Source organism: Vibrio sp. 10N.286.48.B8, assembly GCF_003050085.1.
GTDB lineage: Bacteria > Pseudomonadota > Gammaproteobacteria > Enterobacterales > Vibrionaceae > Vibrio > Vibrio crassostreae.
Genome location: NZ_PIGD01000021.1, coordinates 1 through 56,361, shown reverse-complemented (window position 1 = coordinate 56,361; position 56,361 = coordinate 1). Strand labels below are relative to the sequence as shown.

General features: G+C 44.5%; 58 protein-coding genes, 11 tRNA genes, 2 rRNA genes and 1 other RNA gene (1 of these 72 only partly in view). 39 read left to right on the top strand and 33 right to left on the bottom strand.

Annotated features, from left to right (window positions below):
- The 11 genes from acpS to rpoE form a co-directional block, all read right to left on the bottom strand.
- On the bottom strand, positions 1–7 hold the beginning of the coding sequence (gene acpS, locus CWO08_RS19860) for a holo-ACP synthase (RefSeq protein WP_017059039.1). 374 nt of this gene lie to the left of the window's left edge; 7 of the gene's 381 nt are visible here — the first part of the coding sequence; its start codon is at positions 5–7; the stop codon falls past the left edge of the window.
- Between the two features lie 78 nt (positions 8–85).
- Positions 86–823, bottom strand: a complete 738-nt coding sequence (gene pdxJ, locus CWO08_RS19855) for a pyridoxine 5'-phosphate synthase (RefSeq protein WP_048659397.1) — start codon at positions 821–823, stop codon at positions 86–88.
- Entirely contained in the window at positions 820–1,548 is a 729-nt protein-coding gene (gene recO, locus CWO08_RS19850; protein ID WP_048659398.1) for a DNA repair protein RecO, read from the bottom strand. Before recO ends, pdxJ begins: the two co-directional genes overlap by 4 nt.
- A 102-nt stretch (positions 1,549–1,650) precedes the next feature.
- The gene (gene era / locus CWO08_RS19845; protein ID WP_017059042.1) at positions 1,651–2,622 is read right to left on the bottom strand and encodes a GTPase Era; all 972 of its coding nucleotides are present in this window, start codon (positions 2,620–2,622) and stop codon (positions 1,651–1,653) included.
- Positions 2,615–3,292 (bottom strand): ribonuclease III, encoded by a 678-nt coding sequence (gene rnc / locus CWO08_RS19840; protein ID WP_102478258.1) that lies wholly within the window; start codon positions 3,290–3,292, stop codon positions 2,615–2,617. The genes era and rnc overlap by 8 nt, the downstream gene beginning before the upstream one ends.
- 26 nt (positions 3,293–3,318) lie before the next feature.
- Complete coding sequence (gene lepB, locus CWO08_RS19835) at positions 3,319–4,215, bottom strand: signal peptidase I (RefSeq protein WP_048659399.1); 897 nt, start codon at positions 4,213–4,215, stop codon at positions 3,319–3,321.
- Positions 4,216–4,460: 245 nt separating this feature from the next.
- On the bottom strand, positions 4,461–6,254 hold the full coding sequence (gene lepA / locus CWO08_RS19830; RefSeq protein ID WP_048615653.1) for a translation elongation factor 4: 1,794 nt from the start codon (positions 6,252–6,254) through the stop codon (positions 4,461–4,463).
- A gap of 137 nt (positions 6,255–6,391) precedes the next feature.
- On the bottom strand, positions 6,392–6,862 hold the full coding sequence (locus CWO08_RS19825) for a SoxR reducing system RseC family protein (protein ID WP_048605807.1): 471 nt from the start codon (positions 6,860–6,862) through the stop codon (positions 6,392–6,394).
- Positions 6,859–7,821 carry a sigma-E factor regulatory protein RseB gene (gene rseB, locus CWO08_RS19820; RefSeq protein ID WP_048605809.1) on the bottom strand — a complete coding sequence of 321 codons (963 nt, stop codon included), beginning with the start codon at positions 7,819–7,821 and terminating at the stop codon, positions 6,859–6,861. The genes CWO08_RS19825 and rseB overlap by 4 nt, the downstream gene beginning before the upstream one ends.
- On the bottom strand, positions 7,818–8,441 hold the full coding sequence (locus CWO08_RS19815) for an RseA family anti-sigma factor (protein ID WP_108020964.1): 624 nt from the start codon (positions 8,439–8,441) through the stop codon (positions 7,818–7,820). The genes rseB and CWO08_RS19815 overlap by 4 nt, the downstream gene beginning before the upstream one ends.
- 26 nt (positions 8,442–8,467) lie before the next feature.
- Positions 8,468–9,046: an RNA polymerase sigma factor RpoE gene (gene rpoE / locus CWO08_RS19810; protein ID WP_008223963.1), complete on the bottom strand. Its 579-nt coding sequence runs from the start codon at positions 9,044–9,046 to the stop codon at positions 8,468–8,470.
- A gap of 389 nt (positions 9,047–9,435) precedes the next feature.
- Between rpoE and nadB the strand changes: the two genes are divergently transcribed.
- Positions 9,436–11,052 (top strand): L-aspartate oxidase, encoded by a 1,617-nt coding sequence (gene nadB, locus CWO08_RS19805; protein WP_009847657.1) that lies wholly within the window; start codon positions 9,436–9,438, stop codon positions 11,050–11,052.
- A 65-nt stretch (positions 11,053–11,117) separates the two neighbouring features.
- Here the strand turns inward: nadB and CWO08_RS19800 are convergent, their stop codons facing one another.
- Together CWO08_RS19800 and CWO08_RS19795 are read right to left on the bottom strand one after the other, a co-directional pair.
- Positions 11,118–11,558: a protein YgfX gene (locus tag CWO08_RS19800; protein ID WP_012604792.1), complete on the bottom strand. Its 441-nt coding sequence runs from the start codon at positions 11,556–11,558 to the stop codon at positions 11,118–11,120.
- Positions 11,506–11,766, bottom strand: coding sequence for a succinate dehydrogenase assembly factor 2 (locus CWO08_RS19795; RefSeq protein WP_004735374.1), 261 nt, complete (start codon positions 11,764–11,766; stop codon positions 11,506–11,508). The genes CWO08_RS19800 and CWO08_RS19795 overlap by 53 nt, the downstream gene beginning before the upstream one ends.
- Positions 11,767–11,933: 167 nt before the next feature.
- On the opposite strand from CWO08_RS19795, the gene ygfZ reads away from it, so the two are divergent.
- The 3 genes from ygfZ to CWO08_RS19780 all read left to right on the top strand — a co-directional run bounded on the left by ygfZ (position 11,934) and on the right by CWO08_RS19780 (position 14,140).
- Entirely contained in the window at positions 11,934–12,905 is a 972-nt protein-coding gene (gene ygfZ / locus CWO08_RS19790; protein WP_108020963.1) for a tRNA-modifying protein YgfZ, read from the top strand.
- Between the two features lie 4 nt (positions 12,906–12,909).
- Positions 12,910–13,371, top strand: a complete 462-nt coding sequence (locus CWO08_RS19785) for an aminoacyl-tRNA deacylase (protein ID WP_108020962.1) — start codon at positions 12,910–12,912, stop codon at positions 13,369–13,371.
- Positions 13,372–13,933: 562 nt separating this feature from the next.
- Positions 13,934–14,140, top strand: coding sequence for a DUF1107 domain-containing protein (locus tag CWO08_RS19780; protein ID WP_009847660.1), 207 nt, complete (start codon positions 13,934–13,936; stop codon positions 14,138–14,140).
- Positions 14,141–14,267: 127 nt separating this feature from the next.
- Here CWO08_RS19780 and CWO08_RS19775 read toward each other — a convergent pair whose 3' ends face one another.
- The 3 genes from CWO08_RS19775 to CWO08_RS19765 are packed head-to-tail and all read right to left on the bottom strand — an operon-like array spanning position 14,268 to position 17,281.
- Positions 14,268–15,491 (bottom strand): FAD-dependent 2-octaprenylphenol hydroxylase, encoded by a 1,224-nt coding sequence (locus CWO08_RS19775; RefSeq protein ID WP_108020961.1) that lies wholly within the window; start codon positions 15,489–15,491, stop codon positions 14,268–14,270.
- Positions 15,492–15,502: 11 nt separating this feature from the next.
- A complete protein-coding gene (gene ubiH / locus CWO08_RS19770; protein WP_108020960.1) occupies positions 15,503–16,681 on the bottom strand; it encodes a 2-octaprenyl-6-methoxyphenyl hydroxylase in 1,179 nt (392 codons plus the stop codon).
- Positions 16,682–16,705: 24 nt separating this feature from the next.
- Positions 16,706–17,281, bottom strand: coding sequence for a YecA family protein (locus tag CWO08_RS19765; protein WP_004735367.1), 576 nt, complete (start codon positions 17,279–17,281; stop codon positions 16,706–16,708).
- Between the two features lie 307 nt (positions 17,282–17,588).
- Between CWO08_RS19765 and zapA the strand changes: the two genes are divergently transcribed.
- The 5 genes from zapA to serA all read left to right on the top strand — a co-directional run bounded on the left by zapA (position 17,589) and on the right by serA (position 20,968).
- On the top strand, positions 17,589–17,897 hold the full coding sequence (gene zapA, locus CWO08_RS19760) for a cell division protein ZapA (protein ID WP_004735366.1): 309 nt from the start codon (positions 17,589–17,591) through the stop codon (positions 17,895–17,897).
- An 11-nt stretch (positions 17,898–17,908) separates the two neighbouring features.
- Positions 17,909–18,091: non-coding RNA, 6S RNA (gene ssrS, locus CWO08_RS19755), on the top strand.
- 6 nt (positions 18,092–18,097) lie between these two features.
- Positions 18,098–18,697, top strand: coding sequence for a 5-formyltetrahydrofolate cyclo-ligase (locus CWO08_RS19750; protein ID WP_108020959.1), 600 nt, complete (start codon positions 18,098–18,100; stop codon positions 18,695–18,697).
- A 124-nt stretch (positions 18,698–18,821) separates the two neighbouring features.
- Positions 18,822–19,478 carry a ribose-5-phosphate isomerase RpiA gene (gene rpiA / locus CWO08_RS19745; protein ID WP_009847664.1) on the top strand — a complete coding sequence of 219 codons (657 nt, stop codon included), beginning with the start codon at positions 18,822–18,824 and terminating at the stop codon, positions 19,476–19,478.
- 260 nt (positions 19,479–19,738) lie between these two features.
- Positions 19,739–20,968 (top strand): phosphoglycerate dehydrogenase, encoded by a 1,230-nt coding sequence (gene serA / locus CWO08_RS19740; protein ID WP_017097288.1) that lies wholly within the window; start codon positions 19,739–19,741, stop codon positions 20,966–20,968.
- 118 nt (positions 20,969–21,086) lie between these two features.
- Here serA and CWO08_RS19735 read toward each other — a convergent pair whose 3' ends face one another.
- Both CWO08_RS19735 and CWO08_RS19730 read right to left on the bottom strand, forming a co-directional pair.
- The gene (locus tag CWO08_RS19735) at positions 21,087–21,800 is read right to left on the bottom strand and encodes an oxidative stress defense protein (RefSeq protein WP_009847667.1); all 714 of its coding nucleotides are present in this window, start codon (positions 21,798–21,800) and stop codon (positions 21,087–21,089) included.
- A gap of 110 nt (positions 21,801–21,910) precedes the next feature.
- Complete coding sequence (locus CWO08_RS19730) at positions 21,911–22,807, bottom strand: LysR family transcriptional regulator ArgP (protein WP_009847668.1); 897 nt, start codon at positions 22,805–22,807, stop codon at positions 21,911–21,913.
- Between the two features lie 142 nt (positions 22,808–22,949).
- On the opposite strand from CWO08_RS19730, the gene CWO08_RS19725 reads away from it, so the two are divergent.
- Positions 22,950–23,579, top strand: coding sequence for a LysE/ArgO family amino acid transporter (locus tag CWO08_RS19725; RefSeq protein ID WP_108020958.1), 630 nt, complete (start codon positions 22,950–22,952; stop codon positions 23,577–23,579).
- 66 nt (positions 23,580–23,645) lie between these two features.
- Here the strand turns inward: CWO08_RS19725 and CWO08_RS19720 are convergent, their stop codons facing one another.
- The 6 genes from CWO08_RS19720 to tkt form a co-directional block, all read right to left on the bottom strand.
- Complete coding sequence (locus tag CWO08_RS19720; protein ID WP_108020957.1) at positions 23,646–24,167, bottom strand: TetR/AcrR family transcriptional regulator; 522 nt, start codon at positions 24,165–24,167, stop codon at positions 23,646–23,648.
- Between the two features lie 453 nt (positions 24,168–24,620).
- Complete coding sequence (gene mscS, locus CWO08_RS19710) at positions 24,621–25,487, bottom strand: small-conductance mechanosensitive channel MscS (RefSeq protein ID WP_102431282.1); 867 nt, start codon at positions 25,485–25,487, stop codon at positions 24,621–24,623.
- Positions 25,488–25,863: 376 nt separating this feature from the next.
- Positions 25,864–26,940 carry a class II fructose-bisphosphate aldolase gene (fbaA, locus tag CWO08_RS19705; protein WP_060982706.1) on the bottom strand — a complete coding sequence of 359 codons (1,077 nt, stop codon included), beginning with the start codon at positions 26,938–26,940 and terminating at the stop codon, positions 25,864–25,866.
- A 155-nt stretch (positions 26,941–27,095) separates the two neighbouring features.
- The gene (locus tag CWO08_RS19700) at positions 27,096–28,259 is read right to left on the bottom strand and encodes a phosphoglycerate kinase (RefSeq protein ID WP_017059064.1); all 1,164 of its coding nucleotides are present in this window, start codon (positions 28,257–28,259) and stop codon (positions 27,096–27,098) included.
- 166 nt (positions 28,260–28,425) lie between these two features.
- The gene (epd, locus tag CWO08_RS19695; protein ID WP_065675480.1) at positions 28,426–29,475 is read right to left on the bottom strand and encodes an erythrose-4-phosphate dehydrogenase; all 1,050 of its coding nucleotides are present in this window, start codon (positions 29,473–29,475) and stop codon (positions 28,426–28,428) included.
- A gap of 213 nt (positions 29,476–29,688) precedes the next feature.
- Positions 29,689–31,683, bottom strand: coding sequence for a transketolase (gene tkt, locus CWO08_RS19690; RefSeq protein ID WP_048605833.1), 1,995 nt, complete (start codon positions 31,681–31,683; stop codon positions 29,689–29,691).
- 358 nt (positions 31,684–32,041) lie between these two features.
- Between tkt and metK the strand changes: the two genes are divergently transcribed.
- The 9 genes from metK to CWO08_RS24050 all read left to right on the top strand — a co-directional run bounded on the left by metK (position 32,042) and on the right by CWO08_RS24050 (position 39,074).
- A complete protein-coding gene (gene metK, locus CWO08_RS19685) occupies positions 32,042–33,196 on the top strand; it encodes a methionine adenosyltransferase (protein WP_017062234.1) in 1,155 nt (384 codons plus the stop codon).
- A 369-nt stretch (positions 33,197–33,565) separates the two neighbouring features.
- Positions 33,566–34,363: a DUF2189 domain-containing protein gene (locus CWO08_RS19680; RefSeq protein ID WP_017067802.1), complete on the top strand. Its 798-nt coding sequence runs from the start codon at positions 33,566–33,568 to the stop codon at positions 34,361–34,363.
- An 80-nt stretch (positions 34,364–34,443) separates the two neighbouring features.
- A complete protein-coding gene (locus CWO08_RS19675) occupies positions 34,444–34,944 on the top strand; it encodes a SprT family zinc-dependent metalloprotease (RefSeq protein ID WP_102321473.1) in 501 nt (166 codons plus the stop codon).
- Between the two features lie 151 nt (positions 34,945–35,095).
- The gene (locus CWO08_RS19670; protein WP_102321472.1) at positions 35,096–35,827 is read left to right on the top strand and encodes an endonuclease; all 732 of its coding nucleotides are present in this window, start codon (positions 35,096–35,098) and stop codon (positions 35,825–35,827) included.
- 152 nt (positions 35,828–35,979) lie between these two features.
- Entirely contained in the window at positions 35,980–36,711 is a 732-nt protein-coding gene (gene rsmE / locus CWO08_RS19665) for a 16S rRNA (uracil(1498)-N(3))-methyltransferase (RefSeq protein ID WP_055319636.1), read from the top strand.
- A 9-nt stretch (positions 36,712–36,720) separates the two neighbouring features.
- Positions 36,721–37,671, top strand: coding sequence for a glutathione synthase (gene gshB, locus CWO08_RS19660; RefSeq protein WP_108020956.1), 951 nt, complete (start codon positions 36,721–36,723; stop codon positions 37,669–37,671).
- A gap of 104 nt (positions 37,672–37,775) precedes the next feature.
- The gene (locus CWO08_RS19655; protein ID WP_048611435.1) at positions 37,776–38,339 is read left to right on the top strand and encodes a YqgE/AlgH family protein; all 564 of its coding nucleotides are present in this window, start codon (positions 37,776–37,778) and stop codon (positions 38,337–38,339) included.
- Between the two features lie 55 nt (positions 38,340–38,394).
- Complete coding sequence (gene ruvX / locus CWO08_RS19650) at positions 38,395–38,817, top strand: Holliday junction resolvase RuvX (protein ID WP_048659417.1); 423 nt, start codon at positions 38,395–38,397, stop codon at positions 38,815–38,817.
- A gap of 98 nt (positions 38,818–38,915) precedes the next feature.
- Positions 38,916–39,074 (top strand): hypothetical protein, encoded by a 159-nt coding sequence (locus CWO08_RS24050; RefSeq protein WP_165886710.1) that lies wholly within the window; start codon positions 38,916–38,918, stop codon positions 39,072–39,074.
- A 69-nt stretch (positions 39,075–39,143) separates the two neighbouring features.
- On the opposite strand, the gene CWO08_RS19645 is transcribed toward CWO08_RS24050, so the two are convergent.
- Together CWO08_RS19645 and CWO08_RS19640 are read right to left on the bottom strand one after the other, a co-directional pair.
- Entirely contained in the window at positions 39,144–40,253 is a 1,110-nt protein-coding gene (locus CWO08_RS19645) for a PilT/PilU family type 4a pilus ATPase (RefSeq protein WP_108020955.1), read from the bottom strand.
- A gap of 14 nt (positions 40,254–40,267) precedes the next feature.
- Positions 40,268–41,305, bottom strand: a complete 1,038-nt coding sequence (locus CWO08_RS19640) for a type IV pilus twitching motility protein PilT (RefSeq protein WP_048659419.1) — start codon at positions 41,303–41,305, stop codon at positions 40,268–40,270.
- Between the two features lie 26 nt (positions 41,306–41,331).
- Between CWO08_RS19640 and CWO08_RS19635 the strand changes: the two genes are divergently transcribed.
- The 7 genes from CWO08_RS19635 (at position 41,332) to hemW (ending at position 46,178) form a co-directional block, all read left to right on the top strand.
- Entirely contained in the window at positions 41,332–42,036 is a 705-nt protein-coding gene (locus tag CWO08_RS19635; RefSeq protein ID WP_108020954.1) for a YggS family pyridoxal phosphate-dependent enzyme, read from the top strand.
- Positions 42,037–42,112: 76 nt separating this feature from the next.
- Positions 42,113–42,931 (top strand): pyrroline-5-carboxylate reductase, encoded by an 819-nt coding sequence (gene proC / locus CWO08_RS19630; protein WP_108020953.1) that lies wholly within the window; start codon positions 42,113–42,115, stop codon positions 42,929–42,931.
- A gap of 76 nt (positions 42,932–43,007) precedes the next feature.
- On the top strand, positions 43,008–43,565 hold the full coding sequence (locus tag CWO08_RS19625) for a YggT family protein (RefSeq protein ID WP_017067798.1): 558 nt from the start codon (positions 43,008–43,010) through the stop codon (positions 43,563–43,565).
- Positions 43,566–43,594: 29 nt separating this feature from the next.
- Positions 43,595–43,885, top strand: coding sequence for a DUF167 family protein YggU (gene yggU / locus CWO08_RS19620; protein ID WP_009847703.1), 291 nt, complete (start codon positions 43,595–43,597; stop codon positions 43,883–43,885).
- Between the two features lie 28 nt (positions 43,886–43,913).
- Positions 43,914–44,345 carry a DUF4426 domain-containing protein gene (locus CWO08_RS19615; RefSeq protein ID WP_108020952.1) on the top strand — a complete coding sequence of 144 codons (432 nt, stop codon included), beginning with the start codon at positions 43,914–43,916 and terminating at the stop codon, positions 44,343–44,345.
- Positions 44,346–44,391: 46 nt separating this feature from the next.
- Positions 44,392–44,991, top strand: coding sequence for an XTP/dITP diphosphatase (locus tag CWO08_RS19610; RefSeq protein ID WP_048668738.1), 600 nt, complete (start codon positions 44,392–44,394; stop codon positions 44,989–44,991).
- Positions 44,991–46,178 carry a radical SAM family heme chaperone HemW gene (gene hemW, locus CWO08_RS19605; RefSeq protein ID WP_108020951.1) on the top strand — a complete coding sequence of 396 codons (1,188 nt, stop codon included), beginning with the start codon at positions 44,991–44,993 and terminating at the stop codon, positions 46,176–46,178. The genes CWO08_RS19610 and hemW overlap by 1 nt, the downstream gene beginning before the upstream one ends.
- 111 nt (positions 46,179–46,289) lie before the next feature.
- Here the strand turns inward: hemW and glsB are convergent, their stop codons facing one another.
- Positions 46,290–47,210, bottom strand: a complete 921-nt coding sequence (gene glsB / locus CWO08_RS19600) for a glutaminase B (RefSeq protein WP_048668736.1) — start codon at positions 47,208–47,210, stop codon at positions 46,290–46,292.
- A gap of 185 nt (positions 47,211–47,395) precedes the next feature.
- A complete protein-coding gene (gene trmB, locus CWO08_RS19595; protein ID WP_010435641.1) occupies positions 47,396–48,115 on the bottom strand; it encodes a tRNA (guanosine(46)-N7)-methyltransferase TrmB in 720 nt (239 codons plus the stop codon).
- A gap of 165 nt (positions 48,116–48,280) precedes the next feature.
- Here trmB and mutY point away from each other — a divergent pair, with 165 nt between their 5' ends.
- From mutY to CWO08_RS19530, 13 genes are all read left to right on the top strand, one after another.
- Entirely contained in the window at positions 48,281–49,342 is a 1,062-nt protein-coding gene (gene mutY / locus CWO08_RS19590) for an A/G-specific adenine glycosylase (RefSeq protein ID WP_048659427.1), read from the top strand.
- Positions 49,343–49,370: 28 nt separating this feature from the next.
- On the top strand, positions 49,371–49,643 hold the full coding sequence (locus tag CWO08_RS19585; RefSeq protein WP_010435637.1) for an oxidative damage protection protein: 273 nt from the start codon (positions 49,371–49,373) through the stop codon (positions 49,641–49,643).
- A gap of 69 nt (positions 49,644–49,712) precedes the next feature.
- Positions 49,713–50,846 carry a membrane-bound lytic murein transglycosylase MltC gene (gene mltC, locus CWO08_RS19580; RefSeq protein WP_048659428.1) on the top strand — a complete coding sequence of 378 codons (1,134 nt, stop codon included), beginning with the start codon at positions 49,713–49,715 and terminating at the stop codon, positions 50,844–50,846.
- A 103-nt stretch (positions 50,847–50,949) separates the two neighbouring features.
- A tRNA-Phe gene (locus CWO08_RS19575) sits at positions 50,950–51,025 on the top strand.
- Between the two features lie 74 nt (positions 51,026–51,099).
- A tRNA-Thr gene (locus tag CWO08_RS19570) sits at positions 51,100–51,175 on the top strand.
- Positions 51,176–51,182: 7 nt separating this feature from the next.
- Positions 51,183–51,258: transfer RNA gene (locus tag CWO08_RS19565), tRNA-Phe, on the top strand.
- A gap of 56 nt (positions 51,259–51,314) precedes the next feature.
- Positions 51,315–51,390, top strand: a tRNA-Asn gene (locus CWO08_RS19560).
- Between the two features lie 394 nt (positions 51,391–51,784).
- The gene (locus tag CWO08_RS19555; protein WP_102530121.1) at positions 51,785–53,410 is read left to right on the top strand and encodes a methyl-accepting chemotaxis protein; all 1,626 of its coding nucleotides are present in this window, start codon (positions 51,785–51,787) and stop codon (positions 53,408–53,410) included.
- A gap of 235 nt (positions 53,411–53,645) precedes the next feature.
- A tRNA-Phe gene (locus CWO08_RS19550) sits at positions 53,646–53,721 on the top strand.
- A gap of 56 nt (positions 53,722–53,777) precedes the next feature.
- Positions 53,778–53,853 (top strand) — tRNA-Thr (locus tag CWO08_RS19545).
- A gap of 24 nt (positions 53,854–53,877) precedes the next feature.
- Positions 53,878–53,953 (top strand) — tRNA-Asn (locus tag CWO08_RS19540).
- A 36-nt stretch (positions 53,954–53,989) separates the two neighbouring features.
- Positions 53,990–54,065, top strand: a tRNA-Thr gene (locus CWO08_RS19535).
- 29 nt (positions 54,066–54,094) lie between these two features.
- Positions 54,095–54,170: transfer RNA gene (locus CWO08_RS19530), tRNA-Asn, on the top strand.
- A 345-nt stretch (positions 54,171–54,515) separates the two neighbouring features.
- Here the strand turns inward: CWO08_RS19530 and CWO08_RS19525 are convergent.
- The 5 genes from CWO08_RS19525 to rrf (CWO08_RS19505) form a co-directional block, all read right to left on the bottom strand.
- Positions 54,516–54,911, bottom strand: coding sequence for a DUF2391 family protein (locus tag CWO08_RS19525; protein WP_017060180.1), 396 nt, complete (start codon positions 54,909–54,911; stop codon positions 54,516–54,518).
- Between the two features lie 938 nt (positions 54,912–55,849).
- Positions 55,850–55,926 (bottom strand) — tRNA-Asp (locus CWO08_RS19520).
- Between the two features lie 30 nt (positions 55,927–55,956).
- A 5S ribosomal RNA gene (gene rrf, locus CWO08_RS19515) occupies positions 55,957–56,072 on the bottom strand.
- A 42-nt stretch (positions 56,073–56,114) separates the two neighbouring features.
- Positions 56,115–56,191 (bottom strand) — tRNA-Thr (locus tag CWO08_RS19510).
- Between the two features lie 75 nt (positions 56,192–56,266).
- Positions 56,267–56,361: ribosomal RNA gene (gene rrf, locus CWO08_RS19505) — 5S ribosomal RNA — on the bottom strand; the annotation flags it as partial.

Genomic DNA, 56,361 nt, shown 5'->3' with positions numbered 1-56,361 from the left:
CAGCCATGTTTACCCTATTACCAAACTTCTATCTATTAATTCTACTAATTAGTCGCTTAAGACTTAACGCTTACTGTTTAGAAAACTAAGCGTTGTTGCGCGCTGTTTCCATCACGGCTTTCATGTCTGAAACGGCTTTGTTCAAACCATCAAACACTGCACGTCCCATGATTGAGTGGCCGATGTTCAGCTCGTAGATCTCTGGAAGAGCCGCAATCGGTGCGACGTTGTGGTAAGTCAGACCATGACCCGCATTGACTGTGATACCAAGATCGTCCGCGTAGCTTGCGCCTGCAGCAATCTTTTTCAGCTCGTCTTGTTGGTCTTCTTCTGTTTTAGCATCGGCATAATGGCCAGTGTGCAGTTCAATGAACGGTGCGCCACACGCTTTTGCTGCGTCGATTTGCTCACGGTCAGCATCGATAAACAGAGATACTTTAATGCCAGCAGCAGACAGTTTTTCCGTCGCCGCTTTGATCTTTTCAAGTTGACCAACCACGTCCAAGCCACCTTCAGTGGTCAGCTCTTCACGCTTCTCTGGAACCAGACAAACAAACTCAGGATTAGTATCGAGGGCAATTTGAACCATCTCGTCCGTTACTGCCATCTCCAAATTCATACGAGTTTGAAGTGTTTCAGCTAGAATACGCACATCGCGGTCAACGATATGACGACGGTCTTCACGCAGGTGAATAGTAATACCGTCAGCACCCGCACGTTCAGCAATTTCAGCTGCGTGTACTGGATCTGGGTATTTAGTACCACGTGCATTACGTAGTGTTGCAATATGGTCGATATTAACGCCTAAAAGGATTGAGCTCATTTTCCAATACTCCGTGCTCTAGAGAGGGCTATTGTTGGCATAAATAGCTCTCTACTTTTTAATGGTTTGCCGCCAAGATACGGCTTTAAGGCTATGCGTGTAAAGCGTTTTGCCGCTTTTAACTGCTCTTTAGTGATAAACCTACGTTCACTGATTGCGATTAGTTCATCGCCCATAAAAGTAAGGTTGTCTCGACGCACCGAAGCGATGAAACCTTTCTGCTCTCGATAGCGATAAGTCATGCTCGGATCAATCGCTTCGCCAGTACCCGCGCAGTGTAAAAAGTCGACGCCGTAACCCATAGCGGATAATAGAGCCAACTCAAAGCGACGCAGTGCTGGCTCAGGGTTTTCATTATGCGCCAGCTCTGTTAAAGCATGAAGATAGTCGTGAAAAAGTGCTGGCATCGGCACTTCAGCCATCAATACGCGACCAATTAACTCGTTCACATACATGGCTGAATACAGATTGATACCGGCGAGAGGAAGCCCCAAGCTAATAGGTTCAGCTTGGCGTAAGGTTTTCATCGAACCATTACCAGACCACTTAAGCAGTAGTGGCGTAAATGGTTGTAGTGCACCTTTCAAATTGGAACGCTTGCTGCGAGCACCTTTAGACATCAACGTCACCCGACCGAACTCTTCACTGAAGACGTCCAAGATCAGGCTCGACTCACTATATGGTCGACGGTGCAACACAAAGCATCGCTGTAACCCTTCGCTCAATCACTTACCCTTATTACAGATACAAAAAGAGAGAGTTCGCACTCTCTCTTGGATTTATCTTCAGTTCAACTTTCTTAATCTCAGAAAGTGACGTTCAATATATTATAGATCGTCGATGTAGCCTAACGAGCGAAGTGCACGCTCATCATCAGCCCAGCCAGATTTAACCTTAACCCAAGTCTCTAGGTAAACCTTACGGCCGAACAGTTCTTCCATATCGATACGCGCTTCACGACCAATCGTTTTGATTTTCTCGCCCGCTTTACCAATCACCATTTTCTTCTGACCTGTACGCTCAACAAGAATCAGTGCATTGATATGGAAGCCATCATTATCTGGGTTGTAATCGAAACGTTCAATTTCAACCGTTACCGAGTACGGTAGCTCATCACCCGTAAAGCGCATCAGCTTTTCACGGATAATTTCAGAGGCCATAAAACGTTGCGAGCGATCTGTCACGTATTCTTCCGGGAAGTGGTGTGTCGCTTTAGGTAAATGTTCACGTACGTGCTTACGCAGTACATCAATGTTTTTACCTTGCTTCGCTGAGATTGGCACAACGTCAATGAAGTCCATCTTCTTAGAGACTTCCATCATGTGCTGCATCACGTTAGTACGGTCTTGAACGTTATCTACTTTGTTGATGCAAAGTACAACTGGGAAGTCAGTCTTCTTCAGTTTATTCAGAACCATCTCATCGTCGTCAGTCCAGTGAGTACCATCAACAAGGAAGAATACTAGATTCACATCACTCAGTGAGCTGTTCGCCGCACGGTTCATCAAGCGGTTAATTGCACGCTTTTCTTCAATATGAAGTCCAGGAGTATCAACAAAGATCGCTTGGTAATCACCCTCAGTTTCAACGCCCATAATACGGTGACGTGTCGTCTGTGGTTTACGTGATGTAATAGAAATCTTCTGACCCAGAATATGGTTCAGAAGCGTCGACTTACCTACGTTTGGGCGACCGACAATAGCGATGAAGCCACAGTGTTGGTTTTCCGGTAGGCCTGTTTTTTTGCTATCAGATGAAAAGAATGCATCGATATCGAAATCTTGGTTGTTATCAGACATTGCTTAGTTGCTCTAATGCTGTTTCAGCAGCCGCTTGTTCTGCCTTGCGGCGGCTAGTGCCTTTACCGATAACAGGTTTATCCACACCTGCCACTTCACACTCAACCGTAAACTCTTGGTTGTGTGCTTCACCTTTAATATTAGTCACTGTGTAGACAGGCAGAGGATTTCTTCGACCTTGCAAAAACTCTTGTAGGCGAGTTTTCGGATCTTTTTGAGATACTCCAGGCTGAATAGCATCTAGGCGAGATCGGTACCAGCTTAAAATAATGCCGCGAACCGTCTCGGTATCACTATCTAAATAGACAGCACCGATGATCGCTTCAACCGCATCCGCTAGAATAGAATCACGACGGAAACCGCCACTCTTCAACTCACCTGGACCTAATTTTAAGTAATCTCCTAGTTCGAATTCACGACCTAGTTCTGCCAATGTATGACCACGTACTAATGTTGCACGCATGCGGCTCATATCACCTTCGTTTACTTTAGGGAAACGGTGGTAAAGATCATCAGCGATAACAAAACTTAAAATTGAATCGCCCAGAAACTCAAGACGTTCATTATGTTTACCTGCGGCGCTGCGGTGAGTCAGCGCCAAGTGGATAAGATCGGCATCATTAAACTGATAGCCAATCTTTCTCTCTAGTTTATCAATTGGAGAATTCATGCTCTCTCGATGTGTTAATTGATCGATTAATGAATCCCACCGATGCGATTAAAACGCACACCAGTAGGAATCCATGTTGGAAGTACACTGTCTGAACCGCGTTCGAATTCGAAGCTTATCCAAATAGCAACGGCCTTACCAACAAGGTTTGCTTCAGGGACAAAGCCCCAGTAACGGCTATCAGCACTGTTATCACGGTTATCACCCATCACAAAGTACTGGCCTTCTGGAACGACCCACTCGTTAACACCATTGCGAGGCTGATATGCTTGCACACGATCACGGCGTAATGGGTTAACTAAAATTTGGTGCTCAACATCTCCAAGCTGTTCATTCAGCTGAATCAGAGGCACACCATCTTGAATAAATTGGCTCTCTTCAACGTGACTTAGTTTCACTGGTTCACAGCTACTTGTACCCTTCGCCTGAATACAGATCTCTTTACGACTGCTGTAGCGAATAGTGTCACCTGGCATACCAACAACACGCTTAATGTAGTCGATGTTTGGCTGAGGTGGGTACTTAAATACGATTGAATCACCGCGTTCTGGCTTGCCTGTTTCTACCAATTGAGTGCGCCATACTGGGTCTTTTAGACCGTACGCGTACTTCTCTACCAAGATAAAATCACCAACCAAAAGGGTTGGCATCATCGAGCCTGATGGGATTTGAAACGGTTCATAGATGAATGAACGCAAGATCAAAACAAATGCAATTACCGGGAAAATGGACACACTGTTCTCAACCCACCAAGGCTGAGCCGTAACTTTTGCGCTGGTTTCAGCGTCTAGGCCATTCGATTGTGCTTCAACGTCAGCAAGCTTTTGCTGGCGCTTCTTCGCCCACACAAACTTTTCCAACGCCCATACAATGCCGGTCACTAGAGTTACGATCACTAAGATAAGCGAAAATGTATTAGCCATTGATATCCCTTAAATTTCATTTCTTTAAAAATAACGAAAGTGAAAGAGCATAACTCTTTCACTCTGCTTAATATTTCTAATTTGTATCAATCATGCTGACTAAATGCTGGGAAGATTACGCAGGAAAAATCGTTTAGTTCGAGGCGCAAAGTGCAGTGACTAGTGAGCCTAATTGCAATCTTTGCAACAAAGAAATAAACGATTTTAACCAGTAATATTCAGCAGATAGTTAGTGCGATTGATACCTAGTCTTTTCCAACGTGAAGGATTGCAAGGAAAGCTTCTTGAGGCAGTTCAACGTTACCGATCTGCTTCATACGCTTCTTACCTTCTTTTTGTTTCTTAAGAAGTTTCTTCTTACGACTGATATCACCACCGTAACATTTTGCGATTACGTTCTTACGCAGTTGTTTTACTGTAGAACGAGCAATGATGTGGTTACCAATCGCTGCTTGAATCGCGATATCGAACATCTGACGAGGGATGAATTCTTTCATCTTCTCTACCAGTAGACGACCACGAGACTGAGCAATATCTTTGTGCGTAATGATCGCTAGAGCATCAACCGTTTCGCCATTCAGTAATACGTCTACACGTACCATGTTTGATGGCTCGTAACGTTGGAAGTTGTAATCCAATGATGCGTAACCGCGAGACGTTGACTTCAGACGGTCGAAGAAGTCGAGAACTACTTCAGCCATAGGAAGATCGTACGTCACAGCAACTTGATTACCGTGGTAAACCATGTCTACTTGTACGCCACGCTTCTCTACACACAGTGTGATTACGTTACCTAGGTAATCCGAAGGTACCAGGATATTACAGCGTGCAATTGGTTCACGAATTTCTTCTAGGTCATTAACCGCTGGCAGTTTAGCCGGACTATCAACGTAAAGAACCGTTTTATCTGTTTTTACAACTTCATACACTACTGTTGGTGCCGTCGTGATTAGGTCTAGGTCGTATTCACGCTCTAGACGCTCTTGGATGATCTCCATGTGAAGCATGCCTAAGAAGCCACAACGGAAACCAAAACCAAGTGCTGCTGAACTTTCTGGTTCAAAGAACAATGACGCATCGTTCAGGCTTAGCTTGCCTAACGCGTCACGGAAGTTTTCGTAGTCATCAGATGATACAGGGAATAGACCTGCGTATACCTGAGGCTTAACTTTTTGGAAACCAGGCAGACGTTCAGTGCTGCCGCCTTTTGCAAGCGTCAACGTATCACCAACTGGTGCACCTAGGATGTCTTTAATACCACAAACAACCCAACCTACTTCGCCAGTATTTAGCTCTGTCGTGTCGATTTGCTTAGGCGTGAAGATACCTAGACGGTCAACACCCCAAACTTGGTCTGTCGACATTACTCGAATCTTGTCGTTCTTCTTCAGCTTACCGTTTTTAATACGAACCAAAGAAACTACGCCAAGGTAGTTATCGAACCAAGAGTCAATGATCAACGCTTGTAGAGGCGCTTCAGGATCACCTTCCGGTGGTGGGATAGCCGTTACGATGTTTTCTAGAACATCATCTACGCCTAAACCTGTTTTAGCAGAACAGCGAGTCGCTTCCATCGCATCGATGCCAACGATCTCTTCGATCTCTTCAGCAACACGCTCTGGTTCAGCAGCTGGTAGGTCAATCTTGTTCAAGATTGGCACTACTTCCAGCTCCATTTCGATTGCTGTGTAACAGTTTGCTAGAGTTTGTGCTTCAACACCTTGACCAGCATCCACAACCAATAGCGCGCCTTCACAAGCGGCTAGAGAACGAGATACTTCGTAAGAGAAGTCTACGTGTCCAGGAGTGTCGATAAAGTTAAGTTGGTAAGTTTCACCATCTTTAGCTTTGTAATCTAAAGTCACACTCTGCGCTTTAATTGTAATACCACGCTCGCGTTCTATATCCATAGAATCGAGGACTTGAGCTGCCATCTCACGTTCACTTAATCCTCCACAAACTTGGATTAAGCGGTCAGAAAGGGTCGACTTACCGTGGTCGATGTGGGCGATAATCGAAAAATTACGAATGTGCTTCATAGGCTTGGTGTGACTAAACTCTTTGAATAGGGATAATAAGAAAGCCGCGACACGTCCAATCTACAGTCAGCATTGGTGGCGGCATTTCAATCAAGTTGGCAGATTCTACCCAATTTAAGGGCAAGAAGCATCATAAATTAGACGAGAGACTCACCAAGGATTCGAATCAAGACGACTTCTTGCTTGGATTTGTCTTCCATGGGTTTGGCTAACCGCTTCGCTAAGGCAATCCCACCAGCAGTAAACAGTGCTGCACTTAAGATAACAATGCCCTCGCCCCCTTGAAGTAAGGGTTGCAACAAGAGTTGTCCAAAACCAGCACCAATCATCAACATGAAAAGTGGGATCAGATAAACGATCGCCGCCGACTGAAGTAGGCTTTTTTCTGGAAAGCCAATTTCTACGATTTGTCCTGCTTTGACTAAGCTTTTGGTTTTAAGCTGCCAAAACAAAGATTTATTGCCAACAGCCTTAGTCACAATACCTGTTCCGCAGCTTTTTTGAGAAGAACAACTGCTGCAACTGGTTTGTTGCTCGCAGCTCAATTGAACAAAGTATTGCTTACCTTTTTGTTCAACCGAGCTAACGGTCGCCAGCGCGGTCATCATTGCGCTTGTACCGATTTATTGAATGTAACTGACTGAGCAATACGTTTTGCAGTTGCCGGCGGAATGTCACCAACCACTGAGATCTCTTTGTCGCCAATCACTAAGCTGTGCAAGGTTCTACGCCCTTGACGTACTAGCTGCCCTTTCAATGAATGCTCGTCTTTTTCAGCGATATAAACCGAAAAGCTAAACAATCCATCACTGAAAAGCTGACTTTCAACCATTTTATCGGTCGCAGCCATTTGATAGCGGCTAAGCTCTTTTGACTTAAACCCTTCAGGAATCCAAGACGCTTGCCAGTTAGTTTCACTCACTAAGCCTTCCGGCAGTGATAAAACTTTCGGCAATTGAGCTTGGTTCAAGCCACCCATTGCCTCAGCAATTTTATCGTTCACCACGTAAGAGATAGTGCGGTACTGTTCAAGCACTTCGCCATCACGGTCCAAAAGGTCGGCACGCAAAGGAAGGCTTGTTTTCTCGTCTACCCAAACCACGTAAGAATAGCGAAGGCCATCTTTCGGCACGACCCGCAGTACTTGAGTAGTGCTGCCCGCTTCACGAGAGCGCCCAACTTTTACGAAGTCGTAGTACTGATTCAGTGATTCGATATCTCTATTAATCATCGGAATAACAGGTGCAACCATACTGCCAGACTGAATCGTAAATGGCTCTGTACCCGGTTCGATGTAGCTAACTTCATTGCCACGTCGAATGACTTCACGAACAGGGCCGCTTAGGTAAACAAGGTGTGCAAGTTGTTGGTCGTCGTTAACTGCATGGCGATAAACAAGAGGTTCAATACTGCTCTTCTTTATCAATATGTAGGAGAGTTCGTAATTTAGATGCTGACTGGCCTCGTTCATTTGATGCAACAAGGCCTTTGCAGTGGTTTCCTCTGCAAAGGCTGTTGGAGACATCAAGCTGAACAGTGTCAGTGCACTGACCAGGATTTTCTTCATTCAATGTCCGATTCTAGATGTGCATCTTGCATTGGCGATGCATCACTGTTTAGTCTTAGCTGAAGCTCATAATCTTCTAGCATTGCATGAACGCGTTTACGCTGCTCTTGCAAGTTAGCTTCCGATGCCGGCTTCTCAACAGAGTCACGCGTTAAACTTACTGGTTCCGCAGAACCCGCAAATGGAATCGTCTGGAGTACAGGCAACTGCTCTGGAGCTGCAGGGTCGCTGCCACCATATTGTTGAACACCTAATACAACCGCCAATGAAACACACGCTGCTACGGCAACTTGTCCAAACTGTTGTAACCAAGCCGGAAGCTGACGCTTCGCTTGCTGAGGTTTAGGCTGCTCTTCAATTGGAGCAACGGTAGGTTCAACATTCACTTGGTGCAGGTTCGGCATTGCACTATGTATAGGCTCAGCTTCAAGCGCTGCTGCCACATTGTTAGCAATGTTCCAATCTTGAGTTTCTGGCGCATCCCCACGCATAACATCACCAATTAAATGGTAACTCTGCCAGGTATCCATGCTTTCTTGATCAGATTCAAGATCTACAATGAGAGCTTTATCGATCGTTTCACCATCCATGAGTGCCGAAAGCTTTTCTTTATCAGCCATTATTTTCACCATAATTATTACAAGTTCTAGCGTTGCAAAAGAGGTTTGATTTTCTTTTCCACTGCTTCACGAGCTCGGAAAATACGCGAACGTACGGTTCCTACAGGGCAATCCATTACTTCTGCAATCTCTTCGTAGCTCAAACCTTCGAGCTCACGCAACGTCATTGCAGTTTTTAAGTCTTCTGGTAACGCTTCGATCGCTCCAAAAACGACTTGTTTCAATTCTTTTGACAGCGTTAAGTTCTCAGGGTTCGATATTTCTTTTAACGCGCTGCCTGTTTCGTAATATTCTGCATCTTCTGCATCTACATCGGTTGCTGGCGGCCTACGGCTTTGGGCAACGATATGATTTTTAGCGGTGTTCACGGCAATTCGGTACAACCATGTATAGAAGGCACTCTCGCCACGAAAGTTAGGTATCGCGCGGTAAGCTTTAATAAAAGCTTCTTGTGCTACATCAGGTACATCACCGGAATTATTCACGTATCGAGAGATAAGATTACAAACTTTGTTTTGATACTTAACCACTAGTAAGTTAAATGCCTGCTTATCTCCACTCTGAACTCGCTCAATCAACACTTGATCGGTTAGCTGCTCGTTCATTCGAGCGGGTACTCCTATTGTTATAACCCTCACCTTCGCAGATATGGGTACTAATTATGCGAAATGTAGTATTGACACCACCGTCTACAAGAGCACTATTGTGACTAAGCCAAATACCGAAAGTTCCAACTTTCTTAAAATTATTTGCCATTATTGTTTCACAATGTGATGTAATAAAAATAGCTATCCCTATCAATTTGGGGAAACTTGAGCAAAAGCAATGGTATTGAGCAATTAAATATTTCTAGATAGCTGTCTATATATTGATTTTGCATAGCGTTTAAGGATGACTCTGGAGAGATTATAACAGTCTTACCCAAACTCCTAAAACAAGACAAAGTCAATTGAGAGTGGACAACTCGACTATAGCCCGGGATTTAATAAGTTTTATGAACGCAAACCGTGAACATCAGTGTGATGTATTAGTGGTAGGAAGTGGTGCGGCAGGCTTGTCATTAGCCTTACGCGTAGCAGAACATGCAAAAGTAATTGTATTAAGCAAAGGACCACGCAGCGAAGGATCGACGTATTACGCACAAGGTGGTATTGCGGCGGTGTTCGATGAATCGGACAGTATTGAGTCTCATGTAGAAGATACTCAAATTGCTGGGGCTGGGTTATGCGAAGAAGATACAGTTCAATTCATTGCTGAAAATGCTAAAGAGTGTGTGCAATGGCTGATTGATGGTGGTGTTCCATTTGATAAAGATGAGAACAGCACAGAAGGCCAACCAAAATATCACCTCACTCGTGAGGGCGGCCACAGTCACCGCAGAATTCTGCACGCTGCCGATGCAACTGGCATGGCGATGCAAACCTCACTGCAAGATAACGTCAAGAATCACCCAAATATCGAGATCTTCGAGCGTCACAATGCGCTGGATTTAATCACCGAAGATAAGATAGGTGGTTCGAAAGACAAGGTTATCGGTGCCTATATTTGGAACCGTAACCAAGAACACGTTGAAACCGTGCGCGCTAAATTTGTTGTATTAGCAACAGGCGGCGCTTCAAAGGTTTACCAATACACCTCTAACCCAGATGTCTCTTCAGGTGATGGTATTGCTATCGCTTGGCGTGCGGGTTGTCGTGTGGCAAACCTTGAGTTCAACCAGTTCCACCCGACTTGCTTATTCCACCCAGAAGCGCGTAACTTCCTACTAACGGAAGCATTGCGTGGTGAAGGTGCCTATTTACGTCGCCCAGATGGGTCTCGCTTTATGAAGGACTTCGATGAGCGCGGTGAATTGGCTCCACGTGATGTGGTTGCTCGTGCGATTGACTTTGAAATGAAGCGCTTAGGTGCTGACTGCATGTATGTTGATATCAGCCACAAGCCTGAAGAATTCATCACGACGCATTTCCCAATGATCCATACTCGCTTGATGGATTTGGGGATTGATATGACCAAAGAACCGATTCCAATCGTACCAGCTGCTCACTACACTTGTGGTGGTGTCATGGTCAATAAGCAAGGTCAAACTGACCTCACTAACCTATATGCGATTGGCGAAGTGAGTTATACAGGCTTGCACGGTGCAAACCGTATGGCTTCAAACTCACTGCTTGAGTGTGTGGTATACGCGTGGGCAGCCGCAAAAGATATCGTTGAAAACATCGACCAATCTCAACTGTGCGCTGAACTTCCGGCATGGGATGAAAGCCAAGTCACCAACAGTGATGAAGAAGTGATCATTCAACACAACTGGCACGAGCTAAGACTGTTCATGTGGGATTACATGGGTATTGTTCGAACGGACAAACGCCTTGAACGTGCAATGCGCCGCATTCAGATGTTGCAGCAGGAAACTCATGAGTACTACAGCTACTTTAAGGTTTCAAATAACCTATTAGAACTGCGTAACTTACTACAAGTGGCTGAGTTGATGGTTCGCTGTGCAATGCAACGTAAAGAGAGTCGCGGCCTACACTACACGCTGGATTACCCAGAACTTGCAGAAGACAGCGGCCCAACCATTCTGACACCAGAGAAAAGCCAGTCTTAATTCTTGGTCATGGAAAAAGACGACAGGGAGCCTAGAGCTCCCTTTCTTTTATCTTTGGTTCTTGTTTATCCAATGCTTTCGTTTATCAAACGGACTCGTTGTAAATGCGCCAAGAAGTGTCGATATTCACGTTCATTGCAACTATCTCGCCACAACAAGACTGAATATCCGCACTCAAACTGCAATTTAACGAAGAACTGCGCCCAGATCTTATCAACGGACTTAAGTGTGTAGGCTTGCTCATTGAGTCGGATCTCGCCATCTTCTTTATAGTCAAAGCATCCATGTGCTGTATTCAAGATTACATGATTGGCTTTAAACAAACTGAACACTAAAGCTAAACAATAGAGGGCAACAGCGAGTGGAATAGAAGAGAAAACGATGAAAAACAAAAGGCACCCAAAAACAGTGCCTTTTGCAAATAATGCGGAATACGAAGGGTTAAGCTGAAGCTTAACGAACCTTGCTGAGGTTATGCGCGACAATTTTATCAACCATTGAAGCATGGCCTAGGTTTTCACTGCGTCCGTGTCCCATTACCCAAGTAAACAGGTCTGGGTCATCACACTCTAATAGAGAAACAAACTCACGCTGCTCCTGCTCTTGCAATGAATCAAAACACTCTTCGAAAAATGGCATGATAACTACGTCAAGTTCCAACATGCCACGACGGCAACCCCATTTAATTCGTGCTTTCTGCTCTGCAGTGTACATTGGCTATCCTCACCTATAATTTTTCTTTCTCGGAGTGTAACAAGTCATACGCTCTGCAACTACTATGTGAGTCACAGTCCCTATCTAAGCTCACAAAAAAACCTAAGCTGACAAAGAAACAGAACCGGATTAACATAGAGCCAAATAAAATTCTTAGGAAAGATAAAATGGATTGGAAAAACACATTTCAGCCGCTCGCTCATACGCAAAATGAATCACTTCCAGATCTGATGATGACACACGTGTCAGACTGGAGTGCAATCACCATGATAGGCGATGACAAAAAGTCGTACCTGCAAGGTCAAGTAACGTGCGATGTCGTCACTCTTCCTAATGATGAATCCACGTTAGGCGCGCATTGTGATGCGAAAGGAAAGGTTTGGAGTATCTTTCGTTTGTTCCACCACAATGGTGGCTACGCTCTTATGCAGCCTAAGTCTGCGATTGAAATCGAATTAGTTGAAATTAAAAAATACGCCGTATTCTCTAAGGTTGATATCGAGCAAACGTCTAACGTTGTTATCGGTGTGATGGGCGCGTCAGCTGATCAATACATTGACTCAATTTCAGAAAGCCAAGGCAACGTACGTATTATCTCTGGTGGTACAGCGGTTCAAGTCTCTGACAACCGTTGGGCTCTACTTGTTACGCAAGAAGCAGCAGAAGCCTTGGTATCAAGCAGCACTGCAGAAAAAGTATCAGAAGCGCTTTGGCAGTATCATGAAATTCTTGATGCTCAGCCGAACCTATCGAAAGCAGAGCAAAACGAACACATTCCTCAAGCACTCAACCTGCAAGCGATTGGCGGTATCAGCTTTTCAAAAGGCTGTTACACAGGTCAAGAAACAGTTGCTCGTGCTAAATACCGTGGCATGAACAAGCGTGAAATGCACATTGTTTCAGGAACGAGTTCAAATGTATTGTCTCTAGAGAATACGATTGAACTAGAGCGCAGCGTAGGTGAGAACTGGCGCGGTGCAGGCCGACTATTAAACGTCTATCAATTTGCTGATAATCAGGCGATTGGTTTGATGGTGTTGCCAAACAACCTTGATGACGATGTTCAGCTTCGATTGACTGCGCAACCTGAGCAAGTATGGAACATTCTGCCACTGCCTTACAGCCTTGACGAAGAGTAACCACGTGGAAACACTGATTACACAATGGTTAGATCAACAGCAGGTGGACTATCGCCTGTTGGTGCAAAGCAAGCCAACCACCAGCATCGAAGAGACCGCGCAAGAACGAGGTATTAATGCCTCTCAAATGGTCAAGTGCATCCTGCTTAAGGATATGGGAAACCAGTATGCGTTGGCCTGTACTCCTGGCGATCGCTCTATCGATCCAAAGAAAGTACGCTCGGTACTGAATTGCCGTCGAATGACCTGCGTATCACTCGCTGATGTTGAAGCCATCACCGGCTTTAAAGCTGGGTGTGTTGGGCCTATTGCTCTAAAGAGACACATGCCGATCATTTTTGATCCTTCCATTCAGAGCAACTCGACCGTTACCATTAGCTCGGGTGAACGAATGGCTGGCGTTGCCTTGGATCCCAATGATCTCATAGCACTATGTGCACCGATCATCGCTGACATCAGTCGATGAACGTTTCGAACAGATCATGCTTCGCAAACTTCATTTCAATATTTCATTGAGTACATTTTTAGTGTGAACTTCGTCATAAGAAAAACACACTTAGCTTAAATAGTTACTCAAAATAAAAGCATAAGTAGTCACAAGATTAAATTTGCGTTATTGTGATTTTACTGACTAGCCTTTAAGCAAATCAGTACAAGTGAATCCACTGAGTAACATCAGTATCCACTTTTGTGTAATGCATCTGTGACTATTCGCCCGTTTTAGACGGGCTTTTTTTTGTTCAAAATTTACAATTTGATTACACAAACAAAAAAATCCCGCCTATTCTTATACTTGTAACATTAGCACTGCTTAATACCGGACAGGAAAGTTCGTAGCAGTTCACTACTCAGTATTATTTTGGGGAGGAGCTCACGTAAAAATAGATATTTACTAAAGAAAGTGCTTAGAACAGCACAAATATCTAATTAACGTCAACTCTACTGCATATTAATCCACGCTTATCACAATTATTATTACGGATTTTTTCTATAATATGCAGGCTAGGTAAATATAAGGATAATTAAAAATGAGACTGTTTAAGCGCTATACACCGAGTATGATTGCTAAACATGTAAGTCGACTTTTCAAAGGACGAATCTACATTTACGGCGTAGGTAAATTTGAGTTTGATAACGGTAAACTCGTACTACCAGACCGAGCAGAGAAGCGTCACTTCCAAACCGTGAAAGAAATAAATAGTGAAATCATGAAACTGCGCTGCGCGTACGCATGATCTGGTATTCTAAAGACTTAAAAACAAAAAGGGTTGGCATTATGCCAACCCTTTTTTCGTGTTCATGATGTCGTCAATTGCTATCAACTTTAGTTATTGACCATCAACAGCAAGCCATCTCACGCGACTATCGGTGTGCTACGGGGCGCTTAGCTAAATCCGGAAGATTGCCCGACAACCCCAGCGCTCGCTTCATTATCTCATCTTTCGCACCCGGTAATTGACCAGCAAGCTTCATACCGATACCACGAATCAGCTTCTTAGCCGGATTATCGCCTTCAAACAGATCTTTAAAGCCCTGCATTGAAGCAATCATTTTCGCCGCCTCAGCTTTTCTCCAGCGCTCATAGCCACGAAGGTTACGCTTGGTGCCAATATCCTCACCAGAAGCCCATAACGTTAACAGCTCTTGCGCTAAGCTTGCTGCGTCTAATAGACCAAGGTTCACGCCTTGCCCTGCTAATGGGTGAATAGTATGAGCAGCATCACCCACCAAAGCGACACGCTCTACAACAAAGTCACGTGCATAACGCATGCGCAGTGGGAAGGCAAAACGGTCACCAACCACTTCGCATAAACCAAGTTTTGAGTCGAACTCTGCCGTTAGCTGCTTATTAAAATCAGCATCCGACATTGATACCAGCTTCTCGGCACGATTAGGCTCCGTAGACCAAACTATCGAGCTCATATTCGTTGGTTGCATTGGCAGGAACGCCAATGGGCCTTGAGGTGTAAATATTTGACGAGCAACGCTATGGTGCTGCTCTGAGGTTTTGATGTTCGCGACAATCGCACTGTGGCCGTAATCCCAATGAGTTAATGGGATATCTTGTTGCTTGCGAACCCAAGAGTTTGCACCGTCAGCTCCAACAACTAACTTTGCTGTCAGCGCTTGGCCGTTGTCTAACGTTAGCCATGCTTCGCTCTCACCAATCGCCATCGTTTTACACGTTGCAGGCATGTATAGGCTGACATTATCTTGCTTCTTAACCTGATCAAGCAGCGCTAATTGGATTACGCGGTTTTCCACAATATGGCCTAGGTTAGGCTGTGCTAAGCGTGTTGAGTCAAACTCAATGCGAGCAAAGCTGTCTTGTTCCCACACTTCCATCGCTTGGTAGGGCGAAGCACGTCTTTGTTCGATACCTTGCCATGCGCCTAGATTGCGAAGAATCACTTCACTCGAGCGGCTCAATGCCGACACACGCACATCAGGCAATTCGCTAAGCCCTTCGCTAGGCGCTCTGCCTTCAATGACCGCAATTCTTAGATCGCTGTCTTTCAGTGCAGCCGCAAGCGCTAGGCCAACCATGCCACCGCCAACAATCGCGATATCAACACTTTGCATCATTATTTATTACCTTATCTTTCTACTAGGCCAAGCGTATGACGCAAAAGTGGACCTTTAAGTGGTGGAAGGTTATCAATTACGGCTAACCCAAGATTTCGCCCAATACGAGCGGTCAAAAAATCGTTTGAGAACAGATGAACTAGGCTTGAAGTCAACGTAATCGTCGTGTCTCTGTCTTGTTCTCTGCGCTTTCTAAAGTTAACAAGACCTGTGTAACGACCTACATCATCCAATTGAGTACATAATTCTTCCGCCAAGGAAGCCACATCACGAATGCCAAGATTAAAACCTTGCCCCGCAATAGGGTGAAGTGTTTGAGCAGCATTGCCAACAATGGCAAATCGATGAGAGATATTTTGCTGTCGGTGGCGAAGAATCAGTGGGTAGCTCGCACGCTTGCCGGCTTTCTCTAGTCGGCCAAGTCGCCAACCGAAGTCATTCTGTAACTGCTCAAGAAATTCGTTGTCGTTTAAGGCCACCACTTTTTGTGCTTGTTCCGGTGACAAACACCAAACTAGCGATAAACGGTTGTCGCTCATCGGTAACAGAGCAACTGGCCCATGATGAGTAAAACGCTCAAAGGCTCGACCTTGATGGGGCTCACTAGTAACAATATTGGCAATCACAGCGACTTGTTCAAAGTCATGCTCACTCAATGAGATATTGAGTTGCTGACAACAAGTTGAGATTGCACCGTCAGCAGCAACCAATAACTTAGTCGTGACGGTTTGCCCACTTGTCAGCTCAATCGTCGTTAACGATTCATCACGTTCAACGGTTCTAACAGACTCAGGGCAAAGCATCGTAATTGCAGCTTCTGATTCTAATTTCTGCTGATAGATCCGACCAACATCCGCCAACTCCACCACGTAGCCAAGCGCATCAACAGCAAGATCTTCACTGTAGATGTCTGTCATCCCAGCATGACCTCGATCTGATACATGAATATCTTTGATCGGGGTTGCAACGGGAGCGATAGATTGCCACAACTGCAAAGAATCGAGGATCTGCACTGTGCCATAAGACAAAGCAATCGAACGAGAATCAAAGCCTGGGTGAGCTTGATGATCAACCTGATAAGGCTCTACTACCGCGATCGATAGAGAACCTTGACTGAGGTGATTCAGAGCAAGGGCTAAGGTCGCCCCCGCCATTGCGCCACCAGCAATTACAACATCATACTGAGCCATTATAACCTCAAACCGACAAGCGGATTAATGAATGGTTGGAGCTGCATCTTCAGATGGGCGAGCACCGAATTCAGCATGAATCGTTAGTGCACACGCTTTTACGTGTTCAATAACGTGCTCTAGAAGCTGCGCTTGCTCTTCCATATCATCGTCTTCGTCAATGCCTAGCTTTGCCATCTCTTCAAGATCAGCTAATGCTTCTTTGGTACCGTCAGACGCTTTATTCAATTGAGCGCCAACCAAGCCTAAACCAGAAATAAAGTGGTTAATCCAATCTGACACACCATCAGCCAAATCAAACAAGCTTGCGCTTGCGTCTTCATCAGGCAGCAACATGGACAGTTCCATGCCTGAACCTGTGATTTCGCTGGTCGTCACCTTTAATGTCGCTTCCGCTAACGTTAATGCGCGATCTGGCCACCCCATGCCTTCATTGGTGTAATCAAAGATAAGTGGTTGCCAGCTTTTATCTGCTAGGTTTAAGCCTCCGCTCAACATACCCGTTAATAAACCATGCATCTCAGCAGGGTTTACGGCTAGGCTTGCCGATTGAAGTTCAGTCGCAACCGTTAGGTAGTCAGGTAAAGTAGTTTCGCTCATCAGATAGCTCGCTCAGTTATTCTTTATATCGATAGTATAATCGTACCACTTCACCCCAATTCTGGTAAGCGTCGATCCTGAGCAATTGAAGGATGACTGACTACCAATTGTTCAATTTGCTGAATTACTGTGTGCTCAAGCTCTCATTTACAAACAGTCACTCTGAAAAGCTTGAATCTTAATAGCGGTTTACCTATAGTTTCTCCCTCAGAGGAGATTGCTTCCTCATCGGTACTTGCACTTTTTCTTTCTCAAAAAATGATAAAGAGCAACAGCCTTAAATAGTGCGTTAAAGAGTTCATCCATCATGAGTAATCAAGCGGTAGACGTTGAAATATTAGGAAAACTGACTCGAGTGAATTGTCCCCCAGGGCAAGAAGAGTCATTGATTGCAGCGGCGGCCGATCTTGATAATCGATTGAAAGAGATGGCTGAACGTACTAAGGTAACCAATGAAGTGAAGCTGCTAACAATCGCAGCTCTGAATATTTGTTATGAGCTACAAACCAAGAAGTTTGAAGCAAACGACGAACAAAACGCACTGACCGAGCGAATGGAACAGCTCACGACATCACTTTCAGATGTCCTCAGTAAAGTTAAGCACGGACAGCAATAGCGTACACAAAATTTACCCTGGAGTGTTTGTCAGAGGATTCACGTCCCCGAGCCGATAAGCAATCCCTAAGGGTTAGTACTTGAGTGCTATTGAGCATGCTCGGTCCGCCGAGAAGCCTACGGTAATCATTGCTGATCCGCCTTGAACTCGCTGGTTCAAGGGCCATCTATTCTCAACGGCACTTTGGGGTATCCCTTCTTATGAAGACGCTCACACGCAGCGAATTTCGCAAACAGATCCGCATCAAACGTAACTCCCTATCTAGCGAACAACAAACTCAATCCGGGATAGACTTAGTTAAGCAGTGTGCTCAGCTTGATGAAATTCAGTCGGCTCAACATATCGCCCTCTATATTTCCATTGATGGCGAACTCGATACCCAGCCTTTAATTGAATGGTTATGGGCGCAAGGTAAGCAAACTTATTTACCAGTATTGCACCCCTTCTCGGCCGGACATCTGCTGTTTCTGCACTACTCGCCAAGCACACCGACGGTTTTGAATAAGTACGGAATCGTTGAACCTCAGCTCAATCAATTACTCGTCAAACCATGCCAACAACTCGATCTAATTCTCACACCATTGGTGGGCTTTGACTCTCAGGGGCATCGCTTAGGCATGGGCGGTGGATATTACGATCGCACCTTGGCTCGATGGTTCGAGACGGGCAATGGCGCAACACCTATTGGCCTTGCTCACGATTGCCAACATGTCGATCGTTTACCAATTGAAGGTTGGGACATTCCGTTACCTAAAATCGTGACTCCGAGTAAAACTTGGCAATGGGAAAACAACCATTAAAGCGCTATAATCGCGCCGCAAACGTTAACCTCGATATCCAAAAGTTACCCCGATATCTAAACGTTAACTTCATCATTACGCAAACGATTAATTCAAAGCGCAAGACCTTATTCAGGAGAATGGCATGACTCAAGATGAAATGAAAAAAGCAGCGGGCTGGGCAGCACTTCAATATGTTGAAGAAGGCAGCATTGTAGGTGTAGGTACTGGCTCAACAGTAAATCACTTCATCGACGCGCTTGGCACAATGAAAGACAAAATCAAGGGTGCGGTTTCAAGCTCTGTAGCCTCTACTGAAAAACTAGAAGCGCTAGAAATCAAAGTATTCGAATGCAACGACGTATTCAAGCTAGACATCTATGTTGATGGCGCTGACGAGATTAACGGTTCTCGCGATATGATCAAAGGCGGCGGCGCTGCTTTGACTCGTGAAAAAATCGTAGCAGCTATCTCTGATAAGTTTATTTGTATCGTTGATGGTACCAAAGCAGTTGATGTGTTGGGTAAATTCCCACTGCCTGTTGAAGTTATCCCAATGGCACGCTCATACGTTGCTCGTGAATTAGTAAAACTTGGTGGTGACCCAGTTTACCGCGAAGGCTGCACAACCGATAACGGCAACGTGATCCTAGATGTGTACGGCATGGCGATCGAAAACCCAAAACAGCTAGAAGATATCATCAATGGTATCGCTGGCGTGGTAACGGTTGGTCTGTTCGCTCACCGTGGTGCTGATGTAGTTATCACTGGCACGCCTGAAGGTGCAAAAATCGAAGAATAAATAATAGAAGATTGAGTTTTTCTGTTACTTCATTACAGACGGTGCCCTAGGGCGCCGTTTTTTTGCTTTATTGCTGTAAAATTATGTCTTATTCCGTAATTTTCTTACCCAAAACATTTTTTTTTTGTTACTTTATTGTTCAGAAGACGCACAGGGAAAACGTTTGTCTCCTAACAAAGTGGTGAATTTGTTCCCCTTTCAGCCATTTTGTAGCACGTGCGCCGCATTTGCCCAACCTTTCCATTTTAAGGACGAGAACAATGGCCAAAGTTTCACTGGAAAAAGAAAAAATAAAAATTCTACTTCTAGAAGGTCTTCACCCTTCTTCTGTAGAAGTACTGCAAGCCGCTGGTTACACAAATATTGAGTACCACAAAGGCTCACTACCTGAAGATGAACTTCTTGAAGCAGTTAAAGATGCTCATTTCATTGGTATCCGTTCTCGCACCAACATCTCCCAAGAAGTTATTGATGCGGCTGAAAAGCTGGTTGCAGTCGGTTGTTTCTGTATTGGTACTAACCAAGTCAACCTTCAAGCAGCAGCAAAGCGCGGTATCCCTGTTTTCAATGCACCGTTCTCAAACACTCGAAGTGTTGCTGAACTCGTTCTAGGTCAGGTTCTATTACTGCTTCGCGGTATCCCAGAGAAAAATGCTCTTGCTCACCGTGGTATCTGGAAAAAGAGTGCAGACAACTCTTACGAAGCTCGTGGTAAGCGTTTAGGTATTATTGGCTACGGTCACATCGGTACTCAGCTGGGTATTATTGCTGAAAACCTTGGTATGCGTGTTTACTTTTACGATATCGAAAACAAGCTGTCTCTAGGTAATGCCACTCAAGTTCATACTATGACCGAGTTGCTGAATAAGTGTGACGTGATCTCTTTACACGTACCTGAAACCAATGAAACTAAAGACATGATGGGTAAAGAAGAGTTCGAGCGCATGAAGCCTGGCTCTATCTTTATCAATGCAGCTCGTGGCACGGTAGTTGACATCCCTGCTCTGTGTGGCGCTCTGGATTCTGGTCACCTTTCTGGTGCGGCTATTGATGTTTTCCCAACAGAACCAAAAACCAATGCAGACCCGTTTGAGTCTCCATTAATGCAGTTCGATAACGTGATTCTAACGCCTCATGTGGGTGGTTCAACTCAAGAAGCACAAGAGAACATCGGAGTTGAAGTTGCTGGTAAACTAGCGAAATACTCTGATAACGGCTCTACGCTATCAAGTGTTAACTTCCCAGAGGTATCACTGCCATTGCATACGGGCACATCTCGCTTGCTACACATTCACGAAAACCGCCCAGGTATCCTAACTCAGATCAACACCATCTTCGCTGAAGAAGGCATCAACATCGCGGGTCAGTACCTACAGACTGCGGCTGATATGGGTTATGTAGTTATCGATGTAGAAGCGGATCGTTCAGAAGAAGCACTGCTTAAACTGAAAGAGATCGAAGGCACAATCCGTGCTCGTCTTCTTCACTAATCATCGAGTTAGACCATAAGTAAAAACAGAAAGGCTCTCGCAATGAGAGCCTTTTTAGTATTTGGCCTATCGTAGGTAATTAGATCACCATGATCCAAAACCTTCTATAACGCTGCTGTTACTCTTCGATCTGATAGATCACATTGACACGATCACGAATGGTGATCGTTGAGTCTTCATAAGAGTTCGATTCTGTTCTTGCATCCATCGCCATTGAACGCATTAGCACAGGCTGAGAAGATTGTGCATTGTAATCAACACGCCAAACATCACCTAGCTCACGCTCAAAACCACTCGCTAATGATTTAGCTTTTGATGTCGCATCTTTGATCGCTTCTAAGCGTGCTTGCTCTTGATACTTAGCTTGGTCACGAACTTGCAGCTGGATGTTATCGATCTGGTTAATACCCTGTCCTATTGCAATATCCATGTACTCATTGAGATTAGCGAGCTCATTCACTTGAACGCTCACATTACGTGAAGCGCGGTAGCCAACCAATTCTGGTTTGCCATCTTTTGGATAATGGTACTGAGGAGATAGGTACAGATTAGAGCTGTGTACGCTCGCCTCATCTACGCCGGCTTGGTGTAGCTTATTTAGAAAGCCCGTTACCACTTTATCAACAGTACTTTTAGCCTGTTCAGCCGTCATCGTTGACTCTACCACTCTCACTGAGAATGTCGCCATATCAGGTGTCGCGATAACTTCACCATAACCTGTTGTTGAAATATGCGGAAAGGATGGAGAGTCAGCCAGTGATGGAAAGCTCACAGCACTCAACGCAGCAGTAAGAGTAAGAGACGTTGCTAACATCTTTGGTACAAACTTCATTAGGTAGACCTATGCTAAACAAATGTCCTTCCATCATAGAGTAATTTATCGTTTAGCCAATCCTGATTGTGCACATCTAACAGAACTTTGACGCTGAAAAAACCAACAACTTACTGAGGTAAATGATTATGAGCAAAACTTAATATCGCTTGGGATACCTCTTTTAGCACCCCGCTCTCAAGCTGCCAATGGTGCCAATAGATGCGATAAGACAGCAGAAAGCCAGGGGTAATATCAATCAAAGCACCAGACTCTAGTTCCTCGATAATCTGCAATCGAGGAATCAAGCAATAGGCAACACCCGATAATGCCAAGCGCACAAACGCTTCTGAACTGCCGACCGTATGATTGATCACACTGTCTCTCGGTACGTTAAAATGATCATGCAGAAATTTCTTATGCAGATCATCGTATTGATCATAGGAAACCGCAGGTGCTTTGCTTAAGGTGGCGTAGTTTACGCCCTCTGAAAAGTAACGCTGATGAAAATCAGGACTCGCCACACACACATAGTCCATACGACCGAGGTAGTCAGCACTGCATCCAGGAATCGCTTGGGGCTCTAAACTGATCGCACCGGCAACCTCACCGCTTTTTATTTTTTCAATGGTTCTAGACTCACCATGAATCGCGAGGTTCAACTCGACTTGACGAGACTTCATCACATCCGACAGTGCAGGTAACAACCATGTCGCCAAACTATCAGCGTTGGTGGCTATGGATATCGATAGTGGTTGAGTACCCTCTTCATTCATTAACTCAGGCACAAGCTCGTGCTCTAACAAGCGAACACGACGATACAAACCCAACAGCTTTTTTCCTGCTGGTGTAGGCCTTGGTGGGTTTTCTCTCACAAGCGCTGGCTGGGCTAACCACTTTTCTAGCTGTTTGATACGTTGGGACACCGCTGATTGGGAGATGTATAACTGCTCAGCGGCCCTCTCAAAGCTACGTTGTTTCACAACGGCATCCAGTGCTTCAATCCATTTATAATCCAATCCACGCATCAATTTGCTTCCTTTTTAAGCTAACCCGATACCACATTAGCAACTCTAATAATGGATTAAAATCATTAATTATACTTATTTAAAGGGTCGGAGTATCTTCGCCACATAGCACGTAAATGTCGTTAATTAAGTGGAGGTTAAAATGAGTTTTTGGGTTTTATTACAAGGTTTTGGTCTAGGGGCAAGTATGATAATCCCGATAGGCGCACAAAATGCGTACGTCCTAAATCAAGGCATAAAACGCAATCATCATTTAACGACTGCAACGATTTGCAGCCTGCTCGATACCCTGTTTATCTCATTGGGTATTTTTGGTGGCGGAGCAATTCTGTCTCAAAATGAATTGCTGCTTACCTCAGTGACATTGGGCGGTATCGCTTTTCTAACGGTATATGGTTTGCTATCACTGCGCAGTGCATTCAAAACGCGCACTAGTGATGAATCAAAAAGTGAGGTATTGGCTCGTGGAAAGCGCACCGTTATTTTGGGTGCATTAGCGGTAACAGTATTAAACCCACACCTCTATTTGGATACCGTGGTGATTCTAGGATCCATTGGCGGGCAGTTTGAAGGCAACGACAGAATTGCGTTTGCGATGGGGACTATCTTAGCTTCATTCGTGTGGTTTTATTCCTTATCATTAGGCGCAGCAAAGCTAGGTCCAACGCTATCGAAACCTAAAGTTAAGAAAGGCATCGATATCGCAGTAGCAACCATGATGTTCGCTATTGCACTTGTGCTCGCCAATGGACTGGTTGAGCAATACTGGTAAGCAATTAAAGAACAAAGACTGTCGACCAAGCCAAAGATGACATCAGTAACTCATTAATATAATGAGTTACGCTAGAATGACTCGAATTTTACTGTTAAGTTCACTCAGCGCAGCTTCAAGGCTTGGTTCCGGTTGGCTCAAGTGATTTATCAAGGTCATGAAATAGCTATCCATAATCAATGGCATTTTTTCAGAAATAGATGCATCGACATTAACAGTCTGAAAGAGTGCCTGATCAAAGGTACGGTAATAGTCTAGATCCCAAATGACCTCTTTGAGTAACGCTCGACTTAACTCAACATTATCAAAATAATAGCTGTAGTAGTGTCCAATTAGCAAGATACCGATATCCACAGCACGTTTATCTTGCTCAGCCGCTAACACCTCCTGACCAATCTTTTCCAACTGTGATAGCATTCCTTCTCGAAGAATAGTCAGCTTGGTTTCAAAATGACTAAACACCGTGCCATCTGCCACACCCGCGTGGCGAGCGATCTGTCGAGTTGTGGTGTTGTCATAACCATTTTCCCCAAACAACTCCCAAGCAGACGCTAAGATCTTCTGTTTCGTTATCTCTCTCTTACTCACGAAAATACATCCTTCTCTAATCAAGCTTGATCATACTCTTAGTGCTCTAATTTGACAAATTGAGCGCGCTCAATTATAAAATGAGCGCGCTCAATTTAACTTTGGAGATACGGACATGATGAATATATTAAACCGACTGGGACAAGTGCTGATTTTTCTGCCCACGATCTTTTGCTTCTCTTATCTACTTCGACCGCTACTGATGATGATTCTGATTCCTGGCGGTTTATGTTTATTGGCTATTTTGGGAGGACAAGAAGTAAGAAAGCCCTTATATGCGATGTTAAAAACATCGTTGTGGCCGACGTCGAGTAGAACACGAAATAGGGATATACAAAGAAAAGAAGCTAAGCAGTAACAACAACTAACGAGTAAAAGGAATGATATTGAAGACAACAAAAAAGGCGGATAACCTAAGTTATCCGCCTTTTTATTCAACTTGTCGAAGCTTTATTAGCCCTCAACTTTGTTCATGTGAACATCCATTTGTGGGAATGGAATTTCGATACCTTCTTTATCCAAGCCTTCTTTGATTGCTTGCATCAGGTCGAAGTAAACATTCCAGTACTCTGCGGTGCTAACCCATGGGCGAACCACGAAGTTAACAGAAGAGTCAGCAAGTGTGTGAACACCCACTTGAACGCCTGGTTCTTTCAACACGCGCTCGTCAGATTCACAGATCTTAGTCAGAAGTTCTTTGGTCTTTTGTAGATCAGCACCGTAAGAAACACCGATCATTAGGTCGATACGACGTGTGTCATGACGAGAGTAGTTAGTAATTGGGCTACCAATAACGCTACCGTTTGGTACCACTACCATTTTGTTATCTGGCGTTGTTAGAACCGTTTGGAAGATCTGAATTGAATCCACTGAACCTGCTACACCACCAATTTCCACATAGTCACCAGACTTAAATGGACGGAATGCAACGATAAGTACACCAGCAGCAAAGTTAGATAGTGAGCCTTGTAATGCAAGACCAACGGCTAAACCAGCCGCACCAATAACAGCAACTACAGATGCCGTTTGAACACCTAATCGACCTAGTGCAGCAATTAAAACAATAACAAACAATAGGTAGCGAACTAAGCCGTGAATAAATTCCACAACCGCTCGGTCCATTTTCTTCTTCTGAAGAACCTTAGACACGCTATTCGCTACTGCTTTAACAATAAGGTTACCAATAAATAGAATTATCAGTGCTGAAATGATATTTACGCCATATTGGATAAATAAATCTGAATTATTTGTTAACCACTGCTCTGCTTGAGACAAACCATCCACAAGTGGAGTCTCAACCGCTGTCGAACTCTCAGCCATAATGTGCATCCTCTATATAATATGCTATGGGCTAAACTGCCTTAAGCCTAATTTACTCTACAATATAATAAACAGTTTAATGACCGTTAAGTCATTGTGTTCAAAGTAAATTTAAGCCAAGTCCTTTTTATAAACTGAACCAAGTTCAGTTTTTCGGCACGATATCCTATCTTTGACAGATTGCAAAGTCATATTTATGTAAGCTTTTGAATTATTGAAACTTACCAATAAATACAAATACCGATAACTCAATCCTAGGAAATTTATTCACCACACGCTAGGTTTTTCACATATTTAATACAAGTTTTTATCAGACATAAAAAAACCCGCTCAATGAGCGGGTTTTTAAAACTTAAAGAGTACTTAATTCAAAGAATTATAGTACGTCGATAGCGTTAAGGTCAGCAAATGCTTTCTCAAGACGAGTAACCATTGAAGCTTGACCAGCACGTAGCCATACGCGTGGATCGTAGAACTTCTTGTTTGGTTGGTCTTCGCCTTTAGGGTTACCGATTTGACCTTGTAGGTAATCGAAGTTTTCAGCAGAGTAAGTACGGATACCATCCCAAGTTGCCCACTGTGTATCAGTATCGATGTTCATTTTAATAACACCGTAGCCGATAGACTCTTGGATTTCTGCTTCAGAAGAACCAGAACCACCGTGGAATACGAAGTTTAGAGCGTTAGGTGCAATACCGAACTTCTCTGCACAGTATGCTTGAGAGTCACGTAGGATAGTTGGAGTAAGTACAACGTTACCAGCTTGGTAAACACCGTGTACGTTACCGAAAGAAGCCGCGATAGTGAAACGAGGGCTAACTGCGTTTAGGATTTCGTAAGCGTAAGCTACATCTTCAGGAGAAGTGTAAAGCTCAGATGCGTCCATATCAGAGTTATCAACGCCATCTTCTTCACCACCAGTACAACCTAGTTCGATTTCTAGAGTCATGTTCATTTTAGCCATGCGCTCTAGGTACTTAGCACATGTTTCGATGTTCTCTTCTAGAGACTCTTCAGAAAGATCGATCATGTGAGAAGAGAAAAGAGGCTTACCAGTTTGTGCGAAGAACTCTTCACCAGCGTCTAGTAGACCGTCGATCCATGGAAGAAGTTTCTTAGCAGCGTGGTCAGTGTGCAGGATAACTGGAACACCGTAAGACTCAGCAACAGCGTGTACGTATTTTGCACCAGCAACAGCGCCAAGGATTTGTGCGCCTTGACCTTCAAGTTTAACGCCTTTACCAGCGAAGAAACCAGCACCGCCGTTAGAGAACTGAACAACAACAGGAGCTTTAACTTTAGCAGCTGCTTCTAGAACACCGTTGATTGAATCAGTGTTAACAACGTTTACAGCAGGAAGTGCAAACTTGTTCTCTTTTGCGATTTCAAATACTTTCTGTACGTCATCGCCAGAAATTACACCAGGTTTTACAAAATCGAAGATCTTAGACATGGAAATAGTCCTATTTATTCTATCGTTTTAAGATTAAAAAACTTAAGTTCAAAAACTTGCAATCGTTTGCTCACAACTTATGTCATTCTAGCAAAAAAGTGTGATATGCAGCAAACGTTAAAAGGCGAGATTCACATCTCGCCTTTCTAAATCAATTATGCTTTAGCACGCTCTTCAAGCATTGCTACTGCAGGAAGTACTTTACCTTCAACGAATTCAAGGAAAGCGCCACCGCCAGTAGAGATGTAAGAAACGTCAGCTTTGATACCGAACTTGTCGATAGCTGCTAGCGTGTCACCACCACCTGCTACAGAGAAGCCTGCAGACTCAGCGATTGCTTTAGAGATACCAGCTGTACCCGCTTCGAAGTTTTTGAATTCGAATACGCCTACAGGGCCGTTCCAAAGGATAGTTTTAGCGTTGCCGATGATTTCAGCTAGTGCCGCAGTTGAATCTGGACCAAGGTCGAAGATCATGTCGTCGTCTTGAACTTCAGAAACGTGCTTGATTTCAGCTTCTGCGTTTTCGTCGAATGCTTTAGCACATGCAACGTCAGTCGCTACTGGGATAGCACACTCTTTCATTAGTTTTTGAGCCGTTTCAACTAGGTCAGCTTCGTATAGAGACTTACCTACGTTGTGGCCTTCAGCAGCGATGAATGTGTTCGCGATACCACCACCAACAACAAGCTGGTCAGCAATTTTAGAAAGAGATTCTAGAACTGTTAGTTTAGTAGAAACCTTAGAACCACCAACGATAGCCACTAGTGGGCGAGCTGGGTTGTCCATTGCTTTACCAAGCGCTTCAAGCTCAGCAGCTAGAAGAGGGCCAGCACATGCTACAGGAGCGTAAGTACCAACACCGTGTGTAGAAGCTTGAGCACGGTGAGCTGTACCGAATGCATCCATTACGAAGATGTCACATAGTGCAGCGTATTGCTTAGAAAGCGCTTCTTCGTTCTTCTTTTCGCCTTTGTTAAAGCGAACGTTTTCAAGAACAACAAGTTCACCAGCGTTTAGCTCTAGGCCGTTTACGTAATCTTTAGCTAGTTTAACTTCGCAGTCTAGTGCGTCGTTTAGGTAGTTAACTACAGGAGCTAGAGAGAACTCTTCGTTGTATTCGCCTTCAGTAGGACGACCAAGGTGAGAAGTAACCATTACCTTTGCGCCAGCTTCTAGGCAAAGTTTGATAGTTGGTAGAGATGCAAGGATACGTGCATCTGAAGTTACTTTACCGTCTTTTACTGGTACGTTTAGGTCAGCACGGATAAATACGCGTTTACCTGCAAGTTCCAGGTCAGTCATCTTGATCACAGACATGATTTGTCCTCTCAAATTTAAATAAATATAAAGTTTTGGAAACTCAGCAACCCTGCTAAGCCTATAAATTATTCAACTGGTAATTCTTTCACTACCAATAATATGTGGACTCTTAGTATTTATTTCAAGCTAAAAAATAAATAATCCGCACATTTGCTTCTAGGTCTTACTTCTTGCCTTCAGAAGCTTGCATTGCAAGAACCGTATCTAGCATTCGGTTCGCAAAGCCCCATTCATTGTCACACCACACTAGCATTTTAACTAAGTGGCCGTTGCTCACTCGAGTTTGTGAACCATCAACGATTGCGCTATGGGGATCGTGATTAAAGTCGATGGAAACGAGCGGCGCTTCAGTATAGTCAACTATATTGTGTAATGTACACTGGGATGCATTAACAATGGTTTGATTTACGTCATTAACTTTCACATTTGCATTAATTGTGACACTTAAATCCATCGCTGTTACGTTTACCGTCGGCACACGCACAGATATAGCTTCAAATTTGTTGGAAAATTTCGGGAAGATTCTTTCAATACCTTTATGCAACTTGGTATCGACAGGAATGATCGATTGGCTTGCCGCTCGAGTACGACGCAAATCGCTGTGGTACGCATCGATAACTTGTTGATCATTCATTGAAGAGTGAATAGTCGTAATAGTACCGGACTCAATGCCAAAGGCGTCATCAAGAACCTTAATGATAGGGACAATACAGTTGGTGGTGCATGAGCCATTGGAAACGATTCGGTGGTCCGCTTCAATGGTATCGTGATTCACACCATAGATAATGGTGTTATCGAGGTCATTGGCACCAGGGTGAGAAAACAGTACCTTTTTTGCCCCAGCAGCAATGTGCGCTAGGCCGTCATCTCGGCAACCATAAACTCCGGTACAGTCGAGAACAATATCCACTTCTAGGTCACGCCAAGGCAACAGCTCAATATCAGCAAGATGTAAGATACGAATGGTATCGAACTCACCTTTATCTTCCGCACCAATGCCGTGATGGACATAGATGTGCTCTTGATCGTTGGAGATTTTCTTGCCGAAGCGGCCGTGACTAGTGTCGTATTGCAATAGATGAGCCATAGCGTCAGGCTGAGCAAGCTCATTAACAGCTACTACTTTGATTTGTTGGCTTTTGCCACTTTCATAGACAGCGCGTAATACATTACGCCCTATTCTTCCAAATCCGTTTATCGCGACTTTTAGCATAGTTCCGTACATCTAACCAAAATTTCGTGCAACAGATGATAACTGAATCCTACCCAAAAGGCATTACTTGAATAACGCCGTTTAGTTAAGACAGGTTAATCTGTTGCTTGTAGAGATAAGCCTAGAAGAAACAAATCCCAGATACAAAAAACCGAGCTCAGCGCTCGGTTTTTTCCTTCATTTAACTGTTAGCACAAGGCCATCAGTCAATGATTAAGCAAGAAGCTCTTTCGCTGTGTTTACTACGTTTTCAGTAGTGAAACCGAACATCTTGAATAGCTCACCTGCTGGTGCAGATTCGCCGAACGTTGTCATACCGATGATCTTGCCACCGAAGCCAACGTATTTGTACCAGAAGTCAGCGATGCCAGCTTCTACTGCGATACGCGCTGTAACGTCAGATGGAAGTACAGACTCACGGTATTCAGCGTCTTGCTTGTCGAACGCGTCAGTTGCAGGCATAGATACTACGCGTACTGCTTTACCTTCAGCGGTTAGTTGTGCAGCAGCTTCAACTGCAAGCTCAACTTCAGAACCAGTTGCAATGATGATTAGCTCTGGCTTGCCTTCACAATCTTTCAGGATGTAACCACCCTTAGCGATGTTAGCAACTTGCTCAGCATTACGATCTTGTTGTGCAAGGTTTTGACGAGAGAAGATTAGAGATGAAGGACCATCTTTACGCTCAATAGCCAGTTTCCAAGCAACAGCAGACTCAACTTGGTCACATGGACGCCATGTGCTCATGTTTGGAGTCAGACGTAGAGAAGCGATCTGCTCAACCGGTTGGTGAGTAGGGCCATCTTCGCCTAAGCCGATAGAATCGTGCGTGTAAACTTGGATGTTCTGAACTTTCATCAGAGCAGCCATACGCATTGCGTTACGCGCGTATTCCATGAACATTAGGAACGTTGCGCCGTATGGCACGAAACCACCGTGCAGAGCGATACCGTTCATGATAGCCGTCATACCGAATTCACGTACACCGTAATGGATGTAGTTACCAGAGAAGTCAGTTGCTTCAAGAGACTTAGAACCAGACCACATAGTCAGGTTAGAAGGCGCAAGGTCAGCAGAGCCGCCCATGAATTCTGGAAGCATTTGACCAAACGCTTCTAGTGCGTTTTGAGATGCTTTACGTGAAGCGATGTTTGCTGGGTTAGCTTGAAGATCAGCAATGATTGCGTTTGCTTTCTCTTCCCACTCAGCGGGTAGCTCGCCGTTAGTACGACGTTTGAATTCAGCTGCTAGCTCTGGGTAAGCCGCTGCGTATGCGTCAAACTTCGCGTTCCACGCTGCTTCTTTCGCTGCGCCTGCTTCTTTCGCATTCCACTCAGCTGCGATATCTGCTGGGATTTCGAAAGGACCGTGTTCCCAACCCAATGCTGCTTTAGTTGCTGTGATTTCATCAGCACCTAGTGGAGCACCGTGACAGTCATGCGTACCCGCTTTGTTTGGAGAACCAAAACCGATGATAGTTTTAGTACAGATAAGCGTAGGACGAGGATCCGCTTTAGCCGCTTCAATCGCTGCGTTGATAGCGTCAGAGTCGTGACCATCTACTGCTGGGATTACGTGCCAGCCGTATGCTTCAAAACGCTTAGGTGTATCGTCAGAGAACCAACCTTCAACTTCACCATCGATAGAGATGCCGTTGTCATCCCAGAAAGCAACCAGCTTACCAAGACCTAGCGTACCTGCTAGAGAACATGCTTCGTGAGAGATACCTTCCATCAGACAGCCATCACCCATGAATGCATAAGTGTAGTGGTCTACGATGTCGTGGCCTTCTTTGTTGAACTGTGCCGCCAGTGCTTTCTCAGCCATTGCCATACCAACAGCGTTAGTGATGCCTTGACCTAGAGGACCAGTCGTTGTTTCGATACCAGGAGCGTAACCGTACTCAGGGTGACCTGGAGTCTTAGAGTGCAGTTGACGGAAGTTTTTCAGGTCTTCAATTGAAAGCTCGTAACCTGCAAGGTGAAGCAGAGAATAAATCAACATTGAACCATGGCCGTTAGACAGAATAAAACGGTCGCGGTCAGCCCATTCTGGGTTTGCTGGGTTGTGGTTCAAGTGGCCACGCCAAAGAACCTCAGCGATGTCAGCCATGCCCATAGGTGCGCCTGGGTGGCCTGAATTTGCTTGTTGAACACCGTCCATGCTAAGTGCGCGGATTGCATTGGCTAGATCTTTACGAGAAGGCATGTCTGCTCCTGGATACATAAGCGATTTAAAAAAGAGATAATTGCTAAAGTTTTCATTTTTATTAGCGCGGGTATTCTCTCAAACGACTATTGCGACTGCAAACGTTTTACTGGCATTTTAACGGTCATTTTTCGCAATTTTCGAACATTTACATCACTTAGCAGTGGCTTATCTCGATCGATACGCAAACGATTAGTTATGACATATCATAAAAAAGAGCTTGTAATTCGACCGCTGGAATTTAGAATAGCCGTCTAGATGTAGAAACACCTACAAAATATACTGTATTTAATGGCGGCGCTTCCTAGCTTGCGACGCCATAAACTATTTACACCAAAAACTTAAAAGTGGAGCTCTCATGGCTAAGCACCTATTCACTTCTGAATCTGTTTCAGAAGGTCATCCAGATAAAATTGCAGACCAAATCTCTGATGCTGTTCTTGATGCCATCTTGGAACAAGATCCAAAAGCACGTGTTGCTTGTGAGACTTACGTTAAAACCGGCATGGTTATGGTTGGCGGTGAAGTGACAACGTCTGCATGGGTTGATATCGAAGAAATCACTCGTGAAACAGTACGTGAAATTGGTTACGTTCATTCTGATATGGGCTTTGACGCTGACTCTTGTGCTGTTCTAAACACAATTGGTAAGCAGTCTCCAGACATCAACCAAGGTGTTGATAAAGAAGACCCTAAAGAGCAAGGCGCAGGCGACCAAGGTATCATGTTTGGTTACGCGACTAACGAAACTCCTATCCTAATGCCAGCTCCAATTACTTACTCTCACCTTCTTGTTAAGAAGCAAGCTGAAGTACGTAAGAGCGGCAAACTTGACTTCCTTCGCCCAGATGCGAAATCTCAAGTTACGTTCCAATACGACCAAGGTAAGATCGTTGGTATCGATGCTGTTGTTCTTTCTACTCAACACTGTGATTCAGTAACAACGCCTGACCTACGCGAAGCAGTAATGGAAGAAATCATCAAGCCAGTACTTCCTGCTGAGTGGATCAACAAAGATACTAACTTCTTCATCAACCCAACAGGCCGTTTCGTAATCGGTGGCCCAATGGGTGACTGTGGTTTAACTGGTCGTAAGATCATCGTTGATACCTACGGCGGCGCAGCTCGTCACGGTGGCGGTGCATTCTCAGGTAAAGATCCATCAAAAGTTGACCGTTCTGCAGCTTACGCGGCTCGTTACGTTGCGAAAAACATCGTTGCTGCTGGCATGGCTGATCGTTGTGAGATTCAACTGTCTTACGCTATTGGTGTTGCTGATCCAACATCTATCATGGTTGAAACGTTCGGTACTGAGAAAGTAGCGCACGAAATCATCATTGAAGCAGTTCGTCAAAACTTCGACCTACGTCCATACGGCCTTCAAGAGATGCTGAACCTTCTTCAGCCTATCTACAAGCAAACTGCTGCATACGGCCACTTCGGTCGTGAAGAGTTCCCTTGGGAAGCGACTGACAAAGCAGCAATCCTTGCGGACTTCGCTGGCCTAAAATAATTTAGCCACTGCGATTTGTTTCTTTAAAGCCCTTACTGCTTAGTAAGGGCTTTATTTTTATGTACTTATCGAACTTTCACTCACAATACCCTTCTCCAACGCCCTTCTTTACCGTTAACCACTTAGTATAAAAAGCCGCTGATAATTTGTGTTTTCTAGCACTACTGACAATAGTTAAGGTAACTCCTAGGCGATCAAGCTCACATTTAACTTAAATTAATTCAGTCTGATAACGCTCGTTAAATGCACGCTAGAACAATAACTGGGATGACAAAGAGCAATTTAGCTCAAACACCATAACTCTCACACAAGCCATATCGATGAGCCTTATGGAATTATAACTAGGACGTTATTTAACTAGGGGGATCTATGCCTCGTACCGCGCACCCATCCGAACTGAACGATAAAAAACACAAGGTCAGCGATAAGGATTACGCTCGCACCATTCCTTGCAACCAAATCAGTATTTCCGCACCCTTTCATTGGTTGTCGCTTGCTCTGCATGACTTAGTAAGAATGCCATTAATCAGCGCATTTTACGGATTGTGCTTTATGGGAGCAGCAATTGCGATTGTTCAACTTGTCCAATGGCAAGGAACACACTTAGTCGTGATGCCAAGCCTGATCGTGTACATGCTGATAGGGCCGTTTCTTGCCCTAGGCTTGTATGACGCAGCTTGGGAAAGAGAAAAAGGCCATAACGCCAGCCTACTCCACTCAATGAAAGCCATCACTCGCAACTCCACCCACCAATGGGCCTTTGCGATTGTGTTGATGGTTGCGATGATATTCTGGATGCGTATCGCTGCGTTATTGCACGCGCTCTACCCTTCAGTGCAAGGCGCACCATTGGCTGAGTTCGCTCCCTTCTTAATTACGGGTTCTGTGATTGGTTTTGTTATCGCAAGCCTCATATTTAGCATCTCAGCATTTTCAATTCCGTTAATGATGGAGAGACGCGTTGATGTGATGAGCGCAATTTTCACTAGCTTTAATGCCGTGAAATCGAACATTCCTGCAATGGTGGTTTGGGCAAGTATTATTTGTGCCGGTATTCTGGTGGGTTTTGCCACCTACGGCATCGGAATGATCGTCACCATGCCGCTACTTGGTTATGGTACATGGCACGCTTATCACGAGATCATTAAGAAAAAACATCACGTGTAAAGCATCGCTAGATCAAAAAGCAATGTTATGATGAGGCCTTGGCTTAAACGCTGAGGTCTTTTATTTGGAGTTAACAACGTTTGTCTTACACCCCGCAACAACATCGAGCAAATAAGAAATTGGCCGAGTGCCTAGCTATCGCAAATCAACATTTCTCTCGTGAATTTCCACACCCAACTATCACCTTCAAGTTAAGAGGTAAAGCAGCGGGAAAGGCCTACCTTCAGCTCAACGAAATTAAGCTCAACCACGTACTATTTTCTGAAAATGAAGACGCCTTCATCAACGAAGTTGTGCCGCATGAGCTAGCACACCTAATCACGCATCAGGTTTTCGGACGTGTTAGGCCTCACGGAAACGAGTGGAAATACGTGATGGAAAAGGTATTCAACGTTCCAGCCAAAACAACTCACAGCTTTGAAATAGCTTCAGTTCAAGGGAAAACCTTTGAATATCGATGTGAGTGCACCACTTACCCATTATCAATCAGACGACACAATAAAGTGCTTCGAAATCAATCGACCTATCGCTGCCAGCTGTGCTATCAAACCTTATCCTTCACAGGCACACAGCTCAGCTAAAGTCCTAGACTCGCACCTATTCGATTTGGTAACCCCATCCTTTTTATTTCAGAAAGCAACACTCGATTAAGTTGATGATAGAAATGTAATGGAGAAACTCATCCTTTGAGTGCTAGACTGATGTTTATCATACTTTTATCAGTCTTTTTCTATGCAAAAACTCACCATCAAAGCATTTGGCCTACCTGTGTCTTTTTACTTATCAATAGTATTTGGCCTACTGGTAACCCAAAGCGTTTTCGCCGCACCACTGAGCTCATTCTCCAAAGCAAAAAGAGAAGCGGTGAAGATTTATCTCGACCACCCGACTTCATTTTATTGTGGTTGTGACATTACATGGAAGGACAAAAAGAAAGGGATTCCCGACCTTGACGGCTGTGGTTATCAAGTCCGAAAACAACAAAAGCGAGCGAGTCGAATTGAGTGGGAACACGTGGTTCCAGCTTGGCAATTCGGCCACCAGCGTCAGTGCTGGCAAGATGGCGGGCGCAAGAACTGCACTCGCAATGACAAAGTATTCAAGTCCATGGAAGCCGATCTCCACAACCTAACGCCAGCTATCGGTGAAGTAAATGGTGACCGTTCGAACTACAACTTCAGCCAGTGGAATGGAATGGATGGCGTGAGCTATGGTCAGTGCGAAATGCAGGTCAACTTCAAGCAGCGTAAGGTGATGCCGCCAGACAGAGCAAAAGGCTCTATCGCGCGTACCTACCTTTACATGAGCCAAGAGTATGGCTTCAAGCTATCTAAGCAGCAAACCAACCTGATGATGGCGTGGAACAAGCAATTTCCTGTCGACAAGTGGGAATGTACTCGGGATGAGCGAATCTATGCCATCCAAGGAAATCACAACCCATTTGTTTACCCTGCTTGTAAATAACGTCACTCGTACAATCAACATTCCAACTATCTCAAACAAGAGTTTCAGAATTGCCCCTGAAACTCTTGCTCTACCCTTGTTTTTTCAACCAAAAGCATCCATGTTAGGCAGAGACAAAATACCCAAATGAACATATTTATAGGTTTACCAGCATGAGAATCCCTCGTATCCATCACCCAGAACGCATTCATCAGTTAGGTTCACTCGCTTTAGGCGAAGATGCCGCGGGTCATGTTGGTCGTGTCCTTCGCATGAAAGAAGGCCAAGAAGTCCTTCTATTTGATGGCAGTGGTGCTGAATTTCCAGCGACAATCACTGAAGTGTCAAAGAAAAATGTCACCGTTAATGTTTCTGAACGCATCGAGCGCAGCAGCGAATCTCCGTTAGACTTACATTTAGGCCAAGTGATTTCACGTGGTGACAAAATGGAGTTCACCATTCAGAAATCGGTTGAGCTTGGTGTGAACACCATTACCCCTCTAATTTCAGAGCGATGTGGCGTTAAACTTGATACAAAACGCTTTGAGAAAAAACTCGCACAGTGGCAAAAGATTGCTATCGCGGCGTGTGAACAGTGTGGCCGTAATACGGTTCCAGTCATTCGTCCAATTATGCAGCTTGAAGAATGGTGCAGCGAACCAAGCGAAGCACTAAAGCTAAACCTGCACCCTCGAGCAAAGTACTCAATTAACACCCTTCCAGAACCTATCAGCAAGGTACGCCTATTGATTGGTCCTGAAGGTGGCTTGTCGGCTGAAGAAATCGGCATGACAGAGCAATACAAATTTGAAGAGACGCTACTCGGCCCACGTGTACTTCGTACCGAAACAGCTGCTCTAACCGCAATTACTGCCTTACAAGTCCGTTTTGGCGATCTAGGCTAGGAGAAAAAAATGATCAAACTTGGCATCGTAATGGATCCAATTTCATCCATTAACATCAAAAAAGACTCTAGCTTTGCCATGATGCTTGAAGCTCAGCGTCGTGGTTACGAAATCCATTACATGGAAATGGATGATCTACACTTAGATCAAGGCGTAGCCATTGCTGACACTAAGGTTGTAGAACTAAAGGAAGACCCAAACGGTTGGTATGAATTCAAGTCAGAACAGACTATCGCGCTATCTGATTTAGATGCAGTATTGATGCGTAAAGATCCTCCGTTTGATACTGAATACATTTACGCGACCTACATTCTTGAGCGTGCTGAAGAAAACGGCGCACTGATCGTAAACAAGCCACAAAGCCTACGTGACTGTAACGAAAAGTTGTTCACGGCTTGGTTCCCAGAGCTAACACCAACTACCATCGTGACTCGTAAAGCTGAAAAGATTAAAGAGTTTCGTGAGAAGCATGGTGACGTGATCCTAAAACCACTTGATGGTATGGGTGGTGCGTCTATCTTCCGCGTGAAGGAAGGCGATCCAAACGTATCGGTGATCATTGAAACGCTGACCAACCATGGTCAAAACTACGCAATGGCACAAACCTTTGTTCCTGACATCAGCAATGGTGATAAGCGTATTCTTGTGGTTGACGGTGAGCCAATGCCTTACTGCCTAGCTCGTATTCCAGCTAAAGGCGAAACACGCGGCAACCTAGCCGCTGGCGGTACAGGTGAAGCTCGTCCATTAAGTGAAACAGACTGGGCTATTGCACGATCAGTGGCTCCTTCACTAAAAGAAAAAGGCTTAATCTTTGTCGGACTGGATGTTATCGGCGACAAGCTGACAGAAATTAACGTGACCAGCCCTACTTGTATCCGTGAAATTGAAGCTGCTTTTGATATTTCGGTAACAGGTAAATTAATGGACGCAATCGAGCGTCGCGTTAACGCTAAATAGCCTAAACTAAAGAAAGCCTTAGCTATTCGCAAACGGCACAGAATCAATGAGCGGCTTCACGCCGCTCTTTTTCCTTTACTGGGAACACACTGGCAGGAGGCTCTATGAATTTAACGAACCACTTTCTGGTTGCTATGCCCGGAATGAAAGATCCCTACTTTCAAAATTCGGTAATTTACCTTTGTGAGCACAACGACGAAGGTGCGATGGGCTTAATGATCAACGCCCCTATCGATGTCACTGTCGGAAGCATGCTTAAACAAGTTGAGGTTGATTCTGAGCAGCCGAAATCCAACCAAGCAAGTCTTGATAAGCCAGTATTGAACGGTGGGCCGGTCGCAGAAGACCGTGGGTTTATTTTGCACAAACCTAAAGGCAGCTATCAATCCAGCATCAACATGACAGATCAAATCTCAGTGACTACCTCAAAAGATATCTTGATGGTGTTGGGCACAGAAGATGAGCCGATGAATTATTTAGTCGCACTTGGGTATGCAGGATGGGAACCGGGACAACTAGAAACCGAACTTACCGAGAACTCATGGTTAACCGTTGAAGCCGATCCAAAGGTCATCTTCGATACACCGATTTCTGACCGCTGGAAAGTCGCCGTGCAGATGTTAGGCATTAATGCGGCTCAGCTTTCAGCAGACGCTGGTCACGCCTAGCTCAAATCAGCTAAATAAACAGACACTCTCAAACACAGATAAATTTGGAACCCCCATGTCACGAACAATTATGGCATTTGACTACGGTACAAAAAGTATCGGCAGTGCGATAGGACAAGAAATCACAGGCACAGCAAGCCCACTGAAAGCCTTTAAAGCCAAAGACGGAATTCCTAACTGGGACGATATCGAAAAGCAAATTAAGGAGTGGCAACCGAACCTGATTGTGGTTGGCCTTCCTACCGACCTTCATGGCAAAGATCTAGCCACCATCACACCTAGAGCGAAGAAGTTCGCTAACCGCCTTAAAGGGCGCTTTGGTGTTGATGTTGAACTGCATGATGAGAGGCTATCGACTGCAGAAGCAAGAGCCGATCTTTTTGACATGGGTGGCTATAAAGCATTAAGTAAAGGCAATGTAGATAACCAGTCTGCAGTCGTCATTTTAGAGAGCTGGTTTGAAGCGCAATATTCGTAACGAAAATTAAGTGAGCAAAATTTGAACTAATTTGTGATCCCACACGAATTTCACGCCGTAATGTCGATGCAATTCAAAATCAGAACGTGGGAGTTCAAATGAAAATTTTTCTAGCAATCTTCACCGCTCTAACCATTTCAGCATGCAGTTCAATGGGTGGTTCAGCGGGTTACACTGGCGAACAATATCCAACTAAAATTAAATTAGAGAAAGAGCGTGGCTACTCGAACGACAACAACCGTTTTGCTAATCACTAATTTATTCACTTTACAAAAAACCCGCATCTCAGCGGGTTTTTTATTGGCACCAGACACTAGGCATTCAACCTAACCCATGTCTATCTTTACCCCGGCCAAAGCACCAGTCCCGTAGTCATCATCGCCACGTCTGGTTTTTAGCATCAAACGTAAGTCATTAGCAGAGTCAGCACTGTGAAACGCATCCTCTTCGCTGATCTTGCCTGCTACAACTAAATCATATAAAGCTTGGTCAAAGGTCTGCATACCAATCTCTTTTGATTTTGCCATGGTTGCTTTCAGTTCATGTAGTTCACCACGACGAATCAAGTCAGACACACGAGGGCTGTTGAGTAGAATCTCAAACACACCATGGCGACCGCTGCCATTCTTATCTCTGATTAATTGCTGAGCCACCACACCACGCAAGTTCATCGACAAATCAAACAAGAACTGCTCTTTTTGTTCCTTCGGTACCAAGTGGAGAATACGTTCTAACGCTTGGTTAGCGTTATTGGCGTGCAAAGTTGCCATACACAAGTGACCCGTTTCAGCAAAGGTCATCGCGTATTCCATGGTTTCACGGCTACGGATTTCGCCAATCAAGATCATGTCTGGCGCTTGACGTAACGAGTTCTTAAGTGCGACTTCATAGCTCTCGGTGTCGAGCCCAACTTCACGTTGAGTCACGATACATTTTTTATGTTCGTGAACGAATTCAATTGGGTCTTCAACCGTCAAGATATGCCCCGAGCGGTTGGTATTGCGATAACCAGTCATCGCAGCCATTGAGGTCGATTTACCAGAGCCTGTCGCCCCAACCACCAACACAAGTCCGCGCTTAGCGATTGAAAGGTCCTGCAGTACATCTGGAAGCTTTAATTGCTCAAAGGTTGGGATGTTAGTCTCGATACGTCGAATGACCGCTCCAGGTAGCTCTCGTTGAAAGAATGCACTGACACGAAAACGCCCAAAGTCACGCACTATGGCAAAATTAGCCTCACGCGTTTGCTGATATTCATCACGTCGGTCTTGATCCATCATCGCATCAAGTAGTTGAGCGATCTGAACCGAATTCAGCTTCTCGCCTTGCGGTCGTAGTTCACCATCGACACGGAACAAGACAGGCGCATCGACGGTGATATAAAGATCGGACGCTTTTTGAGACAGCATTCCCTCAAGGATTTGATTCAATTCCATTATGTGCACCTTGATTAAAACATTGAGGTTTCAATTTCGATTTTTTTCTCAACCTCTTCCGAGTCAACCAAGCCTTGAGCCATCAGCTGCTTCGCGTTTTGCTCCATGGTTTGCATGCCATGTGCTGCGCCCGTTTGAATGATCGAATACATCTGAGCGACCTTGTCTTCACGAATCAAGTTTCTAATCGCTGGTGTCGCCATCATGATTTCATGGCAAGCCACACGACCACCCCCTACACGTTTTAGCAGCTTCTGTGCAATCACCGATCGTAACGATTCAGACAGCATTGAACGCACCATGTCTTTATCGCTACCAGGGAAAACATCAATGATACGGTCAATCGTTTTTGCTGCAGAGCTGGTATGTAGGGTACCAAAAACCAAGTGACCGGTTTCCGCTGCGGTTAGCGCTAAGCTGATCGTCTCTTGGTCACGAAGCTCACCAACAAGGATAACATCTGGGTCTTCACGTAACGCGCTGCGCAGCGCCGCTTTAAAGCTGTGAGTATCACGATGGACCTCACGCTGATTAACAAGGCATTTATTGTTGGTGTGAACGAATTCAATCGGGTCTTCGATCGTCAGGATATGTTTGTTGTGGTTACGGTTTACGTAATCAACCATCGCCGCAAGGGTCGTTGATTTACCAGAGCCAGTTGGGCCAGTAACGAGCACTAAACCTTTTTCGTAGTTGGCAATCTTTTCAAAGATTTCAGGCGCACCTAGTTGATCTAAAGTTGGGATCTCTACAGGGATAGTTCGAAAGACAGCTGAGCAACCACGAGCTTGGTTAAAAGCGTTAACACGGAAGCGACCAACATTGGGTAATTCAAAAGAGAAGTCGACTTCCAGTTTTTCCTCGAACTCGCCGCGCTGCGAGTCGCTCATGATCTCAAAAACTAAACGGTGCACATCAGCATGACTCAAAGCTGGTATTCCAAGCTTCCTTACTTCACCATCTATACGTACCATTGGAGATACACCCGCAGAAAGATGTAGATCTGACGCGTTATGCTTTACACTAAAATCTAGTAACTCAGTGATATCCATTTATTTTCCCTTAAGTAAAGTCAGCTATGAGTAGTATTCAACAAAATATCGAACAAATCACCTCACAGATTCGTAGTGCTGAGCAAAAGTGCGGACGAGCTCCAGAGTCCGTGCAACTTTTAGCAGTCAGCAAAACTAAACCTATTGATGCGATTCTAGAAGCCGCACTCGGAGGCCAAGTTGCCTTTGGTGAAAACTATGTTCAAGAAGGTGTTGATAAAGTAAAACACTTTTCAGAACAACATTCTAACCTAAATTTAGAGTGGCATTTTATTGGTCCAATTCAGTCCAATAAAACTCGTCCAATTGCGGAAAGCTTCCAATGGGTACATTCCGTTGATCGCGATAAGATCGCACAAAGACTTAATGATCAACGTCCAAGCGAACTTCCACCTCTACAGGTGCTGATTCAGGTAAACACCAGTGGTGAAGAGTCCAAGTCAGGAACCTCAGAAGAGACAGTTTTTGCACTTGCGGAGTTGATTTCGTCGCTCCCTAACCTCACCTTAAGAGGATTGATGTCGATTCCTGCAAACGTCTCTGACTATCAATCACAGCTTAATGCTTTCTCTCAACTGGCAGAGCTTAAAGATAAGTTATCCGCGAAGTATTCAGACATTGATACCCTTTCGATGGGAATGAGTGGTGATATGGATGCAGCAGTTGAGGCTGGCAGCACAATGGTTCGTATTGGAACGGCTATTTTCGGCGCTCGTGATTACGCGAAATAGCCGTAGTAGCTAACCAACGACAAGTATTGATACCGCTTCGCCTTATCCGCGCAGCGACACGCTCAGGATTTTATATATGGAACATAAGAACATCGCCTTTATTGGGGCGGGAAACATGGTTCGCTCAATTGTAGCGGGCTTAGTCGCGAGTGGTTACCCAACGCAAAAGATTACGGCAACCGCACCTTCAGAAACCAGAAGGTTGCCGTTAGAACAAGAATACGGCATCAATACCACCAGCGATAATATTGCAGCAGCAGAGCAAGCAGACGTTGTTGTGTTATCCGTGAAGCCACAAATGATGGCTGATGTATGTAAGCCCTTACAAGATATCGACTTCAGCAACAAACTGGTTATCTCAATTGCCGCGGGTATTAATGCGAATCGACTCAATGAGATGTTAAACTGCCAGCTAAACCTTGTTCGTGTGATGCCAAACACGCCATCACTACTTGGGAAGGGGATGAGCGGTCTTTATGCCGATTCAACCGTTAGCCAAGATGATAAAGACTTTGCTTCTCAGCTGATGCAAGCTGTAGGTGAAGTAAGCTGGGTTGAGCAAGAGTCTGGTATCAATAACATTATTGCGGCGGCGGGTAGTGCTCCGGCTTACTTCTTCCTGTTTATGGAAGCGATGCAAGCAGAAGCAGTCAACCAAGGCTTCGACCAAGAAACCGCTCGTAAATTAGTTCAGCAGTCTGCGTTAGGCGCGGCAGAGATGGTGGTAGCAAACCAAGAGACTGAATTATCAACACTGCGTGAACAAGTGACATCAAAAGGCGGCACGACCGCAGAAGCACTACGCACGTTTAATGAACATCAACTATCAGACATCGTAGCCAAAGCCATGCAAGCGGCGGTTGCTCGAGCTGAAGAGATGGAAAAACTGTTTTAGTACCAATCAAGGTAAACAAGCATTTTGCCGCTCAGGTTATATCTAAGCGGCAAGTAAATCCGAAAAAGGAAACAATATGAACTCGATGAGCTTTCTGATCTCGACTGTTTTTGATCTTTACATCATGGTTGTGATCTTGCGTATCTGGCTACAAGCATCACGTGCAGATTTCTACAATCCATTCTCACAATTCATCGTAAAAGCGACACAACCGGTTGTTGCCCCACTACGCCGAGTTATTCCGTCAATCGGCAGCCTTGATCTTGCGACGGTTGTTTTTGCTTATGTGCTGTGTGTACTTAAGTTCGTTGCGCTAAACCTGATTATCTCTGGCGGCGCTGCCGTTTTCGATATTAGCTTCCTAATCTTTGGTGCACTGTCTCTGCTCAAAGCGGCTGGTGGTTTAATTTTCTGGGTTCTACTTATCCGTGCAATCCTAAGCTGGGTAAGCCAAGGTCGTAGCCCAATCGAGTACGTATTCCATCAACTGACTGAACCAATGTTAGTGCCTATCCGCCGTATCCTTCCGGACATGGGTGGTTTCGACCTAAGCGTACTGGTTCTGTTCATTGTTCTGCAATTTGCGAACTTCCTAATGGGCGACATGATTGGTCCTATTTGGTATCAGCTATAATTCAAGTACAAACATCAGGTACTTTGACGATGCCAAAAGCGGTTTGGGCCGAGGAAGACGATATTCTTCTTAGGCTCTATATCCAACCTAAAGCAAGCCGAGACAAAATTGTTGGCTTGCATGGTGAGGAACTAAAAATTGCCATTACCGCCCCACCGGTAGATGGCAAAGCCAATGCCCATTTAGCGAAATACTTAGCGAAACAGTTTAAGGTCGCAAAAGGGCAAATTAAGATAGAGAAGGGAGAGCTCGGTCGGCATAAGCAAGTTCGAATATGCTCGCCAAGCCAAATCCCAACTGAAGTCAAAGCCATCCTATGATGGCTTTTTGCTATTTATTGGAGTCACTATGCGTCTATGGATTACAGCACTACTCACTGCTCTTATTGCCCTACCTAGTTGGGCAGGGCAGTTTAAAAACATCAAAGATGTCGAGGTTCACTACTCGGCTTTTAATTCCACGTTTCTAACTGCGCAAGTCGCTAAGCAATACAAACTTAAGCGAAATGGATACTCAGCAATCCTCAACATCAGCGTGTTAGACAAGGCTTCCCTAGGCAAGCCTGCTACAACGGCTAAAATTACGGGAACAACGAAGAACCTCGTTGGAAACACCCGAACTTTGAAGTTTCGAGAAATCAAAGAAGGTGATGCGATTTATTACCTTGCTGAGTTCCCTGTAACTCACGAAGAGAACATCACCTTTAACATCGATGTTAACGCAGGCTTGAAAGGCACTGGCCCACTGCGCTTCACACAGAAATTCTATATAGAAGAGTAAGCTATCCCTTACTTTTCATTTATTCACTTATTAGAGTCACATTCCCATGAGCAAGATTGTTTTAGCAACAGGCAACCAAGGTAAAGTTCGCGAGATGGCAGATATTCTGTCTGAGTTTGGCTTTGACGTGGTCGCACAAAGTGAATTTAACGTTTCAGAAGTCGCTGAAACGGGGACAACTTTCATTGAAAATGCCATCATCAAAGCTCGCCACGCCGCGAAAGAAACAGGACAGCCAGCGATTGCTGACGACTCAGGTTTAGAGGTTGATTACTTAAATGGTGCTCCGGGCATCTACTCAGCGCGTTACTCAGGTGAAGGGGCAACCGATAAACAGAACATCGAAAAATTGCTAAACGCGATGCAAGGTGTCGAAACTGAAAAGCGTACTGCGCGTTTCCACTGTGTGTTGGTGCTAATGCGTCACGAGAATGATCCAACACCTCTAGTGTGTCACGGGAAATGGGAAGGTCGCATCCTTACCGAAGAACATGGTGAGAATGGCTTTGGCTACGATCCCGTATTCTTTGTTCCAGAAGATAACTGCGCATCAGCAGAGCTTGAATCTTCACGTAAGAAGCAACTATCACACCGTGGTAAAGCGCTTGCGTCACTATTAAAGACTCTCAAGGAGCAAGCTCTGTAATGCACAATGCAGCGCTAATACCACCCGCACTTAGCCTCTATGTCCACATCCCATGGTGTGTACAAAAGTGTCCGTATTGTGATTTTAACTCTCACGCCCGCAAAGCCGAGATCCCAGAGAAAGAGTACATCGATGCACTGCTTGAGGATCTCGATACCGATATCGAAAAATATCAGCTCAATGGTATGCCTCGTCCATTGCACTCAATCTTTATAGGTGGAGGAACTCCGAGTTTATTCTCTCCTGAAGGCATCGGGCGGTTACTACAAGGTATTGAGCAACGTATTCCGTTCAAACCTGAAATAGAAATCACCATGGAAGCCAACCCGGGAACTATCGAAGCTGAGCGTTTTGCAGGTTACCAAAAGGCAGGAGTGAGTCGAATCTCGGTGGGTGTGCAAAGTTTTGAGCAAGATAAGCTTGAAAGACTTGGGCGTATTCATGGTCAAGACGAAGCTGTGAATGCCGCTCATTTAGCGCATAAAATTGAATTGAATAGCTTCAATCTAGACTTAATGCACGGCTTACCCGATCAGAGCATTGATCAGGCACTGTCTGATTTAGACAAAGCGATCGAGCTCGATCCTCCGCATTTATCTTGGTATCAGCTAACAATAGAACCTAACACCATGTTCTATTATAAAACGCCAAAGCTACCTGACGATGATGACCTTTGGGATATATTCGACCTAGGCCATAAGAAGCTCGCAGACGCAGGGTATGTACAGTACGAAATCTCAGGCTACAGCAAGCCTGGATATCAATGCCAACATAACCTCAACTACTGGCGCTTCGGTGACTACTTAGGTATTGGCTGTGGCTCTCATGGCAAGCTGAGCTTTGCTGATGGGCGCATTGTTCGCACCACTAAGGTTAAGCATCCTAGAGGCTACCTAGCAGCGTACCAGAACATGGTGAAGCCTTATCTATCAGACGAATTTGAAGTGCCCAATGAAGACCGCCCTTTTGAGTTCTTCATGAACCGCTTTAGGCTAATGGAAGCATGTCCAAAGCAAGATTTTATCGATACGACTGGGCTTGGTTTTGACTCGATTCAAGAAACTATTGAATGGGCAAAAGAGCTAGGCTACTTGAATGAAACCGACACTCACTGGCAGATAACAGAAAAAGGGAAGCTATTCCTCAACGATTTGCTGGAAGCTTTTATGGCAGAAGAGGACGAATAGATTCGAGAGATATTGTGTAAGGGTTGGTTTTAGGGCCAACCCTTTTTATTTTATAGCCCCCTCTTGGAGCGAAGCGTTCTACAGGACGAAGTCCGTGCTCGCATCTTTCTCTTAGAAAATAGAACGACCAATTCGCTCAGAAAGCAACTCTAGCGCCTTAGTACCTGCTAAAGAGTTACCAGAAGGGTCAAGCTCTGGAGACCACACCGCAATAGTCATTTCGCCAGGAACGATAGCGATAATACCGCCACCCACACCCGATTTACCTGGCATCCCAACACGGTAAGCAAACTCACCAGCCCCATCATACAAACCGCATGTCGCAAGCAAAGCATTCAACTGCTTGGTTTGAACTGGCGTGATGATCTCTTTCTTGGTTTGAACCGACACACCTTTGTTTGCCAAATAGCTAAAGGTTTTTGCCAAGTCCACACACGTCATTTTAAGCGCACAGGCATGAAAGTAGTTATTCAAAACAGGGATAACATCATTTTCAAAGTTACCAAATGAACGCATCAAGTAAGCGATAGCCGCATTACGATCGCTGTGCATCATTTCTGAAGCCGCTACTATCTTGTCATAGACTATATGGGTGTCGCCCGACAACTGACGCACAAACTCCAATAAGCGGTGTCTAGGCGCAGATAAGCGGCTTTGTAGTAGGTCTGCAACGACAATTGCGCCCGCATTAATGAACGGGTTACGGGGAATCCCATGCTCCATCTCAAGCTGAATCATAGAGTTAAAGGCTTGGCCAGAAGGCTCTTTGCCTACGCGTTGCCAAATCTCTTCAGGCTTGTATAACACCATAGCTAATGTCAGGCTCAAGGCTTTAGAGATGGATTGCACAGAAAAGGCTTCCTCTGCATCACCCGCTTGAATCACCTCACCTTCATTGGTGTATACCGCAATCGCCAGTTTCTGGTTCGATACGCGAGCCAATGCAGGGATATAATCAGCAACCTTTCCCTGACCAATTAGGGGACGAACTTCGTCTAAAATCTCGGCTAAAATAGCTTGAGTTGGTTTCATGTATGCTTACTTCTATATTGTTATTTTTGTAGGGTTCTAACATTACTTTCTGTCCTTAAACCTTTATCGCAATAAAAGCCTAAGGACAAAAAAGCCAACATTACAATAATGTTGGCTTTAATCAATCCCACAAAGTGTAAGGTTTAACCTAAAGCAGGTTTACCTTCACTTGTTGTGCTCGAGAATTACTTAGTACGCTTGTACTTAATATCCCAAACACCATGACCAAGACGGTGGCCACGAGCTTCAAATTTAGTCAGTGGACGCTCATCTGGGCGAGGAATGTAATCACCATCTTCAGCGATATTCTCGAAGCCTGGAGCAACGTTCATCACTTCAATCATGTGCTCTGCGTAGTTTTCCCAGTCTGTTGCCATGTGGAAAATACCAGTATCAAGTTGAAGCTTACCGCGAACCATTTCTGCAAACTCAGCCTTAACGATACGACGTTTGTGGTGACGAGCTTTGTGCCATGGGTCAGGGAAGAACAGTTGCAGTGTATGCAGGCTGCTATCTGGAATCATGTGTTCAAATACTTCTACTGCATCGTGACACATTACACGCAGGTTAGTTACGCCAGCATCACGCGCTGTACCTAAACAAGCACCAACACCTGGGCTGTGAACTTCAATACCTAAGAAGTTTTTCTCAGGTGCGTTCTTTGCCATTTCAACCAGTGATGCACCCATACCGAAGCCAATTTCTAGTACAACTGGGTTATCGTTGCCAAATACTTCTTTCCAGTTAAGAAGCTCTGGGTTGTAGTCGATACCCATTGTTGGCCAACATTCATTCATCGCGTTTTCTTGGCCTTTTGTTAAGCGGCCTTCGCGGCGAACAAAACTACGGATCTTACGAACCAGTTTGCCGTCTTCAGTATATTCGTTAGTGGTCACTTCACTCATTGATTTTTGCCTGCACATTGATTAATCAAAGCGGGGATTATCCAAAGAATTGCCTTCGGTGCAAGTCTTTCCGTGGATAAATTCCCACACAATTTGTCTGTTTTACATCCAACGTTAAGTGTGGTGCAATTTCGCTTCTAATAATAGCAAAGCATAGAGCATGTCGTGACTCCTTTCGCAACCGCCATATTAAAGTGGTATGACGCCTACGGGCGTAAAGAATTACCTTGGCAACAAAACAAAACCGCCTACACCGTTTGGCTATCTGAAATTATGCTTCAGCAGACTCAAGTCGCCACGGTGATTCCATACTACCAGCGATTCTTAGAACGCTTTCCAACGGTTATCGACCTAGCGAACGCCGAACAAGATGAGGTTCTGCACTTATGGACAGGGCTTGGTTACTACGCACGAGCTCGCAATCTACATAAAGCAGCCAAGATCGTTGCTGAGCAATATGGTGGTGAATTTCCGCTTTCTATCGAAGAGATGAACGCGCTACCGGGCATAGGTCGCTCGACGGCAGCTGCAGTGCTGTCTTCGGTTCACAAACTTCCTCATGCGATTCTTGATGGCAATGTAAAACGAACACTTGCGAGAAGCTTTGCCGTTGAAGGTTGGCCAGGACAAAAGAAAGTCGAGAACCAGCTCTGGGAACACGCCGAAGCACACACACCGAAGAAAGATGTCGATAAGTACAATCAAGCAATGATGGATATGGGCGCGATGGTTTGCACCCGTAGCAAGCCTAAATGTGCGTTGTGCCCGATTGAAAGCATGTGTGAAGCCAAGAAACTTGATAAACAACTCGACTTTCCAGGTAAGAAACCTAAGAAAGAAAAACCAGTAAAAGAAACATGGTTTGTGATTCTGTACCACAACAATCAAGTATGGCTCGAACAACGCCCTCAATCTGGTATCTGGGGAGGGCTATTCTGTTTCCCTCAAAATGAAAATGCAGAGATCGAACATCAGTTAGATCTTCGCTCGATCAAAGACAGTGAAACCGATTCAATCGAGACCATGATTGCGTTTCGACATACTTTCAGCCACTACCACTTAGATATCACGCCAGTATTAGTGAAATTAGATAAACAACCAGATTTGATAATGGAAGGGACTAAAGGTCTCTGGTATAACTTATCAAAACCGGAAGAAATTGGCCTAGCCGCTCCTGTAAAGCAGCTTATTGAGAGCCTACCCTTTGAACTGAACGACGCCGTTTGAATCAACGAACGCCATAAGAGGAACCACTATGAGCCGCACTGTATTTTGTGCTCGCCTTCAAAAAGATGCTGAAGGCCTAGATTTTCAACTTTACCCAGGTGACTTAGGTAAACGTATCTTTGACAACGTGTCTAAAGAAGCTTGGGGACAATGGCAAAGCAAGCAAACAATGCTGATCAATGAAAAGAAGCTAAACATGATGGATCCTGAACATCGTAAACTTCTTGAAACTGAGATGGTTAACTTCCTTTTCGAAGGTAAAGATGTCGTAATTGATGGCTATACTCCACCAAGCGAATAAGACATTTATTTAAGCAATTTTTAATGACATCATGGTTAACGCTGCGATGTCATTTTTGTATGAGGAACTATGAAAAAGCTAAGTTACTTCCTAACAGCCATGTTATTAACTGGCTGCAGCCGTGAATTTGTCGAAAGCATTTATGATGTTAATTATGAGCCGACCAACCGATTTGTAAGCAATTTGGCAGAGCTACCCGGTCAGTTTGAAAAAGACACCGGAGCACTAGACTCTTTGATTAATAGCTTTTCTGGCAATATCCAAAAGCGCTGGGGCAGCAGTGAAGTAAAGATGGCCGGTAAAAGTAACTATGTGAAATACATAGATAATTACCTAAGCCGTTCAGAAGTAAACTTTAGCGAAGGCCTCATAACGGTAGAAACCGTCTCCTCTACTGAGCCTAAAAAACACCTCAAAAACGCGATCATGACAACGCTTTTGACGCCTGATGATCCGGCGCATGTCGATCTATTCTCTTCCAAAAGCATCAAGTTAGAAGGCAAACCTTTCCTCTATAATCAAGTTGTAGACCAAGATAAAAAGCCCATTCAATGGACATGGCGCGCTAACCAATTCGCGGATTACCTGATCGCTAACAACCTAAAAACCAAAGAAGTCGACTTTAAAAAAGCCTATTACGTTGAGATCCCAATGGTAGCCGATCACGCTAGCCAGCGTAGTTACCAATACGCCGACATCGTTCGACGAGCATCTCAGCGTTACGACATTCCTGAAGACTTGATCTACGCAATAATCAAGACAGAGAGTAGTTTCAACCCATACGCGGTGAGTTGGGCAAATGCATACGGTCTGATGCAAGTGGTGCCTAAAACCGCAGGTCGAGATGTCTTTAAACTAGTAAAGAACAAGCCTGGAGAGCCCAGCCCAGAGTATTTATTCAATCCAGAAAACAACATTGATGCTGGCACCGCATATTTTTACATCCTTAAAAATCGTTATTTGAAAGACGTAAAACATCCGACAACGCTCGAATACAGTATGATTTCAGCATACAACGGCGGCACGGGTGGCGTGCTCAACACCTTCAGTAAGGACAGAAAACGAGCAATGCGAGACTTAAACTCGCTGCAACCTAGCCAAGCGTACTGGGCTCTTACTAAGAAACACCCAAACAAAGAGTCGCGCCGATACTTAGAAAAAGTAACAAAATTCAAGAAAGATTTTAACCAAGGTAAAACGTAAGCCTCACTTTTGAATAAAAAAACAACTAACGAACGTTTTTTTTAATTATTTTCAAAAAAGGTGTTGACGGTTATGCAGAAAATCCGTTTAATAGCGCTCCGTTGCCCGGATAGCTCAGTCGGTAGAGCAGAGGATTGAAAATCCTCGTGTCGGTGGTTCGATTCCGCCTCCGGGCACCACAATTTGATTTGTTGGTGTCAACACTCTTTAACAGGGAGTGGTAGCACGGACGAAAGCATAAAGAATTTAGTGTGCCGACTTAGCTCAGTAGGTAGAGCAACTGACTTGTAATCAGTAGGTCACCAGTTCGACTCCGGTAGTCGGCACCATTCTTTTGCCTCGATAGCTCAGTCGGTAGAGCAGCGGATTGAAAATCCGCGTGTCGGTGGTTCGATTCCGCCTCGAGGCACCATTATTTGGTGCTTAACAAATAATGGTCTTTATAGACCTGATGTTGAAACAAATAATTCCCCTTTAGTTCAGTTGGTAGAACGGCGGACTGTTAATCCGTATGTCGCAAGTTCAAGTCTTGCAAGGGGAGCCACATTCAAGAAAGCCAAGTCGAAAGACTTGGCTTTTTTTCGTTTGAACAAAAACAAACTCTATTCAATAGACACATCAGCTCAACGCAACTCTTAATCAGTCTCGATAAGTTGAGTTATATCCTTCTAGTACCTTCACTACAGCAGTTGATTCTAAGTTCTATAAAGAACCTCTATTCCAACAGAACCAACTAATCCCAGAAATCCCCTTCCCCACCTTAACTCCGTAAACCGTCACATCAAAACAAACAGAATTCCATTTCATTACTTTTTTTTCTTCGAAAATTTAATCTCTATCATGTTTTGATATCTTTCTAATATCTGCCATACACGACTTAGATTAAGATTCGATGAACTATACCTAATACTAATTATTGAATCGCTGCGCGGGGAAACATGAAACTAAAAACGCAAGCTTACTTATTATCGGGCATCATCTTGATCGCCCTGCTAGCACTGACCGCTACTGGTTTATGGACATTGAGAGTCGCGAGCAACATGGACAACAAAGCTCGCGTGACCGAGCTATTTAAGAGTGCATACAGCATCCTTACTGAAGTCGAAAAAATGGCGATTGATGGCACTCTAGAAGAAGAGCAAGCTAAGCAACTAGCTACTCGCCTTCTACGTAACAACATCTATAAAGATAATGAATATGTTTACGTAGCCGATGAGAACATGACGTTTGTCGCGACACCATTAGATCCTCAATTACACGGAACCAGCTTTAACGACTTTAAAGATGGCAACGGGAATAGTGTTGGTCAGCTAATCCAAAGAGTACTTGGTAATCGTACTGGGCAGATCATTGAGTACACCTGGACACAAAAACTGCCAGATGGAACGATTGAAGAAAAACTGTCTATAGCAGAGAAAACACCACATTGGGGCTGGGTTGTCGGAACAGGTATCGGGTTCAATGAAGTTAACGCTCGTTTCTGGTCTACCGCTCAATGGCAGCTGTTCCTTTGTGTCGTGATTGCTGGTCTTATTCTATCGAGCCTAATTGTATCTATTAAACGCATGCTAGCGCTTCTTGGTGGCGAACCTAAAGATGTAAGAGAAGCTGTACAAGCCGTAGCACAAGGTCGAATTCAAACCTCTTTCGAAACTCAGGCGACAGACGGCAGTATTTACCACGCCGTACAACAAATGAGTAAGTCACTGGCTGAGTTGGTATCAAACCTGGACGCTTCAATGCTGGCATTAAGGGGAGAACTGCAGCGCGTAGAAGACCGTGCTGGGTCAATTGCTCAACTGACAGAGACCCAACAACAATCAACAGAGATGATCGCGACAGCAATGACCGAAATGGCCTCTTCAGCTAATAATGTCGCTGATTCAGCTAGCGATACCGCGCGCAACACCGATGAGGCCGATAAACAGAGCCAGCATACCCAACGACTCATTCACAACACAGTGGACAACATTCAAGGCCTAGCTGGCCAACTAGGCACAGCAAGCGAAGCGGTCGCTAACCTAGATAACGATGTAAACAACATTGCGAAAGTATTGGATGTGATTGGTGATATAGCGGAGCAAACTAACCTGTTGGCACTTAACGCTGCCATTGAAGCAGCTCGAGCTGGCGAACAAGGTCGTGGATTTGCGGTTGTAGCAGATGAGGTTCGTAACCTTGCAGGCCGAACACAATCGAGCACCAAAGAAATCCAATTAATGATTAACAACCTTCAAGAAGGATCTCGCAACGCAATTCAAACCATGGAAGTTTGTGCCGCGACCAGTGAAAGTACCGTAACAGAGTCTCAAAACGCCTCTGAAGCACTACAACAGATTGTTGTCGCATTAGAGTCCATTTCATCAATGAGTCATCAAATCGCAACTGCGGCCGCTGAGCAGACTCAGGTGAGCGATGATATATCGAAGCGTATTAATATGATCGAAGAGAGCGGTAACCAACTGAGCAATGTCGTAACAGAAAGTCATAGCAGTACCCAAACTCTTGCCTCTCTTTCAAACGAATTAGAAGCTTGGGTTAATAGGTTTGAAGTAAAACACTAAACTCCCTAGAAAATTTTTAAATAAAAAAGCACGTTTTCATACGTGCTTTTTTTATTTCGGCGCCCATTCAGTGTAGTTAACCGTAGTTTTACTATCTTTTAGGGCATGCTAGACCTAGGTTTTTCACCCCAAACGAGCAAAAACAACCCACTAAGTATAGAAAAACATCAAACGATACTTTTTTTGCAATTTAATGTTGACCCAGAACGCGAAAACACGTTTAATACACCTCGTCGCCCGGATAGCTCAGTCGGTAGAGCAGAGGATTGAAAATCCTCGTGTCGGTGGTTCGATTCCGCCTCCGGGCACCACAATTTATTTGTTGGTGTCCTAGACAACAACAATAAAGCACAAAGAAATATTATGTGCCGACTTAGCTCAGTAGGTAGAGCAACTGACTTGTAATCAGTAGGTCACCAGTTCGACTCCGGTAGTCGGCACCATTTCTTTAAAGCTTTAAGAATAATTCCCCTTTAGTTCAGTTGGTAGAACGGCGGACTGTTAATCCGTATGTCGCAAGTTCAAGTCTTGCAAGGGGAGCCAAGTTAATCATCAAGCATAAGCTTTTTGATTCATGATGCCGACTTAGCTCAGTAGGTAGAGCAACTGACTTGTAATCAGTAGGTCACCAGTTCGATTCCGGTAGTCGGCACCATTCTCTTGATTAGAGACTAAACAATCAATTCCCCTTTAGTTCAGTTGGTAGAACGGCGGACTGTTAATCCGTATGTCGCAAGTTCAAGTCTTGCAAGGGGAGCCAATTAAAAAAAGCCGCATCATTGATGCGGCTTTTTTGCATCTAAAGATGCATAACTTCTCAATACAACTACCCTCACATTTCAAATATCATATTCAATTCAAAAACCAACCGTTTTTATATCCATCCAAAGCTACAAATCTTCGCCACTTAACTCCCTTCAAAATCGTCCAACAACAAACGACACATTCACGTAAGAGTCACTCATAGTACGTTACTACTCATTTTATTATTGAGAAGATCGGCTGAACAAATCAATGCTAAGCCTAGAGATGACAAAGCTAAATAACAAATCAAATAAGCGCTAGAAAAACTCTGTAAGGCGCTTCAATCCAAATGATACACAAGTCACTCTTTATCAAAACTATCCACTACAATAGCGCCCATAGAGGCTGGCATTGAAATAACAATCACTCTTTTGATCGATACAACTGGGTCACTCAACAGAGGTAATTTGTCCAAGCAAGTCAGTACCAAAGCAACGACCAATGCCGTCATAACATAAGCAATAACTATTCTGAAAATAAACACCGGCAACCGTGCAACAACATCTTTTTGAAAGACACTCTCATACGTATAGAAGCCTAAGAACACCGCAGACAGTAAAAATAACAGCAATAGATTAGCGGTAGGTAAAGTCTCCCCTAACTTCCAAGCCTCTTCAGAAAAAGAAATTGGCACGGCCAAAGCAAAAGATCCCACAAAGATCTGGCTCGCATCTTCAAAGTTAAAACTCAATTTCATAGTTCGACCCACTAGGTTTAAGGCTTTATCTATTTCTTAAAATAATCACAAAACTATCCGCCGATGGCTTGAGGGATTTTCTTCCTACCAAGTAAACAGTAATGACCTTTCTAATTTCATATTAGTCGCAATAGCCAAAACATAGCTTGAACTAACCAGCAAGAAATCAATATGCTCAGAGTAAAGTGGTCAACACAACAGATTCATGTCGAGTCAACAAACACATCAGAGTCGAAGAGAGACCGGTAAACATCCCCTAAGGACCTACACTTAGAACCAGAGAATCTCAATCCGGTTGGGTGATCAATACAATTAATAGTGGTTTAAGCTTAATGCATTAAGTCGACTCATTAAGGGCTATAGTGTTCTTAGCAGAAACATCCATGATGGATTCCTAATTACACATCAGAACTACCCTCTAGATTCATAGATTGAACAGAAATCAGGTTTCGTAGACGAAGGGCTGTTAGCTAATACTTGAACTTGATAAAGCAAACATCCACAAACGCAGGGCACGTAGGATGAGTTGTAAGGCTTATAGAGCCACAGGTATTGAAATGGGCATGCTGATTAGAACAGTCTCATGAACCTAACTTACAACGTCGTATAGCTCGAGTGTTTGAGCACTCAGCCGCGTTTGAAGTCATGCTAGTGCCAACTCACAACTGGAGTCAGAAATGATGTCACCCTAATCGTAGGGTTTGGGTTTGGGTTTGGGTAACACGTAGGCTACAGGAAAGTCTTTTGTGCAAGTTATTCGACTGACGTGCGAAGCACTATGATTTAGATGCAAAAAAGCCCCGTTATTTCTAGCGAGGCTTCTTATAAGTAATGGAGTGACTGGGGTCGTAGCCGACCGGGACTCCTTGGTCAAAGACCAAATTATCAACACCCAGAAACGGCGAAAGCCTAGTCGTAAGACTAGGCTTTCTAATAAGTGGCGGAGTGGACGGGACTCGAACCCGCGACCCCCGGCGTGACAGGCCGGTATTCTAACCAACTGAACTACCACTCCGCAGTGTCTATTCAGCTTAAAGTAATTTGAGCCTGACGATGTCCTACTCTCACATGGGGAAGCCCCACACTACCATCGGCGCTATTGTGTTTCACTTCTGAGTTCGGCATGGAATCAGGTGGGTCCACAATGCTATGGTCGTCAAACAAATTCTGTTGTTAACTTGATGAATCAAATCAACTAAATAGTGGTGCTGATACCCAGACTCGAACTGGGGACCTCACCCTTACCAAGGGTGCGCTCTACCGGGCTGAGCTATATCAGCAATTCAAATATCGTTTAAAAACGATTCTGAAAACTTTTTGTCTTCACTTTTTAAAAAAGTGAAAATAAATTTGGAGCTTGGCGATGTCCTACTCTCACATGGGGAAGCCCCACACTACCATCGGCGCTATTGTGTTTCACTTCTGAGTTCGGCATGGAATCAGGTGGGTC

What these genes read in the sequence shown, in the direction of transcription:
- yggU (WP_009847703.1), top strand. Translation starts at nt 43,595, where the DNA reads ATGCCAAAAGCGGTTTGGGCCGAGGAAGACGATATTCTTCTTAGGCTC.
- CWO08_RS19555 (WP_102530121.1), top strand. Translation starts at nt 51,785, where the DNA reads ATGAAACTAAAAACGCAAGCTTACTTATTATCGGGCATCATCTTGATC.
- rpoE (WP_008223963.1), bottom strand. Translation starts at nt 9,046, where the DNA reads ATGAACGAGCAGCTAACCGATCAAGTGTTGATTGAGCGAGTTCAGAGT.
- rpiA (WP_009847664.1), top strand. Translation starts at nt 18,822, where the DNA reads ATGACTCAAGATGAAATGAAAAAAGCAGCGGGCTGGGCAGCACTTCAA.
- nadB (WP_009847657.1), top strand. Translation starts at nt 9,436, where the DNA reads ATGAACGCAAACCGTGAACATCAGTGTGATGTATTAGTGGTAGGAAGT.
- metK (WP_017062234.1), top strand. Translation starts at nt 32,042, where the DNA reads ATGGCTAAGCACCTATTCACTTCTGAATCTGTTTCAGAAGGTCATCCA.
- CWO08_RS24050 (WP_165886710.1), top strand. Translation starts at nt 38,916, where the DNA reads ATGAAAATTTTTCTAGCAATCTTCACCGCTCTAACCATTTCAGCATGC.
- era (WP_017059042.1), bottom strand. Translation starts at nt 2,622, where the DNA reads ATGTCTGATAACAACCAAGATTTCGATATCGATGCATTCTTTTCATCT.
- mltC (WP_048659428.1), top strand. Translation starts at nt 49,713, where the DNA reads ATGAAAAAGCTAAGTTACTTCCTAACAGCCATGTTATTAACTGGCTGC.
- CWO08_RS19765 (WP_004735367.1), bottom strand. Translation starts at nt 17,281, where the DNA reads ATGAGCGAAACTACTTTACCTGACTACCTAACGGTTGCGACTGAACTT.
- lepA (WP_048615653.1), bottom strand. Translation starts at nt 6,254, where the DNA reads ATGAAGCACATTCGTAATTTTTCGATTATCGCCCACATCGACCACGGT.
- CWO08_RS19725 (WP_108020958.1), top strand. Translation starts at nt 22,950, where the DNA reads ATGAGTTTTTGGGTTTTATTACAAGGTTTTGGTCTAGGGGCAAGTATG.
- pdxJ (WP_048659397.1), bottom strand. Translation starts at nt 823, where the DNA reads ATGAGCTCAATCCTTTTAGGCGTTAATATCGACCATATTGCAACACTA.
- CWO08_RS19815 (WP_108020964.1), bottom strand. Translation starts at nt 8,441, where the DNA reads ATGGCTGATAAAGAAAAGCTTTCGGCACTCATGGATGGTGAAACGATC.
- CWO08_RS19635 (WP_108020954.1), top strand. Translation starts at nt 41,332, where the DNA reads ATGAGTAGTATTCAACAAAATATCGAACAAATCACCTCACAGATTCGT.
- CWO08_RS19670 (WP_102321472.1), top strand. Translation starts at nt 35,096, where the DNA reads ATGCAAAAACTCACCATCAAAGCATTTGGCCTACCTGTGTCTTTTTAC.
- CWO08_RS19730 (WP_009847668.1), bottom strand. Translation starts at nt 22,807, where the DNA reads ATGCGTGGATTGGATTATAAATGGATTGAAGCACTGGATGCCGTTGTG.
- lepB (WP_048659399.1), bottom strand. Translation starts at nt 4,215, where the DNA reads ATGGCTAATACATTTTCGCTTATCTTAGTGATCGTAACTCTAGTGACC.
- rnc (WP_102478258.1), bottom strand. Translation starts at nt 3,292, where the DNA reads ATGAATTCTCCAATTGATAAACTAGAGAGAAAGATTGGCTATCAGTTT.
- CWO08_RS19655 (WP_048611435.1), top strand. Translation starts at nt 37,776, where the DNA reads ATGAATTTAACGAACCACTTTCTGGTTGCTATGCCCGGAATGAAAGAT.
- CWO08_RS19525 (WP_017060180.1), bottom strand. Translation starts at nt 54,911, where the DNA reads ATGAAATTGAGTTTTAACTTTGAAGATGCGAGCCAGATCTTTGTGGGA.
- CWO08_RS19585 (WP_010435637.1), top strand. Translation starts at nt 49,371, where the DNA reads ATGAGCCGCACTGTATTTTGTGCTCGCCTTCAAAAAGATGCTGAAGGC.
- CWO08_RS19750 (WP_108020959.1), top strand. Translation starts at nt 18,098, where the DNA reads ATGAAGACGCTCACACGCAGCGAATTTCGCAAACAGATCCGCATCAAA.
- epd (WP_065675480.1), bottom strand. Translation starts at nt 29,475, where the DNA reads ATGCTAAAAGTCGCGATAAACGGATTTGGAAGAATAGGGCGTAATGTA.
- CWO08_RS19735 (WP_009847667.1), bottom strand. Translation starts at nt 21,800, where the DNA reads ATGAAGTTTGTACCAAAGATGTTAGCAACGTCTCTTACTCTTACTGCT.
- CWO08_RS19640 (WP_048659419.1), bottom strand. Translation starts at nt 41,305, where the DNA reads ATGGATATCACTGAGTTACTAGATTTTAGTGTAAAGCATAACGCGTCA.
- CWO08_RS19700 (WP_017059064.1), bottom strand. Translation starts at nt 28,259, where the DNA reads ATGTCTGTGATCAAGATGACTGACCTGGAACTTGCAGGTAAACGCGTA.
- hemW (WP_108020951.1), top strand. Translation starts at nt 44,991, where the DNA reads ATGCACAATGCAGCGCTAATACCACCCGCACTTAGCCTCTATGTCCAC.
- rsmE (WP_055319636.1), top strand. Translation starts at nt 35,980, where the DNA reads ATGAGAATCCCTCGTATCCATCACCCAGAACGCATTCATCAGTTAGGT.
- ruvX (WP_048659417.1), top strand. Translation starts at nt 38,395, where the DNA reads ATGTCACGAACAATTATGGCATTTGACTACGGTACAAAAAGTATCGGC.
- CWO08_RS19800 (WP_012604792.1), bottom strand. Translation starts at nt 11,558, where the DNA reads ATGCTTCAATGGTTGATAAAATTGTCGCGCATAACCTCAGCAAGGTTC.
- CWO08_RS19680 (WP_017067802.1), top strand. Translation starts at nt 33,566, where the DNA reads ATGCCTCGTACCGCGCACCCATCCGAACTGAACGATAAAAAACACAAG.
- CWO08_RS19780 (WP_009847660.1), top strand. Translation starts at nt 13,934, where the DNA reads ATGAGACTGTTTAAGCGCTATACACCGAGTATGATTGCTAAACATGTA.
- rseB (WP_048605809.1), bottom strand. Translation starts at nt 7,821, where the DNA reads ATGAAGAAAATCCTGGTCAGTGCACTGACACTGTTCAGCTTGATGTCT.
- mscS (WP_102431282.1), bottom strand. Translation starts at nt 25,487, where the DNA reads ATGGCTGAGAGTTCGACAGCGGTTGAGACTCCACTTGTGGATGGTTTG.
- fbaA (WP_060982706.1), bottom strand. Translation starts at nt 26,940, where the DNA reads ATGTCTAAGATCTTCGATTTTGTAAAACCTGGTGTAATTTCTGGCGAT.
- CWO08_RS19615 (WP_108020952.1), top strand. Translation starts at nt 43,914, where the DNA reads ATGCGTCTATGGATTACAGCACTACTCACTGCTCTTATTGCCCTACCT.
- CWO08_RS19825 (WP_048605807.1), bottom strand. Translation starts at nt 6,862, where the DNA reads ATGATGACCGCGCTGGCGACCGTTAGCTCGGTTGAACAAAAAGGTAAG.
- CWO08_RS19625 (WP_017067798.1), top strand. Translation starts at nt 43,008, where the DNA reads ATGAACTCGATGAGCTTTCTGATCTCGACTGTTTTTGATCTTTACATC.
- CWO08_RS19795 (WP_004735374.1), bottom strand. Translation starts at nt 11,766, where the DNA reads ATGTACACTGCAGAGCAGAAAGCACGAATTAAATGGGGTTGCCGTCGT.
- tkt (WP_048605833.1), bottom strand. Translation starts at nt 31,683, where the DNA reads ATGCCTTCTCGTAAAGATCTAGCCAATGCAATCCGCGCACTTAGCATG.
- gshB (WP_108020956.1), top strand. Translation starts at nt 36,721, where the DNA reads ATGATCAAACTTGGCATCGTAATGGATCCAATTTCATCCATTAACATC.
- proC (WP_108020953.1), top strand. Translation starts at nt 42,113, where the DNA reads ATGGAACATAAGAACATCGCCTTTATTGGGGCGGGAAACATGGTTCGC.
- glsB (WP_048668736.1), bottom strand. Translation starts at nt 47,210, where the DNA reads ATGAAACCAACTCAAGCTATTTTAGCCGAGATTTTAGACGAAGTTCGT.
- CWO08_RS19645 (WP_108020955.1), bottom strand. Translation starts at nt 40,253, where the DNA reads ATGGAATTGAATCAAATCCTTGAGGGAATGCTGTCTCAAAAAGCGTCC.
- CWO08_RS19775 (WP_108020961.1), bottom strand. Translation starts at nt 15,491, where the DNA reads ATGATGCAAAGTGTTGATATCGCGATTGTTGGCGGTGGCATGGTTGGC.
- trmB (WP_010435641.1), bottom strand. Translation starts at nt 48,115, where the DNA reads ATGAGTGAAGTGACCACTAACGAATATACTGAAGACGGCAAACTGGTT.
- serA (WP_017097288.1), top strand. Translation starts at nt 19,739, where the DNA reads ATGGCCAAAGTTTCACTGGAAAAAGAAAAAATAAAAATTCTACTTCTA.
- CWO08_RS19610 (WP_048668738.1), top strand. Translation starts at nt 44,392, where the DNA reads ATGAGCAAGATTGTTTTAGCAACAGGCAACCAAGGTAAAGTTCGCGAG.
- ygfZ (WP_108020963.1), top strand. Translation starts at nt 11,934, where the DNA reads ATGGATTGGAAAAACACATTTCAGCCGCTCGCTCATACGCAAAATGAA.
- ubiH (WP_108020960.1), bottom strand. Translation starts at nt 16,681, where the DNA reads ATGGCTCAGTATGATGTTGTAATTGCTGGTGGCGCAATGGCGGGGGCG.
- zapA (WP_004735366.1), top strand. Translation starts at nt 17,589, where the DNA reads ATGAGTAATCAAGCGGTAGACGTTGAAATATTAGGAAAACTGACTCGA.